This window comes from Enterococcus sp. NPDC086594 (assembly GCF_044746145.1).
Lineage (GTDB): Bacteria > Bacillota > Bacilli > Lactobacillales > Enterococcaceae > Enterococcus_D > Enterococcus_D entomosocium.
Map to the genome: position 1 here is coordinate 345,689 of NZ_JBIVBP010000002.1, position 57,671 is coordinate 403,359.

Consider the following 57,671-nt stretch of genomic DNA (forward strand, 5'->3'; position numbering starts at 1 on the left):
AAACCAATGTGATCATGGGGGAATTCGAGCGTGTGTTGTATGGCAAGTCATCGATCGATGATCAATTATTAGGTAAAACCTTCCAAATCTCAGCGAAATCTTTCTACCAAGTCAACACAGCGCAAACAGAAGTCTTGTATCAAACCGCCTTCGAGATGGCGCAACTGTCTGAAAATGATGTCGTTGTGGATGCTTATGCAGGAATCGGAACGATCGGGATTAGTTTGGCTGATCGCGTGAAAGAAGTGTTAGGGATGGAAGTCATTCCTGAAGCAGTGAACGATGCCAAAGCCAATGCCAAAAGAAATGGTGTCGAAAATGTGCATTATTTTATCGGTAAAGCCGAAAAAATCATGCCGCAATGGCTACGCGAAGGCATTCAACCGACAGTCGTCTTCGTTGATCCACCTCGCAAAGGTTTAGATGCTAGCTTTATCGAAACGACTGCTGCGGTTAAACCAGAGCGCATCGTCTACATTTCCTGCAATCCAGCAACCTTGGCTCGTGACCTCGCGTTATTTGCGGAAGAAGGGTATGTGACAAAAGAAGTCCAACCTGTTGATTTGTTCCCACAAACGACCCATGTGGAGTGTGTCGTGTTGTTAGAACGTCGTTAAGAAACAACAAGTTTTTTTTAGCAATTTTGATCTTGAATTCTTTTTATGGTAATTGTCATAAAATCTTACGATAGCAAAGTTATTAGAGAAAGCAAGTCAATTGAGAAATAAGCAACTAAAACCCATCTGTCTATCTAATTACGTCGATTGTGACGTTTAGAATGGATGAAATATAAAACCAGAAACTGGAACTGAAAGATACTCTTTCTGTGCCAGTTTTTTTGTTCTTTCTCACTATTGATGAGCGGGGAAAAAATCAATGCAAAAAGCAGTGAAGCTTCAAATATGCAGACATCCCAATCCTTTAACAAAATGGTTTATCGGCAATTTATAGTTAATGTGTATAAAAATATGGCGTGTGGTGATTAGAAAGTATTATAATAAACGTAGTGAATAGAAAATTTTTGTTAGGAGGGATTACACATGGCAACGATTCGTGCATTTTCACACAAAGAGATTACACCGCAGAATACGCATTTGTCGAGTTTTAAAGTGTTGATAGAGTCAGCTTTTTATGGGAACAATGTCACTTGGATTCATGATCAAGCCACGGCCTATCGCTTAGCAAAAGAATCTTCTGGCGCTATTCTTACGGATATGCCGGTCACACACACCAAGGAGTTAGGACTACCGGAGGATGCTAAAGTCATCGTGTTTAATGACGGAAAAGTTGTTGGACGGACAGCGGCAGCTCGACGCATCATCGGACATCCCGGGATTGATCGAAAATTGTATGAAGGGATTTTAAGAGATGCTTTATTTCAAGGGACACGTAAAAAATTCTATGGCGGTGAAGTTGTTGTAGGGTTAGACGAAGCGTTTATGGTCAAAGCACACCTGTTGCTACCAGAGTACTATGAAACCAATTTTTATTCTTATTTGTTGAATTTTCAAATGCTGACAAAATCATGGCAGGAAAGGTATCAACGTTCCAAAGAATATCCAGAAACGGACATTTTTTTGTACGCTGATCCAGATTGGTCTCATCCTGATTTTCCTTATGGGCTGTCTCTCTTTGATCCTGAACACAATGTTGCGGCAGTCTTAGGCTTAAACTATTTTGGTGAATTGAAAAAAGCGACATTAACTTTGGCTTGGGCTACCGCGCATCGCAATGGCTTTGTGGCGTGTCATGGGGGAATGAAGCAATATCAGTTACCGAATCGAACATTTACGATGGCTGCTTTTGGTCTTTCAGGATCAGGAAAATCGACCATCACATTGGCGGAACATGATGGCAAATATGATATCAAGGTTCTTCATGACGATGCATTTGTGATTAATCAAACAAATGGTGCGTCCACTGCTCTGGAGCCTTCTTATTTTGATAAAACGCAAGACTATCCATTAACCAACCCAAATGTCCGCTACTTTATCACCTGTCAAAATGTTGGGGTTACTTTAGACGAGGAAGGAAAAAAGGTCATCGTCACCCAAGATATTCGTAACGGGAACGGTCGAACCGTCAAATCACGGTATGTCACACCTAACCGGGTGGATCATTTAGATTCGCCGATCGATGCAGTATTTTGGATCATGAAAGATGACACGCTACCTCCTGTAGTAAAAATTGACGATCCGATTTTAGCCGCTGTTTTTGGTTTGACCTTAGCTACGAAGCGCACGACAGCTGAACATGTTGTCGAGACCACGGATATAGATAAACTGGTCATCGAGCCTTATGCCAATCCATTTAGAGTCTATCCTTTAAAAGAAGATTTTGCCCATTTCATGAACTTATTCAAAGAAAACCAAACGGCTTGTTATATTCTAAATACAGGCTTTTACAAAGACAAGAAGGTCACACCTGAAGTCACGCTGACATCGATTGAAAAAATTGTGAAAGGCGAGGCCAATTTTAAGAGGTTTGGTGAAATCACAGAAATGAGTTACCTGCCAGTAACAGGGTTCGAAGTCGATTTTCAAGATGCCTCCTATGTTGCTCATTTAAGAGAGCGGATGCAAGGACGGCTGGACTTTATTTTGGCTCAAGAAACAGAAAATGATGGCTATAATAAGTTGCCTAAAGAGGTAGCAAAGGCAATGGGAAATGTGATTTCTACATTAAATGAGCTTCCTGGCTAATCCCATTGAATCAAACTTCCGCAAGCGGCTTTTCTTCCTGAAACACTTATTTTGTTAGCCAGAAAGGAGCGATTATGAACATTCAGTTTCACCATATCCAAATCACAGTCAATGATGTAAAAAAAGCAGAAGGTTTTTATGATCAATTATTTGCACTATTAGGTTTCGACCTTCAGAAGAAATATTCTGGGTATTTAGAACATGCCGATATGGAAGTAGTAGAATATATAGGGGATTCATTTGATTTCGGTATTTGTTCCCCACGAAAAGAATGGAAGAAGGAGAAAATCGATTCAAGAAAACCTGGCTCGGTTCAGCACATGGCGTTTAAGGCGGAAAGCCGCGAAGTAGTAGATGCGATCTTTCCCAAAATAAAAGCCTTAGGGGTAAAGATCCTTCACGATCGACCAATGGAGTACAAAGAGCGCATCGCTCCTAACTACTATGCCTTATTCTTTGAAAGCCCAGAAGGCATTCGTTTTGAACTATTTCATTATGCCTGATTCCTTTAACTAGAAGAGTGTGGCATTAAATTATTGCGTGAGCGCGTTCTTATTAAGGTGATCTTTCATTAAGGGGCTAGCATAATCAGGCGAGTTTAGAGAGAAACTTTTTTAGAACCTGTCATCAGGAAAATCTGAACACTCTTGTTTTAAGTACGTCCATCCTGAAAAACTCGTTGGTTCCTAAAATTTATTTGGACAATTCGAATACAAAAATCTAACTCATGTGTTGAAAAACGTCGATTTTATCTTTCTAGAAGCTGTTGCATTGTGGGTCAATAAGGATTGTTGCGTTGATTGCAGGGCACTTAAGAAATGGAGGAGGAACAATATGGATCAGACGGTTCAGCAAGATATCGAAGCGATCATTTCCCGTCAATATGATCTTGGCGCCGATTTATGGTCGACGCCAGACCATAAATTACTGAAAGGAGCACCCTTTACAACCTTAGAGTGTCCTCATTATTTGCTTGAACTTGGTATGTCGCCTGAGGAGAACTTATTAAAAGAGACCGCTGCATTGATCTTTTAAGGATGGAGAGAAGATGGCAGATTTAAAATTTCGCCATCAGGGGGGATTTATCCCTGTCATACAGCGCTGGCTTTGCGAACGCTGTGTGCTCTTGGTTACGCAAGGGACCCGCGGCTACAACAGACCTTTCACTATTTTCTTGCTACTCAGGAAACAGATGGCGGCTGGAAGTGCAATAAATACAGTTTTGGTCGCGGCCCGGAGACCCGCTATTCAACCCCGATGACGACGTTAACGGTCCTTGATGCCTTTCGATATACTCATGATCGTGAACAGATGGAAACACTTAATCAAGCAATCGAATGCTTGCTTGCTCATTGGGAGATTCGTCAGCCAATCAGTCCCTGTCATTACGGAATGGGCACATTGTTTATGCAGACAGAATACCCCTTTAGAGGGTACAATCTTTTTTATTATCTGTATGTCTTGTCTTTTTATCCTTCTGCCAGAAAAGACGCACGGTTTCTGGAGGCTTTGCAGCAGTTTGAATCGAAAGTTAAAAATGGCAATGTTATTGTAGAACGGGTTGTACCAAAACTGGGGAAACTGAATTTTTGTAAAAAAGGACAAATTAGTTCCTTCGCCACCCGACGGTACCAAGAAATCCTTGCTCACTTAGCAGAAGATTAAGGAAAAAACAGTCCTTTGGAATGTTCCTCCATCTAGACGATTCTTTTTCTTTTCTGGTACACTGTCTCTAAAGAACCGACCGAATAATCAACAGAGGGGAGAAAGACATGCAAAAAATCTATCTGGTTGAAGATGATGCGACGATCGTCTCTGTTTTAGCCGATTATTTGCAGCAGTGGGGATACGAATGCCATTCGGCCAAGAATTTTGCTGAACTCTTGCAAGAGTTTCACGACATCAAACCTGATCTCGTTCTTTTAGATATCTCCTTGCCTTATTACAATGGGTATCATTGGTGCCAAGAAATTCGCAAGGCGTCAGAAGTACCGATCATTTTTCTTTCGTCGATGGATCAGCAGATGAATCAAATCATGGCGATGAACATGGGGGCGGATGATTATTTAACAAAACCCTTTGATTTAGCCTTCGTTTTGGCAAAAATCCAAGCGTTGCTGCGGCGCAGCTATCAGTATAGCCACCAACAAGCGCTGACCTTTGACATAGGGCAAGTAACCTTTTATCCAACAGAAAATATATTAAAAAATCAGGGGGAACAGTTGCCGCTTTCTCCAAATGAAGCTCGGATTCTTTCCTTGCTTTTGCAGCATCGAGGGAAGATCGTAGCCAAAGAGACCATCATTGAAATGCTCTGGAATAGTGAAGAGTTCATCGATAACAATACATTAGCAGTCAATATGACTCGTTTGCGAAAAAAATTGAGCCAGATCGAACTATCCGATTTGATCCAAACGGTAAAGAATAAAGGCTATTTGATAGAAAAGGAACACGCCTATGACTAATGTGAAAGAATATTTCGTGTTGTATGGAAAGTTTTATCTCGTTTACCTGCTATTTAGTGCGGGTCTACTAGGGTTATTCTTTCTTCACAGCCTTCCATTAGAACCCTTCATTGACTATGCGGTTTTTTCAGGGGTGATTTTAGGAGGTCTTTCCCTTTTTCATTATTTTCGTTACGCACAAAAAAGAAAGCAGCTACAGCATTTATTAAGAAAAGAATGTATGACGGAAGCGGCGTTGGCGTTCTTGCCTGCCACTCGAAATCGTTTAGAAGACGAATACCAAGCCCTTCTAAGGCAGCTGGCAAAAGAAAAAACGCTGTCCGATTACAAAGCAACCATGAAAAATGAAGAAATTTATGAAGATTTCGGTTTGTGGCTTCATCAAATCAAAACACCTCTAGCGGCGCTAGATCTTTTGGTGCAAAGCGATTCGTTGTCACCGACGGAGGTCAAAGCGGAATTATTTAAGGTGAATGATTACTTGCAAATGATGTTGAATTATTTACGGCAAAATTTAGCCAATGAAGATTTTGTCTTTGAGTCGATTGCTTTAGCGCCCCTTGTTCGTCAAACGATCAAAAAGTATGCCTTGTTTTTCTCGAAAAAGAATCTGCAACTGGACATGGCGGTGGATTTGACGGTGACATCCGATCGAAAGTGGCTCGTTTTTATTTTTGAACAGGTTCTTTTCAACAGCTTGAAGTATACCGAAACCGGTGGCATCAACGTTTTCACTAAAGACAATGCCTTGGTGATCCAAGATAGCGGCATTGGTATTCGTAAGGAAGACTTGCCGCGGGTTTTTGAGAAAGGATATACGGGACAAAATGGTCGCTTTCAGCAACGAGCGAGCGGGCTAGGCTTATATATGAGTCAACAAGCGGCTGAAAAAATCGGCTGCCGTTTAGCGATTGATTCTGAAGTGGGACAGGGAACCATCGTCACACTTCATTTTCCCACCACAAATAACCGATAGCCGCAAACTTTCAACACTGTAAGTTTGCGGTTTTTATTGTAAGTCGCTTTTTTCTGCCAGTCAGCTTATTCTAAAAAGGAAGGAGGGAACAAGATGACACTTTTAAACATTCAACAAGTAAAAAAAATCTATCAAAGCCAGCTGAATGGGCAACCCGTCGAAGCGTTGAAGAATATAACCTTTAAGGTAGAAGAAGGGGAATATGTAGCCATCATGGGGGAATCAGGTTCGGGGAAGAGTACGCTACTGAACTTGATGGCGACGTTAGACCAACCGACAGCGGGTGAGATGCAGCTGAATGGCATCGATTTGACCACCATCAAAGAAAAAGATGCAGCAAGTTTTCGACGGGATCACTTAGGCTTTGTCTTTCAAGACTTTAATTTATTGGACACTTTTACGGTAAAGGACAATATTTTATTGCCATTAGTTTTATCGAAAGTTTCCGTCAAACAAATGGAATTGCAGCTTCAGCCTATTGTACAAACTTTAGGGATCGCCGATTTATTGCAGCATTACCCGTATGAATTGTCTGGCGGACAAAAGCAACGTGTTGCCGTCGCACGAGCGATCATCACAAAACCAGAACTGCTATTAGCAGATGAGCCAACCGGAGCGCTGGATTCGAAAACCTCTGATCAACTACTGACATTATTTCAGCAGATCAATCAAAACGGACAGACGATCGTGATGGTCACCCACAGTTCGATCGCAGCCAGTCGCGCACAACGCGTCTTGTTTATCAAAGACGGGTATGTATTTCACCAGTTGTATCGAGGAGAACGGAGTGATACCGCTTTTCTAGAAGCAATCGCCGAAACAATGACTGCTGTTTTTGCGAAGGAGGAGTAACGAATGTTCTTTCAAAAAATCGCCTTCTCCAATTTACGTAAAAATGCCAAAGCCTACACACCCTTTTTAGTATCCATGAGTTTCTTGGTAGCTGTTTTGATGATGACGCAAATCATCGTGAACAATCCGGGGATGAAGGAACTTCCTAGTAGTCAAAGCGCCATTTTCATGTTTCATTTAGGAAATATCATCCTGATGATCTTTGCGGCGATCTTTTCCTTTTACACCAATAACTTTTTGATCAAGCAGCGAAAAAAAGAATTTGGTCTCTACAATGTTTTGGGACTAGGAAAACGCGAGATAGCCTTCGTGGTCTTTTGGGAACTCTTTTACAGTTTTCTTATTAGTCTTGCGGCCGGGTTGATCAGCGGCTTATTGTTTGCACGATTAGGATTTTTGATTCTGAAGAAAATCTTAGCCGTAGGTGAATTCTTTGTTTTTAAACTTTCATTTGAGAGCATTGGATTTGTGATCCTCTATTTTATGTGCGTGTTTGGTTGTCTATTTTTATTTGACCTGTTGCAAGTACGCAAAACCAATCCACTTCAATTACTACAGGGAAGCAAGCGTAATGAAAAAGAGCCTCGCGCGAAAGGCATTTTAGCACTATTAGGTGTCCTTTGTTTAGTGGCGGGCTATACGATCTCTGTGACGATCAAGTCTCCCATCAGTGCCTTAGGCCTGTTCTTTGTCGCCGTCATCCTCGTAATCTTGGCTACCTATCTGTTGTTTATTGCTGGTAGTATCAAAGCATTGCAGTTTTTAAGAAAACGAACGACCTATTATTATCAAACGACCCATTTTATCAATATCTCTACCATGCTGTATCGGATGAAGCAAAATGCGGCTGGTTTAGCAAGTATTTGTATTTTATCAACGATGGTGTTAGTGACAGTTGCTACGACCGCCAGTCTTTACTTTGGACAAAAGAATGTGATCGAAACTCGTTTTCCATACGATGTTCAAATTGAGTCAGCGGCTGATTCCCAGCAAATCAACACAGTGATTGATGGACTTGAAGAGAAGCTAACGATCAAAGAGCGCCAGCAAGTCACTACAACAAGACCATTGCTTTTTACCTTTGAGGGCCTAAACTTTGTTCCTTCAACCACTTTTGAAGAAAATAGTGATAGTTTAGATAAAGCCGTGTACCTTACTTTTCTTACCAGGTCTGAATACCATGAAATCAGCGGGAAAACAGGACCTGCTGAAGATGAATTATTTGTTTTTCCCGCAACTTGGACCCAACAAGCATTACCAGAAAAGACCACGATCGATGATCGTCAATTTCGTTTGCGGGAAGTGAAGGAACTGCCAACATTCACGAAAACAGAAAACCCGGTTCAGCATCTTGTTCTTGTGGCGGATGATCAGTGGCTTACTGAAAAGCTAAGCTCTTGGTATCAAAAAGAAGATTTTCAACTTTACCAGCAACCAATGACAACAACAGTCTTTAATTTTCAAGCAGCAGAAGCAAGCGATCGCGAAGCGATCGCAAAAGAGATTCGCAGCGAACTTCTGGCAGCAGATGCTCATGCGAGCGTTCAGTCAAAAGATCTTTTTGAAGGTGAGACCAAAACCTTTACCGGCGGCTTCTTCTTCTTAGGCTTGATTTTTGGTGTGGTCTTTATTTTAGCTGCCGCATTGATCATTTATTATAAACAAGTTTCCGAAGGGATGGAGGACAAAGAACGCTTCGAGATTTTGCAAAAAGTTGGGTTAAGCCATAAGGAAGTCAAACAAGTGATCCAGCAGCAAGTCTTGATGATTTTCTCATTTCCATTGGCGGCAGCGATCATCCATCTCGCATTTGCTTTGCCGATGATTCGGAAGTTGTTGCTTCTTTTTGGTCTGACAGATCGCAACTTATTGATCACGGTATCGATTATCTCTGTTCTGCTGTTTACAATGATCTATTTAATGGTGTATTTCATCACTGCAAGAGTCTACTACCGACTTGTGGAGCGAAAACAATAGCCGTTAAAAAAAGTTAGTCGAACGAGTCGTCACCGACAGGACCTACAGTAAAATAGAATGTGAGAACACCTCATCCATGAAGCGACTTCTAGAAGTTAGAATTTTTGATCTAACTTTTTGGAATCACTATATGATTGAGGTGTTTTTTTTTAGCTACTCCTATTAGCCCACTTTTTTAGAGTTGAAAAAAAGGCTTAGGTGACCTATAGTGAAAAGGAGTAAAGCACAGGTATAGATTGCCGCGAGGCTGATAGTCATTTCCAAATAAAAGAGATCATGTGATCCAAAAAGGAGAAAGTCCTATGAAAGAGCAGCCGATAACCATTGAATTTCCCTTAAGAGGTGAGTGGCTTGCGCCGACTACACCAGCCAAGAAGATTCCTAGTCATGGCACCGATCGAATGGGGTTACGTTATGCGTTTGATTTTTTACAAGTCGATTTTGAGGGGAAAACAAAAGCTTTTCACGACCGAAGCTTTCTGCGCTATTTCTTCTTAGGAGTTCCCCTTGAGAACTGTTATTGTTGGGGCAAAGAAATCTATGCGCCCTGTGATGGTGAAGTGATTGTTGTAAGAGAGGGCTATCGGGAACGCAAAGTCGTTCATTGGGTTGTCGATTTTTCGATTGCTTTAAAAAATGGCTTGTTTTTTAATGAACAAAAAGATGAGTATCAACAAATAGCTGGCAACTACATTGTGATAAAAGCTTCTGAGGGCGTATATATGGCATTCGTCCATTTGCAAAAAGGATCCATCAAAGTTTCCGTAGGACAAAAAATCACCAAAGGGATGGTGATTGGCAATGTCGGGCATTCCGGCAATTCGACTTCACCTCATTTGCATTTTCAAGTGATGGACAGTAACGATATCGCCTATGCAAAAGGGCTGCCTTGTCGCTTTGAAGAATACGAGGTTTACCGAGCAGGACGATGGATAAAAGTTCGGAATCAGATACCAGATAGTACAGAACGGATACGATTTTTATAGGAGCATTAGGGACTAGCTGTGAGACTTTGATAGGGGGCATCGCCGAAATGCTTAGAAGAAAGAACATTTTAACGTTTCTGAGCTTCTTTAAAAAACTTGCAACAATCTTAGGTATTCAGAAAATGTATTTCAGGGGGAACAAATGAAGCAATTACCCAATATCATTACTACTTCTCGACTGATTCTAGCACCACTTTTACTATTCCTTCAGCCAATGTCTGGCTGGTTTTGGCTGCTTTATTCCTATTGTTTTTTAAGTGACCTTGTCGATGGGCTACTAGCAAGAAGGATGAACCTCACGAGTGAGGTCGGTGCCTTACTAGATAGTTTCGCAGATGTAAGCTTTTTTCTCGCTGTCTTTCTTTCTTTTCTACCGCAGCTTTTGGAAACCCAAACGATCATGGTTTGGATCTTGGTGATCGCTATCATCCGCTTCGTCAGTTATCTGATTGGCTATGTAAAATTTCAGTCTTTTAGCAGTCTGCATACATGGCTCAACAAAGCATTCGGATTTCTTTTATGTATTTTTCCATTGCTGCTCATAATATTCCATGAAAGAATTGTTGTCTTGATTTTGGGAGTCATCGGCACTATTTCAGCATTAGAAGAATTGCTGATAACGATACTCGCAAAAAAACTGGATAGAAATCAAAAATCGATATTCGAAAGTTTTATGTAAGGTACCTCTATCATTGAGGGCCTTTTTTGTTTGTTCCTCTGAAGTAGTCTTTTAAAAGTCCTTTCAAAAACAATTTTAAAAATAACATTGAAAACAATTTTTAATGGTACTATGCTTATCTTTGAAGGGAGGCTTCACAAATGAACAGACAAGAACTGCATGCATGTATCAGTAAAAACCAGCCCAATATTTGCCAAATTTCTGCCTACCAAAATGGAAAGGAAGTTTACTCGGATGAATGGCATGAGTATAAGCCAGACGATACTTGCCACCTTATGTCCGCTACGAAAAGTATCGTTTCTCTACTAGTCGGAATAGCGATAGATCAAGGCCTCATCAGGAGTGTCAATGACAAAGTACTCGATTATTTTCCAGACTATTCCGTAAAACGGGGCGAAAAAACGATTCACGATATTACCATCAAACACCTATTAACGATGCGAGCCCCGTATAAATGCAAAGGTGATCCATGGACAAAAGTTTGTTCGAGTGACGACTGGACCAGCGCCTCCCTTGATTTATTGGGAGGAAGAAAAGGAGTGACAAATGAATTCAATTATCAAACCGTTTGTCTGCAGATCCTCACTGGTTTGTTAGCGAAAGCTTCTGGAATGACGACCGTTGATTATGCGAACCATTATTTATTTCGCCCTCTTGGTGTAGCCGAAATAACCAATTATTATGCGAAAACGGCACAAGAACATAAGCACTTTACAATGAGCAAGGCACCAAAAAAACCAGTTTGGTTTTGCGATCCTTTAAATATTGGGGCGGCAGGTTACGGGCTATGCCTTTCAGCAAAAGATTTAGCCAAAATCGGTGAGCTATGCTTGAACCAAGGCATCCATCAAGGGAAACAAGTGATTTCCTCACAATGGCTCACTGAAATGGTCAATCCGCTAGAGACAAACATAGAGAAATTTCAAAACATGAGTTATGGATATTTGTGGTGGATTTTGGATACTGAGAAAAGCACCTATGCCGCCATCGGTAATAGCGGAAATGTCCTTTATATTGATCCCGAATCAGATTGCGTCATTGCTATTACGGCTTATTTTAAGCCAACTGTCTTTGATCGAATCGACTTTATCGAGACAGAGCTAAAACCATTCCTTTTGCAATAATGAGCGTTAAGAAAAAGCAGTCTACTGTCAAAAGTTGATTGCTTTTTTTGTAGGCGAAAGCTTTATGATCCTTTTAATGACTATGGCAAGCAGGTGACTACGGATAAAGCTTGGCTGCTAGTCTTTTATGAATTTAAAATCTAGCAATTTGATCCCGCATATAGGAGGCCAAATCAATAATAAACGGAAGATAAATGAGAAATGAATAAAATGACCAAACTATCAACGGCGTAAACTTGGTATACTATAATTGAGAAGAAAATCACAAGTGAAAGGAGCGGTCGGAGTGTTTTCAGAAATCAGTATTTATCAAGTAAAACCAAGTGAAGTCGATACCTTTGAAGCAATCATGCAGGAAGCAACAGAGGCAATGAAGGCCATGGAGGGGGCTTTGTTCTTTCGATTAATGAAACGAACCCATTACATTAAAGAAATGAGCACCATCAAGGAAGGACGCCTGCCTGATCCATTGACAAGAGTCATAAAATGTGTGAAATATGCCCACTATTGGGAGTTTGATACCGAAGAAAACTATGGCAAAGCCCAAAAAAGGCTGTATGAAAGCTATTGGAAAGCAATCGAGAAATGTTTGATCGTTCCCCACGACAAGCTTTTAGGGGAAGTGATTGAGTGATCGTTTTAGTATCGGATGCTCTTCAGATGAACGGACTTTTTGTTGCAACTGTTTAGAAATTATAGGGAAAAATACAACGGGATGTTAAAAAGTCATTCGAATGTTGAATCGACGACTATTAGTTGTTTAAATGCTCTGTTTCTTGAGGGAATCGGAAAGGAGGAACACACGATGGGACAGGTTGCATTTCATAACTTATACAAATTAATAAAAGGTGCTTCAACAGCAGAATTTGTTCCAGTCGTTGAACAATTCAACCGTGAATACATTTTCAAACAAAGAGGATACCTTTCTTTTGAATGATTAGTAGATTGAGAAATTTGGGCTGACATCACCAAGTTCGAAACGAAAGAAGATGCGGAAACATTTGAACAATGCGGTATCCCAGATGCCTTTGCACAAATGTTTTTATTCATTCATCAATCGAAACAGTTGCAGCTCTCACCTATACACGATTGAAAAAATGTTCCAATAACCATTCAGCATGGAATGGACAACGCTAAAAAACAATTCATATGAAAAGAGGAACTTCTTATGACAAAAACAGCAGAATGGTATCAAGGAAAAGCTGGGCGGGCAGAACATTTGGTCTATTTAAATAAGGAAGCCAAAGAGCTTGAGAAACTGATTCATGGCGACAAAACAATGATCATTCGGGGGGCAGCTGGCAGAAAATCACCCTTAGGAGGAAGAGCCAAAATCAACGATCTTGTTTATTTTGTGGAGACCGGCGGCGATTTGACCATCACTCATCGGGGCATCATTGCCAAAGTGACTGAATCTGAAAAGATGACGAAAGAAGAATCCATAGATTTTGTAGAACGCTATGAAAAAGAGTTGAATCTATCGAAAAAGCAAGTCGATCGTTGGGCAGGGAAAAAGTATCTAGCGGTCTATGAAATCGCTGAATTAGAAGAAATAACGCCATTTCAGTACAATCGTGAAAAAAATATGGACGATTGGGTCATCACTGATGATATCAACAAAATTAAATTGTAACGTAGCAAAAACCTAAAAAAAGCGCAAGGAGTTGAGCGAAAGGATGGAAGGCAAAGAGCAATTGTTTCGAGACAAAAACGTGAAACCAACAGAGCAACTGATTGCGGAATCACTGGGTGAGGGATATGCCATTTATCAACGTTTTGTCGAAACGCTTGAAAACGAGGGCATCTCTCTTATGGATTGGCGCTATTACCAAGATGGAAAAGCGTGGTTGTCCAAAGGTGAATACAAATGGACAACGACTCGTGGGACGAATAAAGTGAAACCAATTTTTTGGCTTTCGATGTGGGAGGGCTTCTTCAAAGTCTCCTTTCACTTTAGCGAGAAAGTCCGAACACAGTTGTTGTCTCTACCAATCAGTGATGACACAAAAGAAAGGATTCATAAGGCGCCGACCAATGGCACGAAAATGAAGTTTTTTTCTGTGATTTTTGATGTCGCTAATCCATCACTCTTTGAAGATATCACCGAATTGATCGTGTTCAAAAAAAATAAATAAAGTAAGAGTAAGATTTATTTAACTTGGCTAGTCTGATTTTATTGCATCTATCAAAAAGGAATCTTTGTTATAGTTTACCCATTTTTAGGTTTAGAAAAGTAAAAGTCAATCAGAAGACTTTAAGTTTATTACATTTCATCTGATTGATTTTTAATATAAGTAACTATTGGGAAAACCAACGCTAATTTTGATTAGATTGTCGAATGGAATTCACAATACAATAAATTTTATTCGATAAATATGTTATTATGGTTAACATATGCTTCAATTACTTTAAATAGATGAAAGACACATTCGAAAAGGAGAAAAGACAAATTGACCATTCAACGAATCACAGCTTGCGTTCAAGTCAAAGGAGACTATCAGAAGTGTTATGAATTTTATACGGAAAAAGTCGGCTTGGTACCAACTTATGGCGATGAGTCAGGTCCTTATACAAGCTTTGCATCGAAGAAAGAGGAGGCGCCTTTTTTTGGTATGTTCCAAGTGGATGCCGTGATCGATCAAATGGAGGGCTACCCGATTTCAGAGAATCGGATTTCATCTGATACGCTTTCGGCAACATTTCATACTACGGATTTTGAAGAAGATTATACGAGAATGAACAATGCTGGTGTAGTGTTTGAAGTAAGTAAAACCGTTTTGGGGGAAGGGGACCAAGCTTTTCATATTGCTTATTTCCGCGATCCAGAAGGAAATTTGCTAAGCTTGGAGGATGGCGGTGTCTAAAGAGTTCACATCCAAAATGAATCAGAAAAAACGTAAAGAAAGATTTATCTCATAGTTGTTTTGAGATAAATCTTTTTTTATTTGAAATCATTCTACTGTAAAGCGTTCCTTCATCCGCTCCGAGAAAAGTCCAGAAGCTTTTGAAAAAACTTGGGTGTTTTTCCAAATGACGTCAAGGTTTGATTCCAGTGCTGGGCTCAATTTTCTAAAACACAATTGGCTATCTGGGGCGAAGTTGACTAGTTTATCTAGAGTCAATCCGTAACCAACACCTTCTTCTACCAGCTTTGATGCATTGTAAACAAGGTTATATGTGGCGACGACCGTCAATTTTTTCAGGTCTTTTTTCAACCATTTAGAAAGTTCACTGCTGACCAAACTTTGTCGCGAAGTAATCAAGGGAACGTCCCAGAGATCTTTTGGGGTAATGACTTCTTTGACAGATAGAGGACTGTCTTTTCGCATCAACACGCCCCAGGTATCTTTGGCAGGTAAGCGTAAGGAATGGTACTTTTTGACGTCTGCTGGACTGATTACGACACCAAAATCCAACAATCCTTTATCCAATCGTTCTTTGACCTCATCGGCGTTGCCGCTATAAAAGTGAAATTTGATGTTGGGGTATTCAGCTTGGATTTCTTTGATGATTGCTCCTAGCAACTGAATCACATAAGTTTCTCCAGCTCCGATCGATACATTGCCGGCGATCGTATCTCGAGGCGACAAAAATTCTGAGCGGGTCTTTTCTAATAATTCTACGATTTCTTCCGCCCGTTTACGAAACAACAGTCCGTCTTCTGTTAGTGTGATTTTGCGATTGCCTCGGGTGAACAACGTCACGCCTAATTCTTTTTCTAGCTCCATCAATTGTCGGGACAAGGAAGGTTGAGAAAGATGCAGATGTTTTGCGGCAGCCGAAATTGTCTCTTTTTCTGCAACTGCTAAAAAGGTGGTCAGATTTTTTAATTCCATTTAAAATGCTCCTCTTGTTATTCGTATAATGAATAGTTAGGTATTTGATATTGATATTTTACATGGAAAAGACCGCGAAGTACAATAGATTTAATCCGAGAATCACTCTTTTGATCTATGAGTTGCTGGTAACAAACAAAAGATCAAAAGAGAAAAGGAGTTGTATATGTCGCCCTAAGGTACAGGATGATTGACCATGAAAGAAGGCGAATGAAATGAAAAATTGGCAAAAAAAGGCACTTGTATCACTATTGATGCTAGCACCACTTATTTTAGGTGCTTGCAGCAGCAATAACGAGGCGGCAAACGAAGCAACACAAGCCAGTTCAGGAGGAGAAACGATGACAGAAAATGTTTCATTTACAGATGAATGGGACAAAGTTTTCCCAGAAAGTGACACGGTGAATCACCGAAAAGTAACTTTTGAAAATCGCTACGGCATCACTTTAGTTGCTGATCTTTATGAACCAATTGATGCGCAAGGACCACTTCCAGCAATCGCGGTTAGCGGACCCTTTGGGGCAGTCAAAGAACAGACATCTGGTCTATATGCCCAAACGATGGCTGAACGAGGTTTTGTTACGATCGCTTTTGATCCTTCATACACAGGCGAAAGTGGTGGGGAACCACGCTATGTGGCATCACCAGATATCAATACAGAAGACTTTCAGGCAGCAGTCGATTTTTTGTCAGTCCAAGAAAATGTAGATGAAGAAAGAATCGGCTTGATCGGAATTTGCGGTTGGGGCGGGATGGCATTGAATGCCGCAGCCATTGATACCCGTGTGAGAGCGACGGTTTCCGCCACGATGTATGACATGTCGAGAGTCAATGCTCAGGGGTATTTTGATGAGATGGGGGCTGAAGGACGTCATGAATTGCGCCAACAGCTGAACGCCCAGCGGACAGTCGATTTTGCTAACGGTAGCTACGAAAGAGCAGGTGGAGTGCCAGATACACTACCGGAGGATGCACCGGTCTTTATGCAAGATTATTTCGATTACTACAAAACGGAACGCGGCTATCATGAACGTTCGTTAAATTCTAATGACGGTTGGAACGTGACATCATCGCTGTCGTTCTTAAATATGCCGCTCTTGTCGTATATCGATGAGATCCAAAGCGCCGTTTTATTACTACATGGGGAAGAAGCCCACTCTCTTTACTTCAGTCAAGACGCCTTTGAACAATTACAAGGCGATAACAAAGAGTTGACGGTCATTCCTAATGCTTCGCACGTTGATCTATATGATCAAACAGACGTAATTCCTTTTGATCAAATGACCCAATTCTTCCAAGAACATTTGAACTAAATAGCCACAACGATCTTCACGACTGTTCGGTCACTCTGCCTCTGCTGAGCAGTCGTGTTTTTTTGAAAATACGCATTCAATTGCCCGCTTCTACATAGAATCATCACCAGAAAGGAGCGAAGAGATGCTTATAAAATTGATATCCGCTATTTTGCTGTTCTTATTAAGTGCCTGTGGGACAAGCGAAACAGAGAGAACCAATATGCAATCCGCTAACGAAACTTCATCGGAAGCTAGCCAAGAGAATGTCCAGCAGTTTTCAGCAGCAACAGCTGTCGTCATTACGGTTGGTCAACAGGATTTTCTAGCGAAGTTTTATGAAAATGAGGTGTCTGAGCACCTAATGAATCAAATGCCCTTTACGGTGACAATGAGTGATTTGAACAACAACGAGAAATATTATCGTTTTTCTGAGAATTTGCCAGAAATGACTACAGAACGGCCGGAGATCATTCACGAAGGAGAAATCATGAGCTGGAATAGTCATACGTTGGTGCTGTTTTATCAGACCTTTACCAATTCTTATGGTGGTTATAATCGTATCGGTGTCATTGAAGATCCGACGGGGTTAAAAGAAGTACTTGGGGCGGAAGACGTAGAGGTTATTTTTTCGTTAAGAAATCCTCGTGAATAACAAATGAATAGGAGAAAAACACATGACGATCGATCAATTAAACAAACTCATGGCAAGTGGCGAACCCTTACTTGCCGGTTCGCAAGCTTCCAAACAAATGGTAGCTCTGAGTGCTAAGGCGAGAAAAATCACGATGAAAATCAATACAGTCTACCATGAGTCTGATGAGTTACAAGAACTTTTTGCCCAATTAACAGGAAAACCAGTTGAGCCGACTTTTTCGCTGTTTCCACCCTTTTATACAGATTATGGCAAGAATATCAGCATTGGCAAAGATGTCTTTATCAATGCGGGTTGTCATTTTCAAGACCAAGGAGGGATCACGATCGGTGATGATACCCTAATTGGGCATAACGTTGTTCTAGCTACCTTGAATCATGGCCTTCACCCTGAAGATCGTAGCACGCTTTATCCAGCCCCCATTACGATTGGGAAGAATGTCTGGATTGGCTCAAATGCAACGATCGTTGCCGGTGTGACCATTGGTGACCATGCGATCATTGCTGCTGGGTCGGTGGTGACCAAAGATGTCGCTGAGCGCACGATCGTGGCTGGTGTACCTGCAAAATATGTCAAAGAGGTTACTGAGTAAGCATAATAGCAATGAGTAAGAAAAAAACTGCTGTTCGCCTTGTCGCTTGTAAAGCGATGAAGACTAACAGCAGTTTTCTTATTCTTGAGGCGGCTCGCTCGTAGTGGAACTGGCGAAGTTTTCAATCAACGATTTCACATCAAGACCGAGGGTTTCTTTCAACGTTTCTTGTGTGGTCGATAAGAGATTGGTGGCGTAATTGGTGACACGATTGGCACCGCCACCTTCACCTGATCCTGTATCAACGACTGAAATTTTATCGATATTGCCTAATGGTGCGGCTGCTTCTTTGACTAATTGTGGCAGGATCTCGACGATCATGCTCAGAATGGCTGCTTCATCGTATTTCTTGAAGGCTTCAGCGACTTTTTCTTTCGTTTCGGCTTCTGCCTTTCCTTTCGCCAAAGTGGTTTCGGCTTCTGCCAAACCGATCAAACGAATCTTATCGGCTTCGGCTTTTGCCAAGGACTCTGTTCGAAATTGCTCGGCTTCAGTGGTAGCTAAGGCAGATGCTTTTTTGGCTAGCGCTTCTTGTTCAAGCGCATAACGATCCGCATCGGCTTTTTTCTTGATCTCTGAATCAAATTGCTTCTCACGACGCAAGATTTCTTTTTCTTCCAATTCGATTTGTTTTTGTCGTTCAACGACTTCGACTTCAATCTCTTGTTCTCGGACTTTTTGTTTCATGATGGCACTTTGTAGATGATAGGCTTGATCGGCATCGGCTTTGGCGATGTCTTGTTCTTTCTTATAAAGCGCCAGCTTCAATTCTTTTTCCTTCAATGCTTCAGCGATTTCGGTCATGCGTTTTGATTCCGCTGTTTGCGATTCTTGTTCCGATTGGGCTTTTTTGATGCGGGTTTCTTTCAGTGCTTCAGCTTCCGCAATTTCAGCATCCCGTTTGACTTGGGCGATTCTAGGCTTTCCAAGAGAATCCAAATAGCCGTTTTTGTCTCGTACTTCTTTGATCGTAAAGGAGACAATGATCAAGCCCATTTTCGCTAGATCGACAGAGGCTACTTCTTGCACACTTTGGCTGAATTTGTCGCGATTTTGATAAATTTCTTCCACAGTCATCGAACCAAGGATCGAACGCAAATGGCCTTCTAGCACTTCCCGCGCTTCATTTTCTAATTCTTCACGGGTTTTTCCTAGAAATTGTTCCGCTGCCGTTGCAATTTCTTCCACGGATGAGCCGATCTTAATAATGGAAGTTCCGTCACACATCACGGGAACCCCTTGTTCAGTGTAGACTTCCGGCGTTGAGACATCCAGCTTGCTGGAGAGCAAACTGATTCGATTCGATCGTTGAAACACTGGCAAAACAAAGGCTCCGCCACCACGCACGATTTTGATTTTGTTGTTGCTTTCATCGGCGTGCACATTTTTGCTACCTAGATAGCTTCCGCTGATGATCAATGCTTCATCGGGCTTGGCTGTTTGATATTTCGTGACAAAGACGATCAAAAGCATTAATAAAATGAATGCCACGATGGCGATCGGGAAAACGATTGGTGATAATAGAATATCCATAGATACACCTCTTTAGTGATTTAGTTTAGTTATCCAAAAATTTTTTTGTGTAAGGAACGACGTAGCAAACTCGTTCTTTGACTTCAATAATCAAAACCTTCGATCCAGCTGCTAATGGTTCATCGATTGGTTGGAAAGCCGTAGCTGGTCGATTGCTTGAACCAGTGACACTTGTGAGTTGAATTTCGCCCATTCCTTCACAAGGAATCGGCGTCAGCACCGTTGCGATGCGACCTTCAAAATCTTTCTCAGAACTTGACAGTGTCGCTTCCGCATTTCGCATGGGAATCAGCACGTAAAAATTCAAGAGAAAAACGAGCCCTGTAGCAAGGCAGCCGCTAATGACGAAAAGTAGGAGCGAATAGCCAGACAGAAAAGTTTCTCCTAAGTAACCGAAGAGACTTGTAAAGGCAAACCATGGAATAATTAACATCGGATCGACTGGTCCGTCGAAATCGAAGATATCCCCAAACAGAAGCAGCAAAAAGGCTAAAACAGCACAGCCAATCAAAACATACAAATAAATTTGCTCAGGTGCATAAGTGTGCAGCACATATCCACCTCCTTTCAAATAGCGTGATTTGTGAGAACGACGAAAGTTAGGAGACAATCGGAAGAAGAACGAAGGAAGCAAAAGAAAGGAACAGAGATTATGTTATAATTATACCAATAAATAATAAAAATATTCGATTTAATTAGATAAAATGATAAAATAATATAATAAATAGTGGTTTGTTATTTGGGAGAAGGCAACAAAAGCACATGATTTTTTCAAGAGCCATTGACAAACAATCAAAATCAAAGTAGATTAAATCAGGGTAGTAAAAATGTCAAAAGGAACTGCTGACTCTAGACACGTCAATAGGCAGCGTTTGTTTTTTAACCCAATCGAAATAAAGTAGTTGTTCGCAAACATAAAAGAAGTCAGGAACACTTCTTTTCAACCGACAGATCGTATTGCTAAGAAATAGAGGTGGAATCGATGGATCAAAAAGAAAAAATGTTAGAACTAATCAAGAAAAAACAAGGCGGCGGCCGTTCAAAAAAGATGGAATCCCCAAAAAATGATCGGAAAAACATGCGTAAAGGCCCGAAAATTTATAATAAGTAAGGCGATGGATTATTAATACGAAATGAGCGATTAAAAAAAGAGAGAAGGACAGGGTTGCTGTCTTTCTCTCTTTTTTTTTATTCCTCAGAATTCACGTACAACTCACTCAAAGCTGGCAGATCATGGACTTGGTATTTTGCTTTAAACGCTGCGATTTCTTCAGCACTGAAGCGTTTAGGATCAAGTTTCAGTTCTTCGACAGGAAGAGGTCGTTCGTTAGCGATCTTGACATCGATCACCACAGGTCCGTTGATTTCTTTAGCTTGTGTAAAGACGGATGCTAATTCATCTTCCTTCGTTACCGTGAAGCCTTTCGCACCTAATGCTTCCCCAACTTTACCAAAATCAGCACCGGCTAGTTGGACACCGAACTTGGTTTGCTCGGTATCTTCTTGCTCCGCTTCGATGAAGCCGAATGAGTCATTGGAAAAGACCACGTTGATGATTGGTAAATCATATTTCACTTGGGTGATGATGTCTTGCATTTGCATCGCAAAACCGCCATCCCCACTAAAGGTAAATACTTGGCGATTCGGATAGCTCAATTGAGCTGCGATCCCACCAGGTACACCATTACCCATTGTCGCAAACCAGCCAGACGTTATAAAACGCTGTTCACCCGTCATTTCTAAATGACGGATACTGTGGATCGTCACATTACCGACATCCGTGACAAACAGGGCATCAGGAGCTGCAATCCGGTTGATTTCTCGATAGACAGGTTCAGGACGCAAAGGAACTTGCGAATCATGGTAAAAATGATGGCGCCATGCATGCCAATTGCGACAGTTTTCTTGATTGGCTTTTAACCAAGCATCTGCAGGACGAGGGGCTGCCATCTCTGTCCATTTTCTAAGAGCGGTCGCACCATCTCCTAAAACGGAGACATCCGTCTGATGACGACGACCAAATTTCGAGGCGTCGATATCAACTTGGACAAAGTTGGCACCAGGATTGAAAAAGCGGCGGCCAAAAGGGAAGTCACTGCCGACAAAAACGATGAGATCGGCTTCTGCCAAAGCTTCATTGGCAGGTTTTGTCGCAACCCGTCCAGCAAATCCAAGAAAGTTTTCATAAAGATCAGGCACGATGCCTTTGGCTAAGACAGAAGCCGCTACAGGCATTGAGAAATGCTTAGAAAAAGCATCGATGGCATCAAAATGACCAAAGAGACCTTGTCCGATATAAAGGACGGGTTTTTTTGCTTGTTCAAAATAAGGAAGGGCAGCCTGTAAACCCTCTTCATCAGGCTGGAGAACACCTGTCTTATGATTTTTTGCGGTTGCAATCTCCTGTTCGTCGATTTCTGCAAACCCGTAATCGACCGGGATCGTTACCACAGCGACTCCTTTAAATTTGTAGGCTGCTTTAATGGCTTCGTCCACCACGTGGGGCAAACTTTCAGGGGACATGACCGTGCGATTGTAGATACTGACATCAGCGAACATCGGATTTTCATTCATTTCTTGAAAATCATTGTAGTTCATCGAGCTCGAAGCTACTTGTCCTAACAAGGCAACGACGGGCACATTATCCATTTGAGCATCGTATAAGCCATTGATCAAATGGGTGGCACCCGGACCAGCAGAACCAAAAACCGCACCGACTTTTCCCGTTAGCTTGGCATCAGCCGCCGCTGCCAGCGCACCCGCTTCTTCATGACGTACTTGAACATATTTGACCGATTGCCGTTCATGGTACAAAGCATCCATCGTTGAGTTGAAAGATCCACCGGGGATTCCATAGATATGGTCGATGCCCCACGCTTCAAAAATCTTGATCATTGCTGTACCAGCATTGATTTTTGTCATTTTCTTCACTCGCTTTCTCTGTTGTCATTCGTTCTCTTTTAAGTATAAACGTTTCTCAAAAAGACAACAAAGAATGCGCCTTCTGTCACAAGGCGCATAGAAAGACTTATTTTAGTAAATGAACGACTCAGTTGCGAAGCTCTTGCACGAATCGACTGGCGATCTCTTTTGGTCGGGTGATGGCACCACCAACCACGATACCGGTCACACCCATATCCTGAATTTTTTTTGCTTGTTCCGGTGTGTGGATCTTGCCTTCGGCTATTACCGGAACCTTCGCCGCAACCAATTGCTGGATCAACTGATAGTCCGGTTCGTCATTGGTAGGACTGTTCGCCGTGTAGCCTGACAAAGTTGTACCAACAAAATCGACGCCCGCTTCAAAGGCATTGATGCCTTCCTCATAGGTGGCGATATCTGCCATGAGTAGTTGATGGGGATAAAGAGTTTTGATTTGCTTGATAAAGGCATTGACCGTCAAGCCATCATGACGTTTGCGCAAGGTGCAGTCCAAGGCGATCACCGCAATATGTAAAGCTGCTAATTCGTGTACCTCTTTGATGGTTGCTGTGATAAATGGTTCTTCCGGTGGATAGTCTTTTTTGATGATTCCGATGATCGGCAAATCAACAGCTGCTTGGATCTCGCGAATATCGCGAACGGAATTGGCACGGATGCCAACAGCACCAGCTTCTTGAGCTGCTTTTGCCAATAGGGGCATGACACCGCCGTTTTCGGTATATAGGGGTTCTCCAGGCAATGCTTGACAAGAAACGATCACTCCGTCCTTGATTTGTTGGATAAAAACTTCTTTTTCCATGTATATGACACTTCCCATTCTTGTAAAGGTTCGTTTCTCCCTTCGACTATATCATGAGGCTTTATCCTTGTAAATGAAACGACACCTTCTTTAAAAGGAAAGCGAACACCAAAAAAGAAGCAAGCACCGTCATCAAGGGTGCTTGCTTCATTAGGAGGTGAGGATAGGGAATCCTTTATTCCGCTTGTTTTGACGTGCATTGCTTGAACTTCTCAAAATCGATCGTTTGATTAGCAGACAGCACTTCGTATTGCAATCGTTCTGTTTCTTCATCGTGAATGATATGGAGGATTTTTCCGTCTTCGTCTACTGGTCCCAGACTGATGATCGTAAACCGTTCATTGATGACTTCTAAATTCTGTAAAACCCCAGAAAACACTTTGCGAATATGATGGGCGGTCTTGATTTTTTTGTCTGCTTTTTCAACAGCCTTGGCTAACGTAAAGCCTTCATCTAAAAACGTTTTGATCATTTCCACTTTGACGACCGTGGGCAGTCGGTATTTTCGTGGGGCATTTTCTTCTTGTGGGACCGATTGAATAAATCCTTTTTGTTCCCAATAACGCAATTGGCGAGGGGAGATATCACACATTTGGCTAAGTTCGCTGATGCCGACCAACAAGTTTTCATTATCAACGAGTTTTCGAAAAAGATGAGACATACGGACTCCATTCTTGTAAAGGTATTTGTTAACATTGTAACTTGTTTTACTTTTATGTCAAGTAGGTTGACAAATGTTAGGGAAAGATTTAAAGTAAAGAAGGTTTTATGAAAAATATACTGAAAAGAGTGTGAAATATGTCAACGAGTCGTCCTTTAGATATCTACGGCAAACCTTACAATCGTTCCTTACTGGTTATGGTTTTGCTGATCGGTACGTTTTGTACTGTTTTGAACCAAACATTGTTAACAACGGCTTTTCCAACCTTGATGGATGCCTTTGACATCTCTGCATCTGATGTCCAATGGCTAACCACCGGTTTCTTGCTGGTCAATGGGATCATGATCCCGATCACCGCATGGCTGATCAACAAGTTCAGCTCAAGAAATCTTTACTTAACCGCAATGAGCATCTTCCTGGCTGGAACGATCGCTTGCTTTGCTGCACCGAACTTTTCTACATTATTGATTGGCCGCTTAGTGCAAGCTGCTGGTGTAGGGATCTCCATGCCGCTTTTGCAAAATATCATGTTGTCGATCTTCCCACCAGAAAAACGCGGTTCAGCCATGGGTATGTCCGGAATCGTTATCGGGTTGGCACCAGCCTTAGGCCCAACGTTATCTGGTTGGATCATTGATCATTATGACTGGCGTTATTTGTTCGGAATGGTCATTCCGATCGTCGTTTTAGTCTTAGTCTTAGCGCTCTTTCTAATGAAGAGTGTGATTGAATTGTCGCATCCGAAAATCGATCTGTTCTCAGCGATTTTATCAACGCTTGGTTTTGGTACATTGCTCTATGGCTTTTCAAGCGTCGGTGACAAAGGGTGGGGCAGTATTGAAGTAATCGGTTTTCTTGCAGCCGGTGTCTTTTTCATTGCTTTCTTTGCATGGCGTCAATTGCACATTGAGCATCCGTTCTTAGAGTTGCGCGTGTTCAAATCAACGACCTTTACCTTGGCATCGATCCTTTCAGGGGTCACGAATATGGCGATGATCGGTGCTGAAATGGTTCTCCCATTGTATATCCAAAACATTCGTGGTGAATCAGCGTTCCATTCAGGATTGATGTTATTACCAGGTGCGCTGATCATGGGGATCATGATGCCGATTACTGGTGCGATCTTTGATAAGTATGGTGCAAAACGTTTAGCCATCACCGGGATGTTTATCTTGACCGCCGCAACCTTACCATTTGCTTTCCTAACAAAAGATACACCGATTTTGCATATCATTATTCTTTATGGGATTCGGATGTTCGGGATCTCAATGGTGATGATGCCAGTAACGACTTCAGGAATGAATGCCTTGCCTGGAAACTTGATCAGTCACGGTACCGCAGTAAACAATACCTTCCGTCAAGTAGCCAGCTCGATTGGTACAGCTATCTTGATCAGTGTCTTAACAAACGTGACTAAAGGCAATTTGCCAAGTGATTCTTTGTTGGATAAAACGCCTTTGGCCTACAAAGACCAAGCAATCGAAGCGACTTTATCCGGCTACCATGCCGCCTTTTATGTGGCAGCGGTGTTTAGTTTCTTAGGTTTCTTGATCGCCTTCTCCTTAAAGAAAAAAGAACCACGATTGACGGTTCTTGAAGGAGGTGCGGACAAATGATCTTGCTTTTGATCGTTCTTAGCGTGTTAGGATTTGCGGTATTGAATGTCTTTGCCAAAAACAAGCGGCAAACAGGTTTATCATTGGTCTTAGGTCTAGTCTTCGTAGCTAGTGTCGTCGCATTGATGGCCAATTTGACTTACCATTTTGGAATGGAAAAAGAAACGACTGCTAAAACAACAGCACTGGTTTCTAGTGCCGATAACGAGAATTTTGATTTACTATTGTATCAGCCATTAGGAGATGGTACGGAAAAAATCTACCTGTATAAAACGGATACTGATCAAGAGGAACCAAAACAAACCGGTACTGATAAAGTGACCAATGTCGTGGAAACAGGGGCTGATTCAGCTCAATTAGAAACAAAAACGACGCGCTGGGTTTATAAAAGTGACCTATCACGCTTCTTGTTCGGAATCGCTGATAACGATGGCCAATATGTCAGCCGTACCAATACGTTCTCATTACCAGATTCATGGGAAGTCTTGAGTGTGGATCAAGCAAAAAAACTGGCTTCTTTAGCGAAAGAACAAGCGGACACCATGAAAACACAAGGACAAGCGTATGTCCAAGAAAAAATGCAAGCTGCATTAATGGCTGATCCAACTATGGACGAGGCAGCCCAAAAAGCAAAAATCGCTGAATTGACAGAAGCTTATCAAAAAGAAGCGATGGCAAAACTGCTTGAAGAAGCAAAAAAGTAAAAACGAGTAGATAGTCATGGGATGGAAGAATCAAATCGGATTCTTCTGTCCCTTTTTCTACATGAAACTTGTGATTTAGCGAAACAGCTGCTAAATGTTGGTCGTGTCCATCAACAATAAAAATCCCACACACTAGTAGTGAGTGGGATTTTCTTTATTCAAATGAGCACGCGGCAATCCGGTCGAAAGCTTCTTTTAACAAGTCCAACGATTGGGTGGCAGCTAAGCGAACATAGCCATCGCCGGTCGTTTCTCCAAAGGCTTTCCCAGGGATCATCAGCACACTGGTTTCTTTTAATAATTTCTCTACAAAGCTGACAGAGTCCAACCCTGTTTGTTCAATGTTGATGAAGGCATACATGCTTCCTTTGACAGGGGATAAGGAAAGGAATGGGATCTCAACAACCCGTTGTTCAATGTAAGTCAGTCGTTCCTTAAAGACAGCAACCACTTGCGGCACGAGGGTATCATAGTGATTCAATGCGTAAATACCTGCCCGTTGTGAAGGGGTTGGTGCCGAATAGGCGATCGCCTCATTGATCAGTTTTGCCGTAAGATTGATCGATTCAGGTGCGATCATGTAGCCGATCCGCCAGCCAGTCATGGCAAAGGCTTTTGAGAAACTGCTGAATGTGATGGTGTTCTCAGGTGCGAAGGCTGCCATCGGTACAAAGGTATCATCAAAGCAAAAGGCTTCATAGACTTCATCCGAGAGGATCAGCAAGTCATGTTCAATGGCAACTGCTGCGATTTTTTCAAAAGTTTCTGGAGAAAAAACAGCACCAGTAGGATTGTTTGGTGAATTGATGATGATCGCCCGAGTTTTCTCAGTGATGGCGGATTTTAAGACCTCGACATCGATTTGAAAGCCATCTTTTTCAAAGGTCGGGATAAAGACCGGCACACCACCGACTAGTTCGACTTGTTGTTTATAAGGTGAAAAGTATGGTTCATGAATAATCACTTCATCACCAGGATCAATGATGGCAGCCAAAGCTAAGTACATGCCATGCAATGCACCGACAGTTCCTCGTACTTGGCTAGGAGAAAAAGTAAGCTGGTATTGCTTTTGATAAAAATCAACGACAGTTTGGATAAAATCAGCACTGCCGTCTGAAGCGGTGTATTTTGTATGACCTGCTTTGACGTCAGCAAAAGCTGCTTCAATGATTGTCGCATCTGTAATCAAATCAGGATCACCAATCGACAAATCAATCAAATTTGGGGTTTTCTTCGCAAGAGTGGCGATCTCCATTAAAAGATTTTCTTCTGGTTGTAAAAAACGTTCTGCAATCAACGGACGGTTCATTTTGTCATCTCCAATTTCTATAAAACTTTGCTTAAAAAATCCTGTGTCCGCGCATTTTGCGGATGCTCAAAGATCTGTTCTGGTGTTCCTTGTTCTTGAATGATACCGTCAGCCATAAAGATGACACGATCGGCAACTTCTTTAGCGAAGCCCATTTCGTGGGTAACGACGACCATCGTCATACCTTTTTCTGCTAAAGCTTGCATGACTGTCAACACTTCTCCGACCATTTCTGGGTCCAATGCTGAGGTTGGTTCGTCAAAGAGCATTACATCAGGATCCATTGCCAACGCTCTAGCAATAGCCACCCGTTGCTGCTGCCCGCCAGAAAGGCTAGAGGGGAAACTATCCGCTTTTTCAGCTAAGCCAACTTGCTCCAGCAATCCTTTCGCTGTCTCTTCGGCAGCAGCTTGCTCTTGCTGTTTGACTTTGATCGGGCTGATAGTCAGATTTTCTAACACCGTTTTATGAGGGAATAAATTGAAGCTTTGAAAGACCATTCCCATTTTTTGACGAATCTGATCGATTTTCACCCCTTTTGCCAATAAATCATTGCCTTCGAAGGTAATTTTCCCGCCAGTCGGCTGTTCAAGAAGATTTAAGCAGCGTAAGAAAGTACTTTTCCCACTTCCTGAGGGTCCGATGATCACAACGACTTCACCAGGTGTCACTTCAAGATCGATTTCTTTTAAGACGGTATTCTCGCCAAATGTTTTCACTAATTTTTCAACTTTAATCACTAGTTTTCATTCTCCTTTCAGCAACACCCAAGAGACGTGAGAGGGCGAAGGTCAATACAAAGTAGATCAATGATACGATAACGTATGGTAAAAATGGTTTGAAGCTGGCCCCTTGAACGACGCCTGTTTGGAAAATCAGTTCAGACACACCGATTACCGATACGACCGAAGACTCTTTAATGACCGTGACAAATTCATTTCCTAGAGCAGGCAAGATGTTTTTGATGGCTTGCGGGAAAATGATGAAGCGCATCGCTTGGATCTGATTCATTCCTAATGAACGAGCGGCTTCCAGCTGTCCTTTGTTGACGGCATTGATCCCGGCACGAATGATTTCTGCCACATAGGCGGCACTGTTTAGTGCTAAGGCAATACAGCCGGCAGCTAATTTCGAAAGCTCTAAGCCTAACACGCCTGTTCCAAAGTATACAATAAATATTTGTACTAACAAAGGTGTTCCTCGAACATATTCAATATAGACAGCGGCAATGACTTTCAGTGCTTTTGATTTAGAAAGCTTCATAAAGGCTAACAAACTGCCACCGATAGAGCCGAATAATACCCCAACCAAGGCTAGGAAGATGGTATAGCCAGTTCCGGTGATGTAAAAAGGCAGATATTTTTCCCAAAAGCTTTGCTCTTCATCGATCGTGCCATCTTCGGTAAACATCAATCGATAGGCATCTTCTTTGTATTGGCTTAAAAGATCATTACTAATAATGGTTTCAATGGAGGAATTGAGTTTTTCCAGTAAAACCGGCGCTTCTTTCGAGATGGCGATGGCGGTTTCCTTCACACCGTTTTCAAACGTGACATTTTCGGCTAATGCCAATGTATCATTCGCCGTCACATATGCTTCGGCAACGGGACCTTCCATCACGATCGCATCGATCTTGCGTGATTTTAGATTGGTTATCAAATCAGGCACCCTTTGCAAAGAGGTGACAGTCGCGCCAGTCAATTCTGTATTTGCCAGCTCTTCTTGGGTGGTTTGTCGTTGTGCACCGACAGCCACACCATCAAAATCAGCCGTCGATTGGAAACGATCCGCGTCTTCCGCTCGAACTAGAACAGTTTGTTGGACTTCCATATAGGTGTCAGTGAAATTGACTTCTTTGCGGCGCTCATCCGTAGCAGCCATCCCAGAGATGACGACATCGATTTTACCCGTTTTTAACGCCCCTAACAACGCATCAAACCCAAGTTCCTCGATTTTCAGATCGACCCCTAAGTCATCTGCAATCTTTTGGGCAATGGAAATATCGATTCCCACGATTTCATTTTTTCCGTCAACATTGGCACGGAATTCATAAGGTGCATAATCGGCAGATAAACCCACGACTAATACACCATTTTCTTTGACTTTTTCATAGATTGGATCAGTTTCTTCTGCATGTGCTTGTCCGACAAAGAAAAACGGCAGCAATGCTGTGATGATCCCTAATAAAACAGTACCCTTACTAAACCTTTTCATGTAAACGCCCCTTTAACTTTTTCTGCGCATCTATTAAAAATGCAAATAATAACTAATAAATGTATAAAAATACATATAAGTGATAGAAACTATCATAGCATAACATCAGTTGAAGTCAATAAGTCAGAGAAAAAAAGTCAAAAAATGTTGTAGAGCGTAAAACCATTTATTCAATTTTTTTGCAATCCAACCAAGAGCAATGTGAAGAAGGCACAGCGTCTTTTTTCTAAACATATATATTCGATCTTTCACTTTGAAAATAACCGATAATAAAGAAATGTGACCACACTGAATGAACAAATGGAAAATGGTCTCAGAAGAAGCCAAAAAAAACGAAACATAAGACATTTTTTTGATTTCTTGCGATAATAAAAGTGAAGAGGAGGCGGTAGGATGAAGGTCGTATTGATTCGACACGGAGAAAGTGAAGCAAATTTCGAAAATTATTGGACAGGATGGCTGGATGTTTCGCTGACCAAGAAAGGCCGGCAACAAGCATGGGTAGCAGGGGAACAGATCAAAGCAATGGGGATTACTTTTGATTTTGCCTTTGCATCTGTGCTTCAACGAACGATCATCACGTGTGATGCCGTATTGGAAGCTAGCAATCAGCTTTGGGTGCCTGTACACAAAACATGGCGCTTAAACGAGCGTCATTATGGGCAACTGGTAGGGGTCAATAAAGATGAGATGGTGGCACAATATGGAAAAGAACAGGTGCAAAAATGGCGTCGAGGATATGATGAACCGCCTTTATATGTGGAGGAAAATGATTTCGATCGACGCTACGATTCTTTGGATCCTCGCTTGATTCCTAAGGGAGAAAATCTGGGAATGGTCGTGGCCCGAGTGGTTCCATTTTGGCAAGATCAGGTGGTTCCGTTACTTAAAGATCATAAGAATATTCTCATTACTGGTCATGGGAACAGTTTGCGGGCGTTAGTCAAATACTTGGAGGACGTGCCCAAAGATGACATGGATACGATCGATATTCCTAACGCACAGCCGATCATTTATGAGTTTGATAGCCAAGCAAACTTGATTGAACGGGCGTAATAACGAACATTTAAAGAATAAACCACATTTTCGTTTGATGTTACATCGAAAATGTGGTTTTGTTATGCTATAATAAGAAAAATTTAATGAAAGGCGGGAGAATATGAAAGCCGTATTAACCGTTATTGGAAAAGACAAGGTTGGGATCATCGCTGGTGTCAGCCAGAAATTAGCAGAATTAGAAATCAATATTTTAGATGTGTCCCAAACGATCATGGAAGATTACTTCACGATGATGATGCTTTTAAACATGGATGCCAATCAGGATTTTGACGGTGTTCGTGAGGAGCTTCACCAAATAGGTCAGGCATTAGGTGTGAAAATCAGCATTCAAAATCAAGAGATTTTTGATACCATGCATAAATTATAGGAGGCACTATGGAGACAAATCAAATACTTGAAACCATTCGCATGGTGGAAGAAGAAAACTTAGATATTCGTACGATCACGATGGGGATTTCATTATTGGATTGTATCGACGCCGATATTGATCGTACCTGTGAGAAAATTTTTCAAAAAATCACGACAAGAGCCAAAGACCTCGTCAAAGTTGGTGAAGAAATCGAAAGTGAGTATGGTATTCCGATCATAAACAAGCGGATTTCGGTTACGCCTGTAGCGATTGTAGTAGCAGCTTGCCAGCCGACACCCGCAGACTGTATCAAAGTTGCGAAGACATTGGATCGAGCGGCGCAAGAAGTCGGGGTCAATTTCATCGGCGGCTATAGTGCGCTAGTAGAAAAAGGCTATCAAGGCGGTGACCTTGCATTGATCGAATCGATTCCAGAAGCCTTGGCACAAACCAATTTTGTCTGTTCGTCGGTCAATATTGGATCAACGAAAGCTGGGATCAACATGGATGCAGTGCGTCTGATGGGAGAAACAGTCAAGAAGACTGCCGAAGCATCAGATATGGGCTGTGCGAAGCTGGTCGTTTTTGCCAATGCTGTGGAAGACAATCCCTTTATGGCGGGGGCTTTTCATGGAGTCGGTGAAGCTGATGTGGAAATCAACGTCGGTGTCAGCGGACCTGGTGTCGTCAAACGTGCCTTGGAAAAAGTCAAAGGCGAGTCCTTTGATGTCGTGGCGGAAACAGTCAAAAAAACAGCTTTCAAGATCACGCGGATGGGGCAATTAGTCGGGCGCGTGGCTTCAGAGCGCTTGGGCGTTCCATTTGGGATCGTCGATCTTTCGCTGGCACCAACTCCTGCAGTCGGCGATAGTGTGGCATTGATTTTAGAAGAAATGGGCTTAGAATCTGTCGGTACCCACGGAACGACAGCTGCTTTGGCATTGTTAAATGATGCAGTCAAAAAAGGCGGCGTAATGGCCTGCAACCATGTTGGTGGTCTGTCGGGTGCTTTTATCCCCGTTTCTGAAGATGCAGGAATGATCAAAGCAGTAGAAGCTGGTTTATTGAATTTAGAAAAACTTGAAGCCATGACGGCGATCTGCTCTGTCGGCTTAGATATGATTGCGATTCCGGGAGATACTTCGGCTGAGACGATCGCCGCAATGATCGCGGATGAAGCAGTGATCGGTGTCATCAACCACAAGACGACAGCTGTCCGAATCATTCCAGCGAAAGGCAAAGAAATCGGCGATCGCATCGAGTTTGGTGGTTTATTAGGGACGGCGCCAGTGATGAAAACCAATCCTGCGAAGTCTACTGATTTCATTTTGCGTGGCGGCCGTATTCCCGCACCGATCCATTCATTTAAAAACTAGCTCTTGTTCATTTTGTAAGAAAATATGATAAAGTGACCTTTAAAAGACTAATCAGAATGCTGTCTTTTAAAGGTTTTTTGGTCCTGTTACTATTTTTTTCATTCCTAAGGCGGATGTTTTTTTGTTTGGAATCGAATACAATGAAAGATAACACGATAAAAAGGGGTGGTAAAATGAAGAAAATCTTCCAACTTGGGATGTTGGTTTTTGTTGGTTTGATGGGATTTTTTGTCCTTCAACCATCAATTGCCTTCGGACAGACATTTGTTCGCGATGATGCCGGGGTCCTTTCACAAGAGACGATCGAACAGATCGATGCCTTGAATAAAGAGGGGTTCCAATCATTGACTGGCGCGCCAGAATATGCTGTGATCACGATCCCTTCCTTAGATGGGCAATCGATTGAAGAGCGTAATTTGGAACTGTTCAATGAATATGGTTTAGGAAATCCAGAGGACAATAATGGACTATTGTTTCTCTTTGCCATTGATGATCGTGAATTTCGTCTGGGTTATGGCGATGGACTATCCTATGTCTTCAGTGAGCTATCGGAAGATGATTTAGTGGATGAAGATGCCAAAGACGCATTACGAGATGAAGATTATGATACAGCGATATTGGCAGCTTCTAATGAAGTCTATCAGCGAATGAAAGAAGCGGATGAAACGATTGGATTAGGGACGATTTATCAAGATGGCAATCAAATGTTAGCAGAAAAACAGGCACAAGAAGCAGAAGCCACTAAGCAAATGTGGTTCACTATTGGAAAAATCGTCAGTGGTGTCGTAGCGGCAGCAGCTGCAGGCCTTGTCGGGTTCATCAGTTTTCGCCATCTTAAAACCAAACGGCGATTTGAAGAGCACCTGCCGTTGCCGAAACATCTGTTAGAAGATAGTCACTTCCAACAGAAAGATTTCTTGAAATGGGCTAGCAATAGAAAGAACTATCAGCGTTACCATCAGTATCAGACAGCAAAAGATTGTCAACAAGCATTTACGCAGTATGTGACGAGTACTTACGTGCCAGCGAAATTGAGTTCGATCACCGGATTGTCGACTGCGGATAAACGAGTTATCCAACATGCCTTGACGAATCCAGCAATTGGCTCTTATTTTTCAAACTTGCTGATGAAGAAAAAAACCACGGTCAAACATTTCGGTCAGGTGATCCTTACACAACATGACACCTTAAAAACCTATGAAGCCCAATTAGGCAGGGAAGTGTCTGAACGGATGGCAGACTATGATTTATCTGATGCGGTGTTACCTGAGAATTTGCCTTTAGCAGATGCGTATCGAGCAGAAATAGCTAAGCAAGCCAAAGAAGAGATCAGAAGACGCAATGAGCAGGGGCGTTATTTAGCGCAACTTGTGACGGAAAAAGCGACCTATGCTGAGATGGTACAAGCCATTCCGAAAGAAGTTTCTAATGTTCTAGCGGAAGTGAAAACAGATGCCTTGTTCCAAGTTGACTTGAAACAGGTTTATCAAAATCACCCAGATTTAGCAAACAAATTATCCTCATTTGATGCTTCTGATCGAGCAGCAGTTTTAAATAATGCTCGCCAAGAGTATGACCCGCATGGGATGAATATGGCGTTGTTCTTTGTGATGATGAATAATCACGTGTCCCATCAAGAACAAGTCATTGCCGATACACAAAGTTCTTCGAATGATTTTGGCGGTTTTAGCGGAGGAAGTAGCAGCGGTGGCGGTGTTTCTGGTAGCTGGTAATTATTTCAAATGCTTTTTTAGTAAAGATGAACGTTCATTAACCTGTAACATATTCCTTTGTATTTTGGTTTGTGCAAATGGAATTGTTACAAGGTTAATGGCTTTTTTCTTGTGGAGGAAATCCCTTGATAAATAAGACAAACCAAACAAAGTGTGGTAAACTTTTTAGAGTTACAGAAAATGAATGGAACTTTCATTCATTTGAAAAAGGGAGAAAACGAGGGATATCATGTACCAATCTTACATATGGGATTTTGACGGAACACTTTACGACAGCTACCCAATCATGTTAAAAGCTTTTATTAAGACATTGAAGGAGTATGGCTTCGATCCAGATCCAGCGGAGATTTATTATATATTGAAAGATTCATCTTCCAAAAAAGTTGCTGAAAAATACAACTTAGATTTTCAAGAGTTCACTAAAGCATTCAAAGCAAATGAAGCGCTGGATGATCGTTTGCCGTTTTCCTTTGTAGGAACCAAAGAAACATTAGAAGCCGTGGTTGCTGCTGGTGGCAAGAACTACATTTTGACCCACCGCGATGTCGTTTCAACAAAAGAGCTGTTAGAAAAAGAACAGATGGCAGACCTGATCGTTGAGATCGTAGGACCGGAAAACAACTTTCCCCGTAAACCTGATCCAACTTCATTGATTTATCTTGTCGAAAAATATCATTTAGACAAAGATCAGACCGTCATGATCGGCGATCGTACGATGGATGTTTTTGCAGGACAAGGAGCAGGTGTCAAGACGATATTTTATGATATAGAAGGTATCTTAAAAGATGTATCCGCCGACCATACCGTCCAATCCATGGCTGAAATACAAGAAATCATTAAGTCTTGAGAAATCAAGGCTTTTTTTGATTAATTTAAAAGTAAAAAATGGGTTTAGTGGCTGTTTCTTTGTGTAAAAAATGAAATGTGTATAGTTTACAGAGGCAGCCAAGCTATTACAATGGTGGAATGCTGTGGATAAGAAAGATTTTAATAAATGGGGAATCTTTAGTTGAATATAAATAATTACTTTGTTTTTATGTGATTGAATCTATTCAGATACTCTGCTACTCTAAAGGTGAAGTTCTCCAAGATAAGGTGGGATTGAATGGATAAAGATGAAGATAAATTGTTAGTTCGAATTGCTCAAATGTATTACCAAGAAGATAAAACACAAAATCAGATTTCAAAAGAGTTAAATATTCACAGATCGACCATCAGTCGGTTGTTAAAGAAGTCTCGTGAAGAAGGCATCGTAACTATTTCGATCAATTATAATAAAGCTGGAACTTATTCCTTAGAAGAGGCATTGGAAGAAAAGTACCAGCTGAAAAAAGCAATTGTGGTACCAGCCGGAGCAACTATGAACTATGATCAAAAGCTTCATTTATTGGGTGAGGCAGCAAATGAGTATATTCATGTGATACTAGAGGATCATATGGTAATTGGTTTTTCCTGGGGTCAAGCGATGTCCGCTTTTTCTGAAGAATTAAAACAAGGAACAAAACGGAATTTATTATGTATCCCTATGGTTGGTGGACCTGCTGGCAGGTTAAAAAGTGAGTATCATGTTAATACAATAACTTATGAGGCATCCAAGAATCTCGGTTGTCATGCATTATTAATTGATGCTCCGGCTTTTCCTGAAACAATTGAGTTAAAAAAAGCCTTAATGGAAAATGAATTCAATCAAAAGTTGATTCAATATTGGAGAGATATCTCAATAGCAATATTTGGGATAGGTAGTCCTAAGATGAAGGAAAGCGATCGTTGGCTTCATTTTTATGGAGAAGATATTTTTAAACACTTAGAAGAAAAGCATGTTGTAGGTGATGTAATTTCGAGATTCTTCGATAAAGATGGTGATCATATTCCAAATGAGTTAGATGATCGTATAATAGGAATTGATATCAATGAGTTGAAACGCATTCCTTTTCGGATAGGGATTGCAGAATCTTTAGAAAAATCAGCCGCGATAAAAGGTGCTTTACTTGGCGGATATGCTAATATAATTGTTACAACAGAAGAAACAGCGGAAGCTTTATTATCATGAAACACTATCACGCAGATAGTGTTTCTTTTTTTTACATTTGTGAACGTTTAATCACTTTTGTTAAAAAGCCCTTGACTTCTTATTTTGGATTGCTTATGATTGATTTGCAACAAATGTTAAATATAAATCACAAATGTGAGGCGGAGACGTATGGATTGGTTAAACATTAAAGGCAAATCAGTTGTTGTTACTGGAGGGTCCTCAGGAATTGGAGAAGCAATTATAAAGCAACTTTTAGACTTGGAGGTTAATGTAATCAATGCTGATATTAAAGAAGGGAGGATTAAACACAAACAATTATTTTTTGTGCAAACTGATGTTAGTGATCGTACTTCTGTAGAAAACCTAATTGACAAAGCAATGAAAAAATTTGGAGTAATTGATGCAGTTGTTAATAATGCAGGCATCAATATACCAGCGTTATTAGTAGATTCAAAATCTAGCAATTATGAAATTGGTGAAGAGTTATTTGAAAAAATGTATGCAATTAATCAAAAAGGGGTTTATCTTTTGAGCCAAGCCACAAGCCGTCAAATGATTAAGCAAGGACATGGAGTAATTATAAATATGTCATCAGAAAGTGGACTTGAAGGTTCGGAAGGACAAAGTGTTTATGCGGCTACAAAAGCAGCAATAAATAGCTTCACCAGATCATGGTCAAAAGAATTAGGGAAATATGGCATTCGTGTTCTTGGTATTGCACCAGGCATTATGGAAGAAACAGGTCTAAGAACATATGAATACGAAAAAGCGTTAGCCTATACTCGAAACAAAACAATAGAAGATTTACGAGCAGGATATAGCCAAACTACAACAATTCCTCTTGGTCGTAGTGGAAAACTAGATGAGATAGCTGATTTGGTTTCATATTTTATCTCTGATCGGTCAAGTTATATTACTGGTGTGACTGTTAATATATCAGGCGGTAAAACGCGTGGATAGTGGCGTCAAACGTTTGTGATTTTTTAGAGTTTAGGAGTGTAAAATGATGAAGATTATTTTAGTTGCACATGGAAAACTTGCGGATGAGATGAAAAACTCTACAGAGATGATTTATGGAAATATACCACAATGTTCTTCTGTTAATTTTTATAACAATGAAGGATTTGATTCAATTCAAAACAAGTTAAAAAACATTATCAAGCATTCTAAAGAACCAATCTTAATTATGACAGATCTGTTTTGTGGAACACCATACAATGCTAGCTGTGCAATTTCAATAGAAATGAGTAATCGAGATATTGAAATTATTTCTGGGATGTCATTACCTCTAGTTTTGGAAGCTGTTTCAATGAGTTCAAATGGTTTGACAGAAGTTGTGAATCATCTTGTAGATTTATCAAGTGATACAGTGAAAGTTTTTTCCCAAGTTTTTATTGAAGAAGAGGAGGAATTATAATGGATATTCGACTAGCTAGAATAGATGATCGGTTAATTCATGGTCAAGTTGCAACTGTTTGGGCGAAGGAAGCTGGCGCCAAACGAATCATTGTTGTGAGCGAAGAAGTTGAAAGAGATGAGATTCGGAAAACCTTGGTCAAACAAGCTGCACCTCCGGGAATAAAAGTGAATGTTATTAATGTTGAAAAAGCGATTAAAGTTTTTAATAATCCCAAATATAAAAATGAGACCGTTTTCTTTCTGTTCACGAATCCATCTGAGGTTCTCGAAATGGTAAGGGGTGGGATTCCAATTAAATTAATTAATATTGGAGGGATGCAGTTTAAGCAAGGGAGAAAACAAGTTACAAAAGCTGTTTCAATAACAGATAACGACGCATTAGCTTTTAAACAATTAGTCTCAGAAGGTGTGGAGCTAGATTTGAGAGTTATAGCATCTGATGCAAAAGGGGATTTTGAAGAAAAAATGAAAGAAGCTGGATTTTAAAAAAGAGAGGTGTAAATATGTCGGTATCGATTCTTCAAATTATTTTGATTTTCTTTTTTTCTTGTATCGCTGGGATGGGAAGTGTACTTGATGAATTTCAGACACATCGTCCTTTAATTGCTTGCACAATTGTTGGCTTGATTCTAGGAGATGTAACGACAGGAGTTATATTAGGTGGGACTTTAGAACTAATAGCTTTAGGCTGGATGAATATCGGAGCAGCTCAATCACCAGACTCAGCTTTAGCAAGCGTTATTGCTACCATTTTAGTGGTTGTAGGTCAACAGGATATTCAAGCTGGTATTGCAATCGCACTTCCGGTAGCAGCTGCAGGGCAAGTGTTAACCGTAATAGCTCGTACGATAACTGTTGCTTTTCAACATGCAGCAGATAAGGAGGCAGAAAAAGCGAATTTCAATAAGATCATCTTGTTGCATTTTAGCGCGCTATTTGTCCAAGCTTTACGAGTTGCAATACCTGCAACGATTGTTGCAGCTTTTGTCAGTGCAGAAATGGTTACTTCTATGCTGAATGCAATTCCGGACGTTGTGACGGGAGGGCTAGCAGTTGCTGGAGGATTTATTGTGGTTGTCGGTTATGCGATGGTCTTAAATATGATGAGTGTGAAATATTTAATGCCATTTTTTTTCTTAGGATTTGTCATTGCTGGCTATTTAGAATTCAGTCTCCTTGCATTTGGTGTAATTGGTTTTATTATCGCTCTAATATATGTTCAATTGAATCCCAATTTTCAAAAATCACAAACGACAAACGAGGTTATTACAATGTCAAATTCAGTCTTATTACAAGATGATGAATTAGAAGATTAGGATTAGGAGGGGAAATCATGGAAATGACTAATCAGTTGTCATCCGCAGACAAAGAAGTTTCTAAAGTGACTAAAAAAGATTTGATGCAAACATTTGTTTATTCTAACTTTCAACAAGCGTCCTTCAACTATGAAAGAATTCATGCGCTCGCATTTTGTGTTGATATGATCCCAACAATAAAACGAGTTTATAAGACCAAAGAGGACCAAGCAGAAGCTTTGAAAAGACATATGACTTTTTTTAATACTACTCCAGCTGTTTGTGGACCAGTAATTGGTGTTACGATAGCCATGGAGGAAGCAAAAGCAAATGGTTCTGACATCGATGAAGGGACAATAAATAGCTTGAAGGTTGGTTTAATGGGTCCTTTAGCTGGGGTAGGAGATCCACTAGTTTGGGGAACCTTGCGTCCAATTACAGCGGCTATTGGAGCATCATTGGCATTGACAGGTAATATTATGGGACCTATTCTTTTTTTCTTAACATTTAATGCTGTACGAATTGCTATGAAATGGTATGGACTAACGTATGGTTACCAAAAAGGTTTGGATATTATCAAAGATTTGTCCGGTAACTTACTACAAAAATTAACAGAAGGTGCAACGATTTTGGGATTATTCATCATGGGTGTTCTTGTGACAAAGTGGACAACTATCAATATTCCGTTAGTAATTTCTCGGACGGAAGGAATAGATAGAACTGAGGTGATCACCACAGTCCAGAATGTTTTAGATGATTTAGTACCAGGTCTATTGGCGCTTGCATTAACTTTATTAATGATGAAGCTTTTAAAGAAAAAAGTAAGTCCTATATGGTTAATATTTATCTTGTTTGCAGTAGGTATAATTGGATATGGGCTAGGAATTCTTGCTTAGGAGGATAATGATGAAAACAAAGGCAGTACGATTATATGGAAAAAAAGATTTACGACTTGAAGAATTTGATTTACCTAAAATTGAAGATGATGAGATTTTAGCTTCTGTCATTACAGATAGTATATGCATGTCTACTTGGAAGCTAGCAAATCAAGGTCCTGAACATAAAAAAGCACCTGATAATCTTGCAGAAAATCCGGTTATCATTGGACATGAATTTTGTGGTCAATTGTTGGACATAGGAGCAAAATGGACGAATAAATACAAAAAAGGTGAGCGGTATGTGGTACAGGCAAACCTTCAATTACCAGATAGACCTGATTGTCCTGGCTATTCTTATCCATACACCGGCGGCGATGCAACATATATTATTCTTTCAAAAGATGTAATGGAACAGGATTGCTTGATCCCATACAAAGGTGAGTCTTATTTTGAAGGGTCACTTATTGAACCGCTGTCATGTGTTATCGGTGCATTTGAAGCAAATTATCATCTAATGCCAGGAAGTTATGAGCACAAAATGGGGATAAAAGAAAACGGCACAATGTTGATTATGGGTGGAACGGGTCCGATGGGTTTACTGGCAATCGATTATGCTCTAAATGGACCCAAACGACCTAAAAAATTAGTAGTTACTGATAAAAATCAGGATAAATTAGATCGAGCTAAGAGACTCTATCCGAGCCGCTCCGATATCGAGGTTGTCTATATAAATATCGACGACTATCCAGATCAAACGAGGATTTTGAGTGAAGTCGTGAATGGAGGCTATGATGATATCTTCGTACTGGTCCCTGTTTCGAGTGTTCTAACAGATGCTTCAAAAATCATAAATCCAGATGGGTGTATAAACTTTTTTGCTGGACCGCAAGATAAGAATTTCATGGCAGAAATAAACTTTTATGATATCCATTACTCTTTCGTTCACTATGTAGGAACGTCAGGCGGAAACACAGAAGATATGAGAAAAGCAGTAAAATTAATAGAGGAAAAAAAAGTGAACGTAGCAAATGTCATAACACATATATTAGGTCTTGATGCAGTGGCTGAAACAACGTTGAATCAACCGGAAATTGGTGGCGGAAAGAAATTAGTTTATACGCATAAGTCATTGCCGTTGACCAAACTTAGTGATTTGAATGGTTCTGATCCTTTAGGCAAGATTTTAACAGCGAATGATGGTATATGGAATTTGGAAGCAGAGAGATATATTTTAGAAAAGCAAGAGCAGATATAATTTAATGCGAGAATACAAATTTATGAATCATAAGAGAATATAAATAGTACATTCAATCAAATATAAAAATGATACAAAGTGAAGAAGAAAACCTTCTTTGCCTTGTATCATTTTTTATTTAATTAATTAAAAATTTTTAATTCATAAAGAATGCTCATTCAGTCTCGGCACAACAAACCAAAAAGAAGTCACGCCATTTTTCGACTCAGCGCCATAATCGAAGGCGTGAGAAGTCAAAATGGTTTTCACGATCGCTAAGCCGATGCCGGTTCCTTCTTTATGTCCTGCTTGATGTTGGACGCGTTGGTATCTTTCCCAAATGAGTTCGAGTTGTTCTGGAGGGATATCTTTTCCGGGATTGATGACAGCAACTTTTGTTCTTGTAGATGTATTCGTTAATTTGATCAAAAGACGCTCGTTTTTAGGTGTATGGTTGATGCCATTGTTTATTAAATTACGCAAAACCTGTTCCATTTTGATGCGATCAAAAAGAGCAATTCCATTCTTACTATCTGCTTCAAAATCGACAGTGATGTCATATTGATTGGCGATCCCTCTTGCGTAGGCAACGACGGAGGAAACCACCTCGTATGTATTCCAGATTTCATTTTTAAGCTGTGTATAGCCTGCTTGCATGATAGAGAAATCCATGATGTCATCAACCATGGCACTCATACGGTGGGCTTCGCTGATAATTAGTTCCATATGTTCTTTTCGAAGGCGTTCGTCACTTCCAGAAACATCACGTACCATCTCCCCATAACCCGTGATCAACGCGAGGGGGGATCGTAGTTCATGAGAAACATTGGCAATCACTTCTTTTCGCAACACGTCTACTCGCTGAAGTTCTGTGCTTAAGTCCGCAACAGATTCAGAAAGTGTACCTAATTCATCGCCACGGTTTAGTTTGGGTACGGAATAAAGCTCTCCGTTGGTTAAGCGGATGATGGCTTCTTTGATGGTTTTGATCGGGCGAATAAAATGCTGTGCTAAAAAAAAGGAGATCGTTGATGCAAAAATTGTTAATATGATGGTGAATAGAAAGAGTTGCTGTCGATTCATGCTTTGAAGCGCTTCGATTTGAGTGATCGTATTGGAGAGCAAAAGGGCAGCTGGGCGTTGGAAAAGAGTCGTAGGAACGCCAATAAGAATGGCAGAAGACTTTTCAAAGTCTTCTACAGCACTAAGGCTCTCACCGTTAAGGACAGTGGGTGCATGAGATAACAACCAGCTGTATTCGTTGCTCAACCCATCTATGTTTAATTGTTGTCCATTGTTAAATGCCGCCAGAATTTCGCCATACTCGTCGACTAAAAAAAGAGTCCCAACGATCGTTTTACTGAGGAAAAGCAATGGATCTTCTGGTAAATCATCTGGATCTACTGCCATTTCTTCAACAGCGGCTGCTGTTTCCTGAACTGTTTCTAAAAGTGATTCTTTCGTTACATTGATATAATTTGGTTCAAAGAGCAAAATTTGAACAGTCCATAAAAAAGCAATGCCAATGATGACCAGCAGCATATTGGCGGACCAAAGCCGCACGAGTAATTTACTTTTGATGTAAGTAAAACCTAATCGACTAGTCTTCATAATCAAATTTATACCCAACGCCCCAAACCGTTTGGATCAACTCTCGGTAATCCCCTAGACGCTCTCGCAAGGACTTGATGTGTGTATCCACTGTTCTGGTATCACCGAAATAATCGAAGCCCCAGACACCTTCTAAAATTGATTCTCGGCTCAAAGCAATATGATTATTTTTTGTCAAATAGACCAGCAGATCGAATTCTTTTGGCGTAAGCGGCAGAGGATTCCCTTTGATCGTTACAGTATGAGAAAAAACATTGACTTCGAGATCGCCATAAACGATCTTTTCGAACTGAAATTGACTACTTCGTTTCAACACAGCTTTGATGCGAGCCATCAGCTCTTTAGGGCTAAATGGCTTGGCGATGTAATCATCAGCACCAAGATTGAAGCCAAAGAGTTTGTCATACTCTTCCTTTCGAGCGGTAATCATGATTACTGGCGTGTTACAGCTACCTCTGATTTCCGAAAGCGTCTGAAAGCCATCTTTTCCCGGCATCATGACATCTAGGAGAATCAAATCGAATGAATGATTGGTTAATTTTTCCAAAGTTTCTTTTCCATCTGATGCTTCAAAACATAGATACCCTTCGATCTCCGCATAAGTTTTCACTAGGGCACGCATATGAGTGTCATCATCGACAATCAATATTTTTTGCAATTTTATTCACATCCTTAAAAATAATTTATATTTTTTAAAGTATATCACAGCATAATCGCTGAATTAATAGGAAAATGACTCTTTGAAAAATAATTGTTCTTTCCCTCACAAGATCATCACAAATACCCAATACTATAGAGGTATATTCGATCGAAAGGGGCGCTTTGGCGATGTATGACTATCATATAGTCAAAAAGAAAAAAGCGAAGAAAAATCGTAAGCTAGTCGGTCATTGGTTATACATAATCAGTCTTGCGCTTTTTATGGGGTTTTCTGCACGTTTGATTTACATTGTTCAAGTCGGCGTGATTGCTGGCGTCTCTTTGTCTGAAAGAATAGAAAATTTGTATTATAGTTCACGATCCATCGAAACAAGTCGAGGGGCAATTTTTGATCGGCAGGGGACAGTGATCGCACAGGATATTCTTTCCTATACTGTTCGAGCGGTTCTTTCTGAAGATTACATTGATAATGGACGACCCATGTATCTTGACAGAGAGCGCTTTGAGGAGACCGCAACGATTCTTTCGGAGTATTTACCTATTTCTAACGAGCAAGTTTTGTCTATCTTGACAGACGGTGCGAATCAAATAGACCCGCCTGTCTTTCAAGTGGAATTTGGCAATGTTGGCAGTGGTCTAAGTGTGACCACTCGAAATCAAATCGAAGCGGCGTTTGATGCAGCTGGAATCAATGGTATCTATTTCGATGCTCGTTCAAGTCGCAGCTATCCGAATGGCATCTTTTCTTCACATTTGATAGGGACAACGTCAGATGATGATGAAATTCGAGTCGGAGTTTCTGGATTAGAATATGTACTGAACGACTTTTTGAAGAATCAAAATGGGCGAGAGTCTTTTCAAGTCAATGCTTCAGGGAATCCTGTTCCTGCAACCAATCAAATGGTAGAAGAAGGCGTAGATGGGAACGATGTTTGGACGACATTAGATGCTCATCTGCAGTTATTCACTGAATCAGTGATGGATGAGGTTATGGAACAAACACGACCAGAGAATCTGACGGCTTTATTAATGGATGCGAAAACTGGAGAGATTTTAACGATGGCTCAAAGACCTAGTTTTCATCCAGAGACCCAAGAAGGAATTGCGGATGAGCACTTTATTTGGCGTAATCTTTTTACGGAAGAGATGTATGAACCAGGTTCGACCTTGAAGCTGGCAACCGTTGCGGCAGCGATTGATGAAGGTGTTTTTGATCCGACGGAACGCTACAATCCTGTGAGTATGCAGATTGAAGATCGAGTCATCAACGACCACGACTCAGGAGCAAATGGTGAGTTGACGATGCGGCAAGCGTTAGCTTGGTCAAGCAACACTGGGATGGTTCGACTTCAGCAACGGATCGGTTTTGATGCATGGGCGCAGTATTTAACTGATTTTGGACTAGGGAAAGTTACAGGAAGTGAGCTTCCCGGTGAGGTGCCTGGTATCTTACCTTCAAGAAATCGGGTGGATTATGCCATGAGTTCTTATGGCCATGCGATTGGGGTCAATCAGATGCAGATGATGCAGTTATTTAGCGCATTTGCCAATGGTGGCGAGATGATTCGTCCGCAATTGATTCGGCAAGTGGGAGAAGAGATCCAAGTTTTTCCAGAAGTCGTTTCTCAGCCTATTGCACAAACAGCGGCTGATGCTGTATTGGAATACATGACCGATGTAGTGACGGATGAACGCTATGGCACCGCTTATGATGTATACCAACTGACGAACCATGAGATTTCTGTCAAAACAGGGACTGCTCAGATCGCCAATGAGAATGGTCAAGGTTACATGACAGGAGAGTTTGATTATATTTATTCGGCGGTCTCGATCTATCCAACGGATGATCCACAGTTTATTCTTTACCTCACTATCAAGCGACCAGAAGAATACGATCGTCATACCTTAGCTAAAATTGCCAATCCTTTGATGGAGCGTTCGATGGCGCTGCAAAGTTTTCGTGAGTAAAAAAGTTTCTTAACAGGAGCTTAAAAAGACATAGACCATCTAAGAAGTTTCATGCTGCAGCTGGTCAATTTTCCACAGGAATGATAGTCTTTAGAAAAGGCAGGACGGGTTATCAGCGATCCAATCTAGGGATGAATGAGTGGATAAACGATCGCGCTACAGCTAACACATAATGATTCATTGACGGAGGTGTCATATGAAAAAAATAAAATTCTTAATCAAAAGCATTTTTCTCATCGGGCTTCTTTATTTTGTAAGCCAGATGATTACATGGCAAGACGGGCGCTTGGCATTTTGGGATGCTCGACTCAACGAGATCACTCAATCTCTCTCGTCCCAATTTTCTCCTTCACAAGACACTTCAGCCAGGCCATCGGTAGAAACACCTGCCCAGACATATTTATATAATGAATCACGACAAGTGATCGAAGAAACCTTTGGAGAAGCGATCAATGAATCAGCGAATAGGTATGGACTGAACTGGACTTCCTATCACGATGATTTTCGTAACTTCATGATGGTGATGTACGATGAACATGATATTGCGCAAGGGATCTATACGAATCAAGACACGATTCTTATCGATGACACGCTAGGTATCGGGTCTTCAAAAGCAAGCGTTCGTAATCAGATGGGTACGCGCCAAGAAAGTCTACAACGAGGATCAAGACGGTATCGCATCGATTCCGATGCCGACTATGATCTGTTCTTACAAGACGATCAATTGATTACTTTTTTCTATGATGTTCATGCCGAAGATACAGTGACTGCGATTCAAATCATCAATCGCTCGCTAGAAACACGCCATGCGAATGATTTTCGCCAAAATCAAGCCGCCATTTTAAGCGGCTTACGAACACAGTTATTTGAATTAACGAATGCCACCCGAGTGAAATTTGGTTTGTCGCCCCTTGGATTCAGTGAAGCAACCAGTGAGACTGCCGTGAAGCATAGCCAAGACATGGCAGAACATCGATATTTTGACCATATTGGGTTAGATGGATCGACTCCATTTGATCGGATGCAAGAAGACGGGATCAGCTTCACTGCTGCAGGGGAGAATTTGGCATTTGGCCAAGCCAGCAGTATTTACGCCCATCAAGGTTTAATGAATTCAGAGGGACATCGGGCAACGATTCTAAACGATGAGTATCAATTTCTCGGGATCGGTATTGCGATCGATACCAGCGAACAGCCATATTATACAACGTTGTATCACCGAGGATCGGCGTCGTAAATTCCTGAATTGCTTGAAACTGATTAGTTAAAAAACACTGCTCATTTGAGATTGCTGCGTTAGCAGCATCAAGTGAGCAGTGTTTTTTTGTCGATAAAATGGTGTGCAGCAGTATTGTTTAGTTTTGACGGTAGGCATGAGGAGAGCACTGATACTTCTTTTGAAACAGCTTATAGAAGAATGAGACATTTTTATAGCCGACTTGGTGTGCGATTTGTTCCACAGGTAGGGAAGAGTTTCTCAACAATAAACTGGCTTGATTGAGTTTTAATTCTTGAAGGATCGTCACAAAGGATCGACCAAGCTGCTGACTGATACGGCGACTCAAATAGCTCGGGTTGTATCCAAATGTCTCCGCAACCGAAGCTAGTGTGCAAGTAGCGAAATGTTTCTCCAGATAGTCCAACACTTCTCCGAGGTACAATTGGTCGCTGTTTTGCGACTCGATCCGTTGCTTTTCCTGGAAGTTACGAACGAGTTCGGAAAAAATAATGATTATATAGGAATGGATGACCTCATGAGAACCGAAGGAGGGGTTGAAGAACTGGGCCAAGACCCCGAAAATCGCATCAATCAAATAGTCGTTGTTACTCGTTTCAAACACTAGGTATTGATTGTGCTTTTGGCTTTCAGATAACGCATTGATGGCAAAATCGGCGATCATGCTATTGGATGCTAACCGACTGAGCATCTGCGTGGAAAAGTACTCTTTGCTGATCAAAAAGTTAATAACAATGTCGTCTTGATTTGTTTCGATAATTTGGTGGATCACCCCTGTATCTAGTAAGCAAAAGTCACCTGCCTTTAGGATCACTTTTCTCTCATTGATCATAATTGTGACTGTTCCAGAAAAAACATAATTCATTTCGATAAAATCATGCTGATGTAGTGGCGTAGAAGAAAAGCGTGCATGTTTTAAAATCAAGAGCTGGCTTGTCTTAAGAAATCCGCTATCTTGCGGCCGTTTTCGTATGAGACGAGAAAGGTGTTTTTCGAATGTATATTGGTAGATTGGCTCATTTTTTTCAGTGTAGACTTTCTTAAAATCCTCATAATTGTATGGAAGAGATTGCGTCTTTTTAAGGGCTATTTCTTCGGTAGTCGTCAATTGTTGTAACTGCTGCAGAATGTTCTGTTTATCCATCGCTTTCTCCTTAGGTAAAAAATAGTCAATGAAATAGTAGAGTATCGTCATTGAAGACAGGTAGAGATAGTATATAATACTTGTATGATAGCGTTATCAATTATCATAATCCGGATGATAATAATAGTCAATAGTACCAGCAAATTCGAAAGAAATGGGGAATCACCATGAACCACGACAAACCATCATTAGGGGATAAGATCCAAAGTACCCTTGGTCCATTTGCAAGTAAAGTTAATGGGAATATTTATATTACTTCAGTTAGGGATGCAATGTTAGCTTACATGCCATTCACCTTTATTGCGTCGATCTTTTTAATTATTGCTTTTTTTCCGATCCAACAAGTGACCGATTTTATTACTATGGTGTTGCGAACAGAAGATGCTAGTGTCTGGCAAGAGAAATTGCTCTATGTCAACAATGCCACACTCGCAATCGGTGGTTTGCTAGTTGTCATTTCCCTCGCAAAATCACTGGCAGAAAAACTTGAAACAAACGTTTTGCAATGTGTCTTAACTGCTTTTGTTTCCTTTTTACTATTAACACCGTTGGATGCAATGGAAGCAGGGACTTTTTTAGATATCACCCGCGTTAGCGCGCAATCGATGTTTTTAGCGATTATTGTCGGTATTTTTAGTACAGTTCTTTATAAAAAAATTGAGGGTAAAGGAATCAAAATCAAAATGCCAGCAGCGGTACCACCAGCTGTTTCTGGTCCATTCGAATCGGTGATTCCATCTTTTCTTGTCATCACGACGATTTGGGTCATCCGACTCATCATCGAAGCCTTATTTAACAGTGATGCCATGACGTTGATCAATGGGACCCTTGGTATTCCATTAACTATGTTAGGTGGCTCCCTAGTTGGAATGGTCGTTGTGAAAATTTTCGAGCAATTCCTATGGTTTTTTGGCCTTCATGGAACCTCGATCATTCAAGCAGTGATGGACCCAATCCATCAAGTCCTTGAAGACCAAAATCGTGTGGCATCAGTGGCGGGAGAGATTCCAACGAATATTATCAGTATGAGTTTTCGGAATCATTTTGCTTCGATTGGCGTCGTTGGTGCGATCATTGCTATTTTGATCGTAGCAAAAAGTAAACAGTACAAAGAGGTTGGAAAAATTGCTAGTGTTCCTTATATTTTCAATATCGGTGAACCAGCGTTGTTCGGGATACCGTTGATGTTGAATTTCAGTTTTATCATTCCTTTTGTTTTTGCAAATGCCGTCACAACGATCGTCGCTTACTTTGCTTTTTATTTCGGGCTAGTCCCGATCCCAACTGGGCTTGCGCAAATTCCGTGGACGACTCCGCCGATCATTAGCGGCTATTTTGTCACTGGTAGTATCATGGGCGCATTGTTACAAATCGTCTTGATCGTGATCGCAACGATGATTTGGTTGCCATTTATCAAAGTTGCTGATAAGCAGATCTGTGTTGAAGAAGCACAATAACCCACGAAAGGAGCAGCTTATGAAAGAAACGATAACCATCAACGGAATGACAAAGCCATTAACAGTGGATTTAAATGATCCGATCCTTATTGAATGGTCGATGACCAATCACCAAGGCTACCGATTGCAAATTTTCAATGAACAGCAGCAAGCAGTGTATGACGTTTCCAACATAGCCGCTTCTGAGAATAAAATGGCGGTCCACTTGCCACAGCATCTGCAGCGAAAAAAATATCAAGTCAAATTGACCGCCGGAGCAGGAAACGATGTCACCAGTTACAGTAGTGTGTTTTTCACGATAGCAAAGCGTGAGAAACCTAAAGAAACTATGGGCAAGTGGATCACTCGCTTAGATGATCCTATTAAAAAAGAACGTTTTTACTTTTCAGAAGAGAAAAATAGCTGCTTGTCTCGCTCTTTCACACTGGAAAAGTGTCCTTCCTATGCAGTGATTGATTGCTGCGGGCTTGGTTTTTATCGCTTGTCTGTTAATGGAAAAACGGTATCAGATGTTTATTTAAACAGTGATGTAACGAACTATGATCGAGTCGTCTACTATGATACTTATGAGTTAACTGATTTTTTACAGGAGGGAGACAATCGGATCGAAGTTGAACTTGCGAATGGCTGGTACAACCCTGCTCCGATTGAGATTTTAGGTCGGTATAACATCCGCAAACAACTAGCGATCGGCAAACCCTGTTTCTGGGGGGAGCTTCAGTTAAATGATGGAGGAGAGAATCGCTACATTTACTCAGACAATCAGTGGCAAAGTAGTTTTGGGCCTTATTTGCAAAACAATCTTTATATAGGAGAAATCGTTACCGATGTACCTGATCCTCGTCCAGAAGGAAAAACGGTACAAATTGCTGGACCCGCGGGACGTTTTAAGCCAAGCTTTATTCCAAAAATCAAGCGCACACAATCGATCGTTCCCCAAAAAATGACCGAAACTGCAGCGGGACTGCTCATTGACTTCGGTCAAATCATCAGCGGTCAATTTACTTGTACTCTTGAGGAAGATTTCATTGGTCGGATCAGAATCAGCTATGCAGAAACATTAGACGAGCAAGGCAGCCCTGATTATACGTCTACGATCAGTGGAACTTATGGCGTCTACGATCCCTATGAAGGGAAGCAGCCAGATGATCCTATCGTTCAACGAGACATCATTGAGAAAACGGCAGCGAAGACGTTCGTTTTTGAAAACCGTTACACGTATCATTCCTTTCGCTATGCGTTGATCGAGACGAAACCTGCTGACAACCTTCAAGCGATTGTAGGAGCAATCAAAGCCTATCGCTTGCATACGGATGTGAAATCGTTGGTGACACTTGAAACCTCCGATCCTTTCTTGGATCAGTTATGGGCGGTTGGACAAGCCACGCGGTTGAACAACATCCACTCTTGTTTTGAGGACTGCACTCGTGAGCGCTTTGGTTATGGTGGGGACATCGTTGCGTTACTACCAACGCAGATGGCAGATCTGGCGATTGAGCCGTTGTTGGAAAAAGTGTTGTGGGATTTTGCCAACGACCAACGATCGGATGGTGCAATGACTGCAACTGCGCCATTTGTAGGAATCATGACAAATGGTCCATCAAATGGTGGTGGTGCGTTAGGGTGGCAATTGGTAGTTTCAGAGCTTGCTTTGGCCTTGGTGAAGACCTATGGGAAACAAGCAGCGGTTGCCAAGCTGCGTCCACAGTTGGAAAGGCATCTCAACTATTTACTCGCTTTTGATTTTGATTATATCGCCCAGTGCTGTCTCGGCGATTGGGGAGCAATTGATGAAACTCAGCAAAACGGGGTTATTACTTCGCCAGATCAGTCCTTTTGCTCTGCCTGCATGTATCTGCTTTTACTACAGCGTTACCAAGAATTGATCGACTTGAGGATCATTGGTAAAGAGGACTATTGTCAGCGAGTGACAGCAGCGATCCAGTACACGACACTGCAAATCAAACAGAAGTTTTCTAAAGAAAATGAGCAATACGGTGCGGGCACCTTGTCTAGCATGATCTTTGCAATGAAGACAGGACTCAGTGAGAAAAAACGAATATTGCCAAAACTAGTACAACGGATCAAGCAGCAAGAGGGTATTTTCTCTTTCGGCATCTTCGGGATGGCATGGAGTTATCAGTTGCTGGCTGAAGCTGGCTATAATGATATTATTTTTGATTGGTTAACGAGGAAATCTGCGCCTAGTTATGCAGCAATGCTGGCAAGCGGAAACGGCACTTTGATGGAACATTTTCCAACGCCGCAACATTCAGCCACTTACGAGGGTTCGTTGAATCATGCCATGTTTGCTTCTTATGGGTATTGGTTTGTCCGTCATTTATTAGGCATTCAGATGACAAGCGCTGGGATACTGATACAACCAGCCTTCGATGTACCTATAGCCCATGTCAAAGGCTCCTTACAAAGTACGTTTGGATTAGTAGCTTTAAGCTGGGAAAAGACTGATCGTACCGTTCGCTTAACGGTGGAGTTGCCACGAACATGTGGCTATGAAATCAGTCAGATGAAAGGTTTTAGAATAGTCAGTGAGAAAATAGAAGATGAGGGGGGGCGAAAAAAAGTTTCCTGCCTATATACGATTACTACTTAGCTAGTGAAAAAGTCGATACGTGGAAAGTGTTGACTTTTTTTCTGTCGTTTACTATCTTTTGCGTATTTCATCTATGAGGTGGTGAAAATGGATCGATGGAAGCTGTTCAAAGACTATTGGCGATTTGCAGTTGGTGGTGCTGTTTTGATGGTGTTGCTGATCATCTGGTTTGTACCGTTCTCGCAAAAAAAAGAAACAAACTGGCATTCAATGGCAGATGCAGCAGGTCAATCGTCTGAAATGGGGGAAGGTGGAGCCCTTCAAGAAGATAGTCTTCACGATGAAGAGTATGAGATCGTTATCGATGTCAAAGGGGAAGTGCACCAACCGGGAATTTATCGCTTGAAATCAGGTGCGCGGATGTATGAATTGATCGAACAAGCAGGTGGTCTGACAGAAGAGGCGTTAGAAACAGCCATAAACTTAGCACAAGTGCTACAAGATCAACAGATGGTGATCGTCCCTCATAAAGAGGATCAAGCGTTTATGGAGATGAATGCTTCAGGAGTAGGTGGCAGCCAAACAGCAGTGACACAAATCAATCTGAATCAAGCCAATGCACAGCAACTGCAAGAACTGCCAGGTGTGGGTGCCAAAAAAGCAGAAGCAATCATCGCTTACCGAGAAGAATATGGCTTTTTTAAACAGATTGATGACCTAAAAAAGATCACAGGCATCGGAGAGAAGACCTTTGAGTCCTTGAAAGAGATGATTACAGTGGCGGACTGAACCAAATAAATGTAAGAAATACTAAGAAATGACGGTTGAAAATTCAAGAAATTCGATTAGAATAGAACTAATCAATGACAAAGGAGCAAACGAATGAGCAATACGAGAATCCCATGGGACCAGTATTTTATGGCACAAGCTGTATTACTGTCTTTACGCAGTACGTGTTCCCGACTTGAAGTCGGCGCTACATTAGTCAAAGATCGCCGAATCATCGCTGGAGGCTACAACGGGTCCGTCAGTGGCGATGTACACTGCATTGACGATGGCTGTTATGTTGTCGATGACCATTGTATTCGGACGATTCATGCAGAAATGAATGCCTTATTGCAATGTGCAAAATTAGGGGTGTCAACAGACAATGCGGAAATCTATGTGACGCATTTTCCCTGTCTTCCCTGTACGAAAGCAATTTTGCAAGCAGGGGTCAAAAAGATCCATTATTTGAATGACTATCGCAACAATCAGTATGCAATGGAACTGATTCAACAAGTAGGTGCTTCCGTCCACCAAGTTGAACTCGATCCGGTGTATTTTGAAAAACTTTCGTTTGGTGTGCTGAATGATGCACAACCAACAAAAAAGAACTGATTCATTTTTATTTCTTAGTATTATTTTTGCTTGTTCGGTGACTGCTTACTATCGGCAGTCCATCTTACTGGGACTCATTGCACTTTATTATTTCGGGATGCTTGTCTTAAAACGACAAGCATTTTTGTGCATGATTTGTTTTGTCGGACTGTTGCTGTTAAGTGTCCGCGTTTCTCTTTCTCGGACTGGGAACATACAAGAAGGTGAGTATCAAGGGGTAGTCAATGTGCTGCCAGACACGATCAAAGTCAATGGCGATCTACTTACATTTGAAGCAAAATCCTCTGCAGGTAAAGTGATTGGCCGTTACACGGTTTATTCAGAGACTGAAAAACAGCAATGGCAGGATCGATCCGTTTGGGGAAGAAAGCTGCTGGTGAAAGGATTTTTTTCTCTTCCTGAAAAACCACGAAATCGCCATAGCTTTGACTATTCTGCCTATTTGGCCAGTCGATCGATTATTGGCACAGTCCATATTGAGAAAATTGTAGGAATGGAAGAAGCAGATGCAGGCTTTTCACTTGCAAAAGTTCGAGCAGAGGTTATTTCTTCTGTGCAACGAATCTTTCCTGAACGCTCAGCAGCCTATATCAATGCGTTGCTCTTTGGTTTTAAAGACCATGACTTTCAAGAAGTACGTCAAATGTATCGTGCGAGTGGCTTATTGCATTTTTTTACGATCTCAGGAATGCATGTTGTCTTATTTTTCAAATGGTTTCGCGGATGCTTCTGCCGATTGGGGTTTACGCAAAAAGAAATGCTGTTGCCAATGGGGGTCTTTTTCTTGGTCGTAATTGGGATTTGTGGCGGCGGCATTAGTGTCTGGCGTGCTGTCTTGGCATTGTCGGTTACTCAAGTGACCACTCTTTATCAACAACGGCTATCGGCAAGTGATCATTATGGGATCGTCTTAACGGCTCTTTTATTCGTTGATCCCAAAGTATTGCTTCAAACATCGGGGCAACTAAGTCTTTTGATGACCTTCTTGATAGTAATGCAGCGACCAATCGGATTGACGTGGTTTTGGCGCTGTCAGTTCCTCACGGTGCTGGCTGCGCCTGTCATTGTCTCGCTCTTTTATGAATTCCCATTATTTGGGGGCTTTTTGACGTTTGTCTTTTTACCGTTTTTTCAATTGGTTTTGCTACCAGCCTGTTTCGTAATGTTCATTGCTGGGACACTTTTCCCAACCATCAGTGGGCTGATTGCCCTTTTTGAAGGGCTTTTGCTGCTTATGGAAGTTGTCGTGGGCGCTGTAGGAGGCGTGTCGATAACGGTGGGTGCCGTTCCTGCAGGATTGGCTGCTAGTTGTTGTTTGCTCAGCTTGCTCTGTTACCAAAAGAAACGGTGGCTGCTGGTGATCTGTTTTTCGCTTGTTGTACCAATCGTCTTTCAGAAGAATCGCGTTTTACCCACCATTAGTTATGTCGACGTTGGTCAAGGCGATAGTATCGTTTTACAGGCAGAAAAAAATCGCGAAGTTTATGTGATCGATACTGGAGGTTCTCTGTCTTTTCCGAAAGAAAACTGGCAAGAGCGCAAACGACAAGCTGCCGCGGAATCTACATTGATTCCTTTTTTGAAAGGGGAGGGAGTCAGGAAAATCACCGGGTTGTTTCTAACTCATGGGGACACGGACCATATGGGAGATGCGCTAGCATTGATGAAGGCGATCCCCGTTGAAACGTTATATCTCGTACCAGGAAGTGAACAAGATCACCGCATCGCCAAGCTTTTAAACGAACTGCCTAAGCAGACAAGCGTTGTTTGGACGACGGTTGGCCAAGTAGTGGGTGATTTCCTTCAGTTGCAAGTATTGGCACCAGAATCAGGTGCAGGGCAAAACGAAGATTCGCTGGTGATTAAAACCAAGGTAGGGGATAAAACATTTTTATTTACTGGCGATCTCGAACAAGCAGGGGAAAAAAAGTTGATTCATGATTATCCGAATCTTAAAGTTGATGTATTGAAACTAGGGCATCATGGCAGTCGAACCTCGACGGCACCTGAGTTTGTTGCGGCAATCGATCCCCAATTCGGGATCGTTTCAAGTGGACGGAACAATCGGTACGGGCATCCTCATGAAGAGGTGCTTGAAACGTTGGTAAATCAGACCGTTTTGCGAACCGATCAGCAAGGCATGATCCAATTTATTTGGTCTGAAAAACAACAATCATTTTTGATAAAAACGCTGCTAGACTATCCGATTGACTAATGGTAGGATAAGAATGAAAGCGGGGGGAACGATGGAATTACAAAAAGCGTTGCAAGCAATTCGAACCAAGGAGTTGCAATCGATTTATCTAGTCATCGGCAGTGAAATGTTTTTACAAGAGCAAGTTCGCACGGCCTTTTTGGAGCGTTTTTCCGTTGGGAAAGATGATCTGAATTTTGCTTCCTTTGACATGGAGAAAGATCCCCTTGATATGGTGATCCAAGAAGCCCAATCGTTGCCTTTTTTTGGCGATCAGCGATTACTTTTCGTTGAGCGGCCATTTTTCTTAACGGCTGAAAAAAAGAGCAATGCACCTGAGCATGACCTAGATGATTTTTTGAATTACATCAAAGACCCATTGGAATCATCGGTAATGGTGATTTTTGCAGATGTCGATAAATTAGATGAACGGAAAAAAATTACTAAGCAGCTGAAGAAAGCCGCAGTTGTGATTGATGTCGCACCTATGAAAGAAGCCGACGTGCGTCAGTATCTCCAACAGTCGTTGGCCAATGATGGCATCGAGATGAGCCGAGAGGCGTTTGATTTGTTTTTACGGTTAACGGATCTGCAACTATCAAAAGCGATGCAGGAGTTACAGAAACTACGATTGTATGCAGGAAACGGCAATAAAATCACGAAAGAGATCGTCTTGCAGTTGATCCCTAAGACGTTGGAACATAATGTCTTTGAATTAACCAGTGATGTCTTAAAGGGGAACGTATCGGATGCGTTGCGCTTGTATGACGATCTATTATTGCAAGGGGAAGAGACGATCAAGATCAATGCTATTTTGATCAGCCAAGTCCGTCTACTGTTACAGGCAGCGATTTTGATGAAAATTGGCTACCAGCAAGCCAATATCGCAGAAACGTTGGGGATTCATCCGTACCGAGTGAAGTTAGCGATGCAGCAAGCTCGGGGGTTTGGAGAAAAGCAATTAGCGGCACTATATAGTGAATTGATCGAAAATGATTACTTAGTGAAAAGTGGTCAGATGGACAAAGAGTATTTGTTCCAGCTATTTGTTTTAAAACATGGCAAACAGTAAGTCAAAAAGAAAGGCGCAGCAATCGATGATTGCTGCGCCTTTCTTAATTTGCTTATTTTGCAATTTTTTTACTTAAACGAGATTTGTCGCGACTAGCTTTGTTCTTGTGGATCAATCCTTTAGTCTCAGCCATATCGATTGCTTTAACAGCATCTTTATATAACGCATCTACGTTATCAGCACCAGCTTCAACAGCTTGATCAAATTTTTTGATTGCTGTACGCATTGTGCTTACTTGAGATGAATTCTTAGCATTAGCCGCTTCGCTTGTGCGAACACGTTTGATTGCAGATTCAATGTTTGGCATGTATTTCACCTCCGAAAAAAAAGTTCAATTACGTTTAGAAAACGTATAAATCAACACTAGTCATTATACCTAATGCCAAGAGTGATTGCAATAAAAGTTGTAAAGAAATTTTACTTAACACAAAAATTTGTTTTTTGGCCGTGCTATTTTTTGCTTTATGGTTTTGAAAAATGCTTCTTTACACATTTTTTACTGAATAGTTATAAAAAGTTTACACAGAAAGAGCTTTCTATGCTATGATTACTTCGGAATTTTTAAATGGGGGAATCTATGTGAATATCGCTTTGTTTCTAACGATTGTCTTGTCATTAGGGGTGATTTTCGTCAACGGGTGGACGGATGCGCCGAATGCTATTGTAACCGCTGTCTCCACGAGAGTCTTACGCCCGAATATCGCCATTGGCATGGCAGTCGTCATGAATTTCTTAGGTGTGCTGGTGATGACGTATTTTAATGCGCAAGTTGCAGAAACCATCAGTAATATTGTGACTTTTGACTCAGGCGGGAGTTTTCGGGTCTCACAGATCGCATTAGCCGCTGCCTTGTTTTCAATTGTTGTTTGGACGGTCGCAGCTTGGTATTTTGGGATCCCAACCAGTGAATCTCACGCATTGATTGCGGGATTGACAGGGGATGCCATGGCTCTGGGTGGTTTACATGCAGTCAACGGTGAAGAATGGATGAAAGTCTTAATCGGTCTCGTTGTGTCTACGTTAATGGGGTTTATTGGTGGATTTTTGATCACGAAACTGATCGTATGGCTCTTTCGCGATACCCAACGGCGAAAAGCCAACAAA

Annotated in this window: 55 protein-coding genes and 1 pseudogene (2 of these 56 running past the window's edge); 43 read left to right on the forward strand and 13 right to left on the reverse strand. The window is 41.4% G+C overall.

The window, feature by feature from the left end; all coding sequences use genetic code 11:
• The 16 genes and pseudogenes from rlmD to ACIPK1_RS06095 form a co-directional block, all read left to right on the forward strand.
• Positions 1 to 617 carry the end of a 23S rRNA (uracil(1939)-C(5))-methyltransferase RlmD gene (rlmD, locus tag ACIPK1_RS06020; protein WP_008381419.1) on the forward strand. The gene continues 751 nt to the left of window position 1, outside the view, so the window shows 617 of its 1,368 coding nt (coding positions 752–1,368); its start codon lies off the left edge, out of view; the stop codon is at positions 615 to 617.
• A gap of 423 nt (positions 618 to 1,040) precedes the next feature.
• Complete coding sequence (locus ACIPK1_RS06025) at positions 1,041 to 2,702, forward strand: phosphoenolpyruvate carboxykinase (ATP) (RefSeq protein ID WP_016620857.1); 1,662 nt, start codon at positions 1,041 to 1,043, stop codon at positions 2,700 to 2,702.
• A gap of 74 nt (positions 2,703 to 2,776) precedes the next feature.
• A complete protein-coding gene (locus tag ACIPK1_RS06030) occupies positions 2,777 to 3,205 on the forward strand; it encodes a VOC family protein (RefSeq protein ID WP_008381416.1) in 429 nt (142 codons plus the stop codon).
• A 331-nt stretch (positions 3,206 to 3,536) separates the two neighbouring features.
• Positions 3,537 to 4,367: pseudogene (locus ACIPK1_RS06035) on the forward strand (prenyltransferase).
• A gap of 107 nt (positions 4,368 to 4,474) precedes the next feature.
• Positions 4,475 to 5,167 (forward strand): response regulator transcription factor, encoded by a 693-nt coding sequence (locus tag ACIPK1_RS06040; protein ID WP_008381414.1) that lies wholly within the window; start codon positions 4,475 to 4,477, stop codon positions 5,165 to 5,167.
• Positions 5,160 to 6,143, forward strand: coding sequence for a sensor histidine kinase (locus tag ACIPK1_RS06045; protein ID WP_008381413.1), 984 nt, complete (start codon positions 5,160 to 5,162; stop codon positions 6,141 to 6,143). The genes ACIPK1_RS06040 and ACIPK1_RS06045 overlap by 8 nt, the downstream gene beginning before the upstream one ends.
• 93 nt (positions 6,144 to 6,236) lie before the next feature.
• Positions 6,237 to 6,995, forward strand: a complete 759-nt coding sequence (locus ACIPK1_RS06050) for an ABC transporter ATP-binding protein (RefSeq protein ID WP_005236354.1) — start codon at positions 6,237 to 6,239, stop codon at positions 6,993 to 6,995.
• A 3-nt stretch (positions 6,996 to 6,998) separates the two neighbouring features.
• A complete protein-coding gene (locus ACIPK1_RS06055) occupies positions 6,999 to 8,972 on the forward strand; it encodes an FtsX-like permease family protein (RefSeq protein ID WP_400450238.1) in 1,974 nt (657 codons plus the stop codon).
• A 302-nt stretch (positions 8,973 to 9,274) separates the two neighbouring features.
• Positions 9,275 to 9,958: a M23 family metallopeptidase gene (locus ACIPK1_RS06060; RefSeq protein ID WP_034878607.1), complete on the forward strand. Its 684-nt coding sequence runs from the start codon at positions 9,275 to 9,277 to the stop codon at positions 9,956 to 9,958.
• 142 nt (positions 9,959 to 10,100) lie between these two features.
• On the forward strand, positions 10,101 to 10,637 hold the full coding sequence (locus tag ACIPK1_RS06065) for a CDP-alcohol phosphatidyltransferase family protein (RefSeq protein ID WP_400450241.1): 537 nt from the start codon (positions 10,101 to 10,103) through the stop codon (positions 10,635 to 10,637).
• A 140-nt stretch (positions 10,638 to 10,777) separates the two neighbouring features.
• Entirely contained in the window at positions 10,778 to 11,761 is a 984-nt protein-coding gene (locus ACIPK1_RS06070; RefSeq protein ID WP_005236342.1) for a serine hydrolase, read from the forward strand.
• A 268-nt stretch (positions 11,762 to 12,029) separates the two neighbouring features.
• Positions 12,030 to 12,395 (forward strand): hypothetical protein, encoded by a 366-nt coding sequence (locus ACIPK1_RS06075; RefSeq protein ID WP_005236340.1) that lies wholly within the window; start codon positions 12,030 to 12,032, stop codon positions 12,393 to 12,395.
• A gap of 171 nt (positions 12,396 to 12,566) precedes the next feature.
• Positions 12,567 to 12,698 carry a hypothetical protein gene (locus tag ACIPK1_RS06080; RefSeq protein WP_008381400.1) on the forward strand — a complete coding sequence of 44 codons (132 nt, stop codon included), beginning with the start codon at positions 12,567 to 12,569 and terminating at the stop codon, positions 12,696 to 12,698.
• A gap of 231 nt (positions 12,699 to 12,929) precedes the next feature.
• Positions 12,930 to 13,394 (forward strand): hypothetical protein, encoded by a 465-nt coding sequence (locus tag ACIPK1_RS06085; protein ID WP_400450244.1) that lies wholly within the window; start codon positions 12,930 to 12,932, stop codon positions 13,392 to 13,394.
• A gap of 43 nt (positions 13,395 to 13,437) precedes the next feature.
• Positions 13,438 to 13,896, forward strand: a complete 459-nt coding sequence (locus tag ACIPK1_RS06090; RefSeq protein ID WP_086338145.1) for a DUF3788 family protein — start codon at positions 13,438 to 13,440, stop codon at positions 13,894 to 13,896.
• A gap of 315 nt (positions 13,897 to 14,211) precedes the next feature.
• Positions 14,212 to 14,625 carry a VOC family protein gene (locus ACIPK1_RS06095; protein WP_008381397.1) on the forward strand — a complete coding sequence of 138 codons (414 nt, stop codon included), beginning with the start codon at positions 14,212 to 14,214 and terminating at the stop codon, positions 14,623 to 14,625.
• Positions 14,626 to 14,712: 87 nt separating this feature from the next.
• On the opposite strand, the gene ACIPK1_RS06100 is transcribed toward ACIPK1_RS06095, so the two are convergent.
• Entirely contained in the window at positions 14,713 to 15,597 is an 885-nt protein-coding gene (locus ACIPK1_RS06100) for a LysR substrate-binding domain-containing protein (protein ID WP_400450246.1), read from the reverse strand.
• 215 nt (positions 15,598 to 15,812) lie between these two features.
• On the opposite strand from ACIPK1_RS06100, the gene ACIPK1_RS06105 reads away from it, so the two are divergent.
• The 3 genes from ACIPK1_RS06105 to ACIPK1_RS06115 all read left to right on the forward strand — a co-directional run bounded on the left by ACIPK1_RS06105 (position 15,813) and on the right by ACIPK1_RS06115 (position 18,136).
• Entirely contained in the window at positions 15,813 to 16,910 is a 1,098-nt protein-coding gene (locus ACIPK1_RS06105) for an alpha/beta hydrolase (RefSeq protein ID WP_008381394.1), read from the forward strand.
• Between the two features lie 124 nt (positions 16,911 to 17,034).
• A complete protein-coding gene (locus ACIPK1_RS06110) occupies positions 17,035 to 17,544 on the forward strand; it encodes a cyclophilin-like fold protein (RefSeq protein WP_008381393.1) in 510 nt (169 codons plus the stop codon).
• Between the two features lie 22 nt (positions 17,545 to 17,566).
• Positions 17,567 to 18,136 (forward strand): sugar O-acetyltransferase, encoded by a 570-nt coding sequence (locus ACIPK1_RS06115; protein ID WP_005236324.1) that lies wholly within the window; start codon positions 17,567 to 17,569, stop codon positions 18,134 to 18,136.
• A gap of 78 nt (positions 18,137 to 18,214) precedes the next feature.
• On the opposite strand, the gene ACIPK1_RS06120 is transcribed toward ACIPK1_RS06115, so the two are convergent.
• The gene (locus ACIPK1_RS06120) at positions 18,215 to 19,669 is read right to left on the reverse strand and encodes a flotillin family protein (protein WP_400450249.1); all 1,455 of its coding nucleotides are present in this window, start codon (positions 19,667 to 19,669) and stop codon (positions 18,215 to 18,217) included.
• A gap of 25 nt (positions 19,670 to 19,694) precedes the next feature.
• The gene (locus tag ACIPK1_RS06125) at positions 19,695 to 20,240 is read right to left on the reverse strand and encodes an NfeD family protein (protein ID WP_016620851.1); all 546 of its coding nucleotides are present in this window, start codon (positions 20,238 to 20,240) and stop codon (positions 19,695 to 19,697) included.
• Between the two features lie 411 nt (positions 20,241 to 20,651).
• On the opposite strand from ACIPK1_RS06125, the gene ACIPK1_RS06130 reads away from it, so the two are divergent.
• Positions 20,652 to 20,780 carry a hypothetical protein gene (locus tag ACIPK1_RS06130; RefSeq protein WP_005236316.1) on the forward strand — a complete coding sequence of 43 codons (129 nt, stop codon included), beginning with the start codon at positions 20,652 to 20,654 and terminating at the stop codon, positions 20,778 to 20,780.
• A 77-nt stretch (positions 20,781 to 20,857) separates the two neighbouring features.
• On the opposite strand, the gene spxB is transcribed toward ACIPK1_RS06130, so the two are convergent.
• The 3 genes from spxB to ACIPK1_RS06145 all read right to left on the reverse strand — a co-directional run bounded on the left by spxB (position 20,858) and on the right by ACIPK1_RS06145 (position 24,072).
• Positions 20,858 to 22,591 carry a pyruvate oxidase gene (gene spxB, locus ACIPK1_RS06135; RefSeq protein ID WP_400450251.1) on the reverse strand — a complete coding sequence of 578 codons (1,734 nt, stop codon included), beginning with the start codon at positions 22,589 to 22,591 and terminating at the stop codon, positions 20,858 to 20,860.
• Between the two features lie 127 nt (positions 22,592 to 22,718).
• Positions 22,719 to 23,411: an N-acetylmannosamine-6-phosphate 2-epimerase gene (locus ACIPK1_RS06140; RefSeq protein ID WP_008381380.1), complete on the reverse strand. Its 693-nt coding sequence runs from the start codon at positions 23,409 to 23,411 to the stop codon at positions 22,719 to 22,721.
• Positions 23,412 to 23,586: 175 nt separating this feature from the next.
• The gene (locus ACIPK1_RS06145; RefSeq protein WP_005236312.1) at positions 23,587 to 24,072 is read right to left on the reverse strand and encodes a MerR family transcriptional regulator; all 486 of its coding nucleotides are present in this window, start codon (positions 24,070 to 24,072) and stop codon (positions 23,587 to 23,589) included.
• 137 nt (positions 24,073 to 24,209) lie between these two features.
• Between ACIPK1_RS06145 and ACIPK1_RS06150 the strand changes: the two genes are divergently transcribed.
• Complete coding sequence (locus tag ACIPK1_RS06150) at positions 24,210 to 25,688, forward strand: MDR family MFS transporter (protein ID WP_034872230.1); 1,479 nt, start codon at positions 24,210 to 24,212, stop codon at positions 25,686 to 25,688.
• Positions 25,685 to 26,392, forward strand: a complete 708-nt coding sequence (locus ACIPK1_RS06155; protein ID WP_400450254.1) for a DUF4811 domain-containing protein — start codon at positions 25,685 to 25,687, stop codon at positions 26,390 to 26,392. The genes ACIPK1_RS06150 and ACIPK1_RS06155 overlap by 4 nt, the downstream gene beginning before the upstream one ends.
• A 154-nt stretch (positions 26,393 to 26,546) precedes the next feature.
• Here ACIPK1_RS06155 and ACIPK1_RS06160 read toward each other — a convergent pair whose 3' ends face one another.
• From ACIPK1_RS06160 to ACIPK1_RS06170, 3 genes are read right to left on the reverse strand one after another with little or no spacing between them, the layout of a single operon-like run.
• Positions 26,547 to 27,701, reverse strand: coding sequence for a pyridoxal phosphate-dependent aminotransferase (locus tag ACIPK1_RS06160; RefSeq protein WP_400450256.1), 1,155 nt, complete (start codon positions 27,699 to 27,701; stop codon positions 26,547 to 26,549).
• A 17-nt stretch (positions 27,702 to 27,718) separates the two neighbouring features.
• Complete coding sequence (locus ACIPK1_RS06165) at positions 27,719 to 28,441, reverse strand: amino acid ABC transporter ATP-binding protein (protein WP_244733573.1); 723 nt, start codon at positions 28,439 to 28,441, stop codon at positions 27,719 to 27,721.
• Entirely contained in the window at positions 28,434 to 29,915 is a 1,482-nt protein-coding gene (locus ACIPK1_RS06170) for an ABC transporter permease subunit (protein WP_005236308.1), read from the reverse strand. The genes ACIPK1_RS06165 and ACIPK1_RS06170 overlap by 8 nt, the downstream gene beginning before the upstream one ends.
• 393 nt (positions 29,916 to 30,308) lie before the next feature.
• On the opposite strand from ACIPK1_RS06170, the gene ACIPK1_RS06175 reads away from it, so the two are divergent.
• The 12 genes from ACIPK1_RS06175 to ACIPK1_RS06230 all read left to right on the forward strand — a co-directional run bounded on the left by ACIPK1_RS06175 (position 30,309) and on the right by ACIPK1_RS06230 (position 41,311).
• Positions 30,309 to 30,971 (forward strand): 2,3-diphosphoglycerate-dependent phosphoglycerate mutase, encoded by a 663-nt coding sequence (locus tag ACIPK1_RS06175; protein ID WP_005236307.1) that lies wholly within the window; start codon positions 30,309 to 30,311, stop codon positions 30,969 to 30,971.
• A 103-nt stretch (positions 30,972 to 31,074) separates the two neighbouring features.
• The gene (locus ACIPK1_RS06180) at positions 31,075 to 31,341 is read left to right on the forward strand and encodes an ACT domain-containing protein (protein WP_005236306.1); all 267 of its coding nucleotides are present in this window, start codon (positions 31,075 to 31,077) and stop codon (positions 31,339 to 31,341) included.
• 8 nt (positions 31,342 to 31,349) lie between these two features.
• Complete coding sequence (locus tag ACIPK1_RS06185) at positions 31,350 to 32,699, forward strand: PFL family protein (protein ID WP_400450259.1); 1,350 nt, start codon at positions 31,350 to 31,352, stop codon at positions 32,697 to 32,699.
• A 140-nt stretch (positions 32,700 to 32,839) separates the two neighbouring features.
• The gene (locus tag ACIPK1_RS06190) at positions 32,840 to 34,432 is read left to right on the forward strand and encodes a TPM domain-containing protein (protein ID WP_005236304.1); all 1,593 of its coding nucleotides are present in this window, start codon (positions 32,840 to 32,842) and stop codon (positions 34,430 to 34,432) included.
• 229 nt (positions 34,433 to 34,661) lie between these two features.
• Complete coding sequence (locus ACIPK1_RS06195; RefSeq protein ID WP_400450261.1) at positions 34,662 to 35,279, forward strand: HAD-IA family hydrolase; 618 nt, start codon at positions 34,662 to 34,664, stop codon at positions 35,277 to 35,279.
• A 258-nt stretch (positions 35,280 to 35,537) separates the two neighbouring features.
• Positions 35,538 to 36,482: a sugar-binding transcriptional regulator gene (locus ACIPK1_RS06200; protein ID WP_400450262.1), complete on the forward strand. Its 945-nt coding sequence runs from the start codon at positions 35,538 to 35,540 to the stop codon at positions 36,480 to 36,482.
• Between the two features lie 150 nt (positions 36,483 to 36,632).
• Entirely contained in the window at positions 36,633 to 37,424 is a 792-nt protein-coding gene (locus ACIPK1_RS06205; RefSeq protein ID WP_400450264.1) for an SDR family oxidoreductase, read from the forward strand.
• A 46-nt stretch (positions 37,425 to 37,470) separates the two neighbouring features.
• On the forward strand, positions 37,471 to 37,881 hold the full coding sequence (locus ACIPK1_RS06210) for a PTS sugar transporter subunit IIA (protein WP_400450266.1): 411 nt from the start codon (positions 37,471 to 37,473) through the stop codon (positions 37,879 to 37,881).
• The gene (locus tag ACIPK1_RS06215; RefSeq protein WP_400450268.1) at positions 37,881 to 38,369 is read left to right on the forward strand and encodes a mannose/fructose/sorbose PTS transporter subunit IIB; all 489 of its coding nucleotides are present in this window, start codon (positions 37,881 to 37,883) and stop codon (positions 38,367 to 38,369) included. Before ACIPK1_RS06210 ends, ACIPK1_RS06215 begins: the two co-directional genes overlap by 1 nt.
• A gap of 17 nt (positions 38,370 to 38,386) precedes the next feature.
• Complete coding sequence (locus ACIPK1_RS06220; protein ID WP_336682293.1) at positions 38,387 to 39,199, forward strand: PTS mannose/fructose/sorbose transporter subunit IIC; 813 nt, start codon at positions 38,387 to 38,389, stop codon at positions 39,197 to 39,199.
• 17 nt (positions 39,200 to 39,216) lie between these two features.
• Positions 39,217 to 40,074, forward strand: a complete 858-nt coding sequence (locus ACIPK1_RS06225) for a PTS system mannose/fructose/sorbose family transporter subunit IID (RefSeq protein WP_400450271.1) — start codon at positions 39,217 to 39,219, stop codon at positions 40,072 to 40,074.
• 10 nt (positions 40,075 to 40,084) lie between these two features.
• Positions 40,085 to 41,311: a zinc-binding dehydrogenase gene (locus tag ACIPK1_RS06230; RefSeq protein ID WP_400450273.1), complete on the forward strand. Its 1,227-nt coding sequence runs from the start codon at positions 40,085 to 40,087 to the stop codon at positions 41,309 to 41,311.
• 141 nt (positions 41,312 to 41,452) lie between these two features.
• On the opposite strand, the gene ACIPK1_RS06235 is transcribed toward ACIPK1_RS06230, so the two are convergent.
• Together ACIPK1_RS06235 and ACIPK1_RS06240 are read right to left on the reverse strand one after the other, a co-directional pair.
• Entirely contained in the window at positions 41,453 to 42,901 is a 1,449-nt protein-coding gene (locus ACIPK1_RS06235) for a sensor histidine kinase (protein ID WP_400450275.1), read from the reverse strand.
• Positions 42,891 to 43,559, reverse strand: a complete 669-nt coding sequence (locus tag ACIPK1_RS06240) for a response regulator transcription factor (protein ID WP_005236299.1) — start codon at positions 43,557 to 43,559, stop codon at positions 42,891 to 42,893. The genes ACIPK1_RS06235 and ACIPK1_RS06240 overlap by 11 nt, the downstream gene beginning before the upstream one ends.
• A gap of 170 nt (positions 43,560 to 43,729) precedes the next feature.
• On the opposite strand from ACIPK1_RS06240, the gene ACIPK1_RS06245 reads away from it, so the two are divergent.
• Both ACIPK1_RS06245 and ACIPK1_RS06250 read left to right on the forward strand, forming a co-directional pair.
• On the forward strand, positions 43,730 to 45,529 hold the full coding sequence (locus ACIPK1_RS06245; protein ID WP_016620841.1) for a penicillin-binding transpeptidase domain-containing protein: 1,800 nt from the start codon (positions 43,730 to 43,732) through the stop codon (positions 45,527 to 45,529).
• Between the two features lie 196 nt (positions 45,530 to 45,725).
• Positions 45,726 to 46,766 carry a CAP-associated domain-containing protein gene (locus tag ACIPK1_RS06250; RefSeq protein ID WP_016620840.1) on the forward strand — a complete coding sequence of 347 codons (1,041 nt, stop codon included), beginning with the start codon at positions 45,726 to 45,728 and terminating at the stop codon, positions 46,764 to 46,766.
• Between the two features lie 118 nt (positions 46,767 to 46,884).
• Here the strand turns inward: ACIPK1_RS06250 and ACIPK1_RS06255 are convergent, their stop codons facing one another.
• A complete protein-coding gene (locus ACIPK1_RS06255; RefSeq protein WP_176323954.1) occupies positions 46,885 to 47,910 on the reverse strand; it encodes an AraC family transcriptional regulator in 1,026 nt (341 codons plus the stop codon).
• 167 nt (positions 47,911 to 48,077) lie between these two features.
• On the opposite strand from ACIPK1_RS06255, the gene ACIPK1_RS06260 reads away from it, so the two are divergent.
• From ACIPK1_RS06260 to holA, 6 genes are all read left to right on the forward strand, one after another.
• A complete protein-coding gene (locus ACIPK1_RS06260; RefSeq protein ID WP_016613379.1) occupies positions 48,078 to 49,367 on the forward strand; it encodes a PTS sugar transporter subunit IIC in 1,290 nt (429 codons plus the stop codon).
• 19 nt (positions 49,368 to 49,386) lie between these two features.
• The gene (locus ACIPK1_RS06265) at positions 49,387 to 51,981 is read left to right on the forward strand and encodes a family 78 glycoside hydrolase catalytic domain (protein ID WP_400450277.1); all 2,595 of its coding nucleotides are present in this window, start codon (positions 49,387 to 49,389) and stop codon (positions 51,979 to 51,981) included.
• Between the two features lie 87 nt (positions 51,982 to 52,068).
• Entirely contained in the window at positions 52,069 to 52,710 is a 642-nt protein-coding gene (locus ACIPK1_RS06270) for a helix-hairpin-helix domain-containing protein (protein ID WP_008381358.1), read from the forward strand.
• Between the two features lie 93 nt (positions 52,711 to 52,803).
• Positions 52,804 to 53,301, forward strand: coding sequence for a ComE operon protein 2 (locus ACIPK1_RS06275; RefSeq protein ID WP_005236270.1), 498 nt, complete (start codon positions 52,804 to 52,806; stop codon positions 53,299 to 53,301).
• Complete coding sequence (locus ACIPK1_RS06280; RefSeq protein ID WP_400450280.1) at positions 53,273 to 55,516, forward strand: DNA internalization-related competence protein ComEC/Rec2; 2,244 nt, start codon at positions 53,273 to 53,275, stop codon at positions 55,514 to 55,516. Before ACIPK1_RS06275 ends, ACIPK1_RS06280 begins: the two co-directional genes overlap by 29 nt.
• 31 nt (positions 55,517 to 55,547) lie before the next feature.
• Positions 55,548 to 56,567 carry a DNA polymerase III subunit delta gene (gene holA / locus ACIPK1_RS06285; RefSeq protein WP_286088808.1) on the forward strand — a complete coding sequence of 340 codons (1,020 nt, stop codon included), beginning with the start codon at positions 55,548 to 55,550 and terminating at the stop codon, positions 56,565 to 56,567.
• A 52-nt stretch (positions 56,568 to 56,619) separates the two neighbouring features.
• Here the strand turns inward: holA and rpsT are convergent, their stop codons facing one another.
• The gene (gene rpsT / locus ACIPK1_RS06290; protein ID WP_005230162.1) at positions 56,620 to 56,874 is read right to left on the reverse strand and encodes a 30S ribosomal protein S20; all 255 of its coding nucleotides are present in this window, start codon (positions 56,872 to 56,874) and stop codon (positions 56,620 to 56,622) included.
• A gap of 236 nt (positions 56,875 to 57,110) precedes the next feature.
• Here rpsT and ACIPK1_RS06295 point away from each other — a divergent pair, with 236 nt between their 5' ends.
• Positions 57,111 to 57,671 carry the 5' portion of an anion permease gene (locus tag ACIPK1_RS06295; RefSeq protein ID WP_400450282.1) on the forward strand. Its footprint extends 495 nt past the window's final position, so 561 of the gene's 1,056 nt are visible here — the first part of the coding sequence; its start codon is at positions 57,111 to 57,113; its stop codon lies off the right edge, out of view.

Excerpts from the sequence above, each read along its gene's own strand:
- ACIPK1_RS06230 (WP_400450273.1), top strand. The coding sequence starts at position 40,085 with ATGAAAACAAAGGCAGTACGATTATATGGAAAAAAAGATTTACGACTT.
- ACIPK1_RS06185 (WP_400450259.1), top strand. The coding sequence starts at position 31,350 with ATGGAGACAAATCAAATACTTGAAACCATTCGCATGGTGGAAGAAGAA.
- ACIPK1_RS06140 (WP_008381380.1), bottom strand. The coding sequence starts at position 23,411 with ATGGAAAAAGAAGTTTTTATCCAACAAATCAAGGACGGAGTGATCGTT.
- ACIPK1_RS06050 (WP_005236354.1), top strand. The coding sequence starts at position 6,237 with ATGACACTTTTAAACATTCAACAAGTAAAAAAAATCTATCAAAGCCAG.
- ACIPK1_RS06280 (WP_400450280.1), top strand. The coding sequence starts at position 53,273 with ATGATGCACAACCAACAAAAAAGAACTGATTCATTTTTATTTCTTAGT.
- ACIPK1_RS06055 (WP_400450238.1), top strand. The coding sequence starts at position 6,999 with ATGTTCTTTCAAAAAATCGCCTTCTCCAATTTACGTAAAAATGCCAAA.
- ACIPK1_RS06250 (WP_016620840.1), top strand. The coding sequence starts at position 45,726 with ATGAAAAAAATAAAATTCTTAATCAAAAGCATTTTTCTCATCGGGCTT.
- ACIPK1_RS06145 (WP_005236312.1), bottom strand. The coding sequence starts at position 24,072 with ATGTCTCATCTTTTTCGAAAACTCGTTGATAATGAAAACTTGTTGGTC.
- ACIPK1_RS06110 (WP_008381393.1), top strand. The coding sequence starts at position 17,035 with ATGCTTATAAAATTGATATCCGCTATTTTGCTGTTCTTATTAAGTGCC.
- ACIPK1_RS06195 (WP_400450261.1), top strand. The coding sequence starts at position 34,662 with ATGTACCAATCTTACATATGGGATTTTGACGGAACACTTTACGACAGC.
- holA (WP_286088808.1), top strand. The coding sequence starts at position 55,548 with ATGGAATTACAAAAAGCGTTGCAAGCAATTCGAACCAAGGAGTTGCAA.
- ACIPK1_RS06150 (WP_034872230.1), top strand. The coding sequence starts at position 24,210 with ATGTCAACGAGTCGTCCTTTAGATATCTACGGCAAACCTTACAATCGT.
- ACIPK1_RS06225 (WP_400450271.1), top strand. The coding sequence starts at position 39,217 with ATGGAAATGACTAATCAGTTGTCATCCGCAGACAAAGAAGTTTCTAAA.
- ACIPK1_RS06155 (WP_400450254.1), top strand. The coding sequence starts at position 25,685 with ATGATCTTGCTTTTGATCGTTCTTAGCGTGTTAGGATTTGCGGTATTG.
- ACIPK1_RS06030 (WP_008381416.1), top strand. The coding sequence starts at position 2,777 with ATGAACATTCAGTTTCACCATATCCAAATCACAGTCAATGATGTAAAA.
- ACIPK1_RS06260 (WP_016613379.1), top strand. The coding sequence starts at position 48,078 with ATGAACCACGACAAACCATCATTAGGGGATAAGATCCAAAGTACCCTT.
- spxB (WP_400450251.1), bottom strand. The coding sequence starts at position 22,591 with ATGACAAAAATCAATGCTGGTACAGCAATGATCAAGATTTTTGAAGCG.
- ACIPK1_RS06040 (WP_008381414.1), top strand. The coding sequence starts at position 4,475 with ATGCAAAAAATCTATCTGGTTGAAGATGATGCGACGATCGTCTCTGTT.
- ACIPK1_RS06130 (WP_005236316.1), top strand. The coding sequence starts at position 20,652 with ATGGATCAAAAAGAAAAAATGTTAGAACTAATCAAGAAAAAACAAGGC.
- ACIPK1_RS06275 (WP_005236270.1), top strand. The coding sequence starts at position 52,804 with ATGAGCAATACGAGAATCCCATGGGACCAGTATTTTATGGCACAAGCT.
- ACIPK1_RS06215 (WP_400450268.1), top strand. The coding sequence starts at position 37,881 with ATGGATATTCGACTAGCTAGAATAGATGATCGGTTAATTCATGGTCAA.
- ACIPK1_RS06200 (WP_400450262.1), top strand. The coding sequence starts at position 35,538 with ATGGATAAAGATGAAGATAAATTGTTAGTTCGAATTGCTCAAATGTAT.
- ACIPK1_RS06025 (WP_016620857.1), top strand. The coding sequence starts at position 1,041 with ATGGCAACGATTCGTGCATTTTCACACAAAGAGATTACACCGCAGAAT.
- ACIPK1_RS06190 (WP_005236304.1), top strand. The coding sequence starts at position 32,840 with ATGAAAGATAACACGATAAAAAGGGGTGGTAAAATGAAGAAAATCTTC.
- ACIPK1_RS06265 (WP_400450277.1), top strand. The coding sequence starts at position 49,387 with ATGAAAGAAACGATAACCATCAACGGAATGACAAAGCCATTAACAGTG.
- ACIPK1_RS06060 (WP_034878607.1), top strand. The coding sequence starts at position 9,275 with ATGAAAGAGCAGCCGATAACCATTGAATTTCCCTTAAGAGGTGAGTGG.
- ACIPK1_RS06115 (WP_005236324.1), top strand. The coding sequence starts at position 17,567 with ATGACGATCGATCAATTAAACAAACTCATGGCAAGTGGCGAACCCTTA.
- ACIPK1_RS06120 (WP_400450249.1), bottom strand. The coding sequence starts at position 19,669 with ATGGATATTCTATTATCACCAATCGTTTTCCCGATCGCCATCGTGGCA.
- ACIPK1_RS06085 (WP_400450244.1), top strand. The coding sequence starts at position 12,930 with ATGACAAAAACAGCAGAATGGTATCAAGGAAAAGCTGGGCGGGCAGAA.
- ACIPK1_RS06070 (WP_005236342.1), top strand. The coding sequence starts at position 10,778 with ATGAACAGACAAGAACTGCATGCATGTATCAGTAAAAACCAGCCCAAT.
- ACIPK1_RS06170 (WP_005236308.1), bottom strand. The coding sequence starts at position 29,915 with ATGAAAAGGTTTAGTAAGGGTACTGTTTTATTAGGGATCATCACAGCA.
- ACIPK1_RS06090 (WP_086338145.1), top strand. The coding sequence starts at position 13,438 with ATGGAAGGCAAAGAGCAATTGTTTCGAGACAAAAACGTGAAACCAACA.
- ACIPK1_RS06180 (WP_005236306.1), top strand. The coding sequence starts at position 31,075 with ATGAAAGCCGTATTAACCGTTATTGGAAAAGACAAGGTTGGGATCATC.
- ACIPK1_RS06245 (WP_016620841.1), top strand. The coding sequence starts at position 43,730 with ATGTATGACTATCATATAGTCAAAAAGAAAAAAGCGAAGAAAAATCGT.
- ACIPK1_RS06160 (WP_400450256.1), bottom strand. The coding sequence starts at position 27,701 with ATGAACCGTCCGTTGATTGCAGAACGTTTTTTACAACCAGAAGAAAAT.
- ACIPK1_RS06235 (WP_400450275.1), bottom strand. The coding sequence starts at position 42,901 with ATGAAGACTAGTCGATTAGGTTTTACTTACATCAAAAGTAAATTACTC.
- ACIPK1_RS06220 (WP_336682293.1), top strand. The coding sequence starts at position 38,387 with ATGTCGGTATCGATTCTTCAAATTATTTTGATTTTCTTTTTTTCTTGT.
- ACIPK1_RS06100 (WP_400450246.1), bottom strand. The coding sequence starts at position 15,597 with ATGGAATTAAAAAATCTGACCACCTTTTTAGCAGTTGCAGAAAAAGAG.
- ACIPK1_RS06255 (WP_176323954.1), bottom strand. The coding sequence starts at position 47,910 with ATGGATAAACAGAACATTCTGCAGCAGTTACAACAATTGACGACTACC.
- ACIPK1_RS06045 (WP_008381413.1), top strand. The coding sequence starts at position 5,160 with ATGACTAATGTGAAAGAATATTTCGTGTTGTATGGAAAGTTTTATCTC.
- ACIPK1_RS06205 (WP_400450264.1), top strand. The coding sequence starts at position 36,633 with ATGGATTGGTTAAACATTAAAGGCAAATCAGTTGTTGTTACTGGAGGG.
- ACIPK1_RS06065 (WP_400450241.1), top strand. The coding sequence starts at position 10,101 with ATGAAGCAATTACCCAATATCATTACTACTTCTCGACTGATTCTAGCA.
- ACIPK1_RS06105 (WP_008381394.1), top strand. The coding sequence starts at position 15,813 with ATGAAAAATTGGCAAAAAAAGGCACTTGTATCACTATTGATGCTAGCA.
- rpsT (WP_005230162.1), bottom strand. The coding sequence starts at position 56,874 with ATGCCAAACATTGAATCTGCAATCAAACGTGTTCGCACAAGCGAAGCG.
- ACIPK1_RS06080 (WP_008381400.1), top strand. The coding sequence starts at position 12,567 with ATGGGACAGGTTGCATTTCATAACTTATACAAATTAATAAAAGGTGCT.
- ACIPK1_RS06210 (WP_400450266.1), top strand. The coding sequence starts at position 37,471 with ATGAAGATTATTTTAGTTGCACATGGAAAACTTGCGGATGAGATGAAA.
- ACIPK1_RS06270 (WP_008381358.1), top strand. The coding sequence starts at position 52,069 with ATGGATCGATGGAAGCTGTTCAAAGACTATTGGCGATTTGCAGTTGGT.
- ACIPK1_RS06175 (WP_005236307.1), top strand. The coding sequence starts at position 30,309 with ATGAAGGTCGTATTGATTCGACACGGAGAAAGTGAAGCAAATTTCGAA.